Genomic DNA, 57,671 nt, shown 5'->3' with positions numbered 1-57,671 from the left:
GAAGCTGCTGGTGCTTCTGAGGCAGCTTCTGATGTTGCTGCTGGCTCTGCAACTGGCTGTTCTGCTGGTGCCTCTGAAGTTGCTGGTGCTTCTGAAGACGCTTCTGACGTTGCTGCTGGAGCTTCTTCTTTTACTTCAGGTTGTGCTGGTGTTTCAGCAGCTGGAGTAGTTTCTGCTGACGCAGTTACATGATCAATAGCATCAGCAACTGGTTGTTCAGTTTCTGCGTATGCTGGTGCTTCTGATACTGATGCGATAGCTTCTGTTACTTCTGAAACAGCTTGAGTTGATGCTTCTGTAGCAGGTACTTGAGTAGCTGTTGTGCTTACTGTTTCAACTGGAGCTGTCAAGTCCGCTACAACTACAGATTGACCATTTACAGTCACTTCGTTAGTTGTCAAATTAGCTTCTGCAACTACAGGTGTGGTTGATGTTTCTGAAGCTGGAGTTTCAACTTTAACAGAGACTGCTTGATTATCAGAATTGTAAGTTGCTGTCAAGACTGTTCCAGGGTAAATCAAATCAATGTTTGTAATTTGATTGATGTTAGCCAAAACATTCACATCGATTCCCATCGCTTCAGCAATACTACCTAAAGTATCACCATATTGAACAGTGTAAGTTTGTTGATTATCATTTACAGAGATATCTGCCTTGATTTGATCTACTGAACGTGCTGTCCAGTTAGAAGCTTCATCGGCATGTACGTGGCTAGCAGCAAAAAGTGAAAGTGCTGCAGTCGAGTAAAGAAGTGCCTTTGTAGTTTTAGATTTTGATAACATCTATAATTCATCCCTTTTTAACAATTTTAATATCTACAATAATACCACACTTTCCATCAAAAAAGTTGTGACTTACTGCTCTTTAAAGCAATTACTAACTAGTTGTAACAAGCCTAATTTATTGAAAAACATCTGAGATATTTGTAAAAACATGTAACAATTCATCCCAATTCAAATGCTAACCGCTTTATAAAAATTGTAAAAAACGATTACACCTATGGTAAAACCTTATCCCTATCAATGTGCTAGATAGTCTTCCCAAATCTGGTCAAACTGGCCTAGATTGAAAGAGAAACTAGCCTGATCTTCCAAGTAACGACTAACTTCTTCAAAATCATCGGTATGCTTAGGAAAGGTTGAATCTTCAAAAGCCAAATCGGCTAAGATTGCCACTGGTTCATTTGATTTTGGATTACGTTGAGTCATCAGCCAAGTATAAAAGGATTTTCTCATGCCTTCTCCTAACCGATTAATTCTGTTCCAAACTGATCTTGTTTGATTTTTTTTGCCTTCATCAGACCACCCAAAGCTTTTTTGAATTGTCCTTTAGAAATACCAAAGGTCGCCTTGATATCTGCTGGTGATGATTTATCATTAAGAGTCATAAAGCCACCATTGCTCTCTAAATAGGTCAAAATCATCTGAGCATCATTTTCGAGCATTTCAAAAGAACGTGGTTTAAGAGAAAGGTTAAGGGTGCGGTCAACTTCTCTGAAACCAATCACGCGCGCTTCAAGGACTTGACCCAAGCGCGGCTCAGCATAACGTTCTGATGGATGAATAAAGCCAAGCATGTTATTCTCTGGCAGATAGACAAAGGTTCCTGACAGTTTAAGACGGTAGGCAATGGCTGGCCATTTTTGGTTTTGCATATTATCGTAAGCAGGTCCAGCCATGCGTTGAAAGACCTCAGGTTCGGCAGGAAGTCCCCAAATACGGTCTTTTTTGTCAACATCGAGTTTGATGTAGAGTTTATCCCCCTTCTTAGGCCAAAGCTCTTTGAGTTCTGGCAAAACATCGAGAGAGACAACAATCTCCTTATCTGGAATTCCTACGTCTACAAAGACACCTAAATCTTTGCGGACTTCAGTGACCTCTCCCCAATCATAAGAATCGCGAGTTGCCTTGATTTCCTTTTGAGTCAGACGTGATTTTTGCTTACTATCTGTATAGGCGAAGCCTGTCACCATGTCACCAATGGCGTGTTCTCCCTCATCTTTAGACAAGGCAAAAGTCACACCGTCCTTTTGTACAAAGTAAAATTTATCATTTTCATCAGTTACTAGGGCAATAATGATCGTTCCAAGTAATGTATTCATCTTTTTTCCTCTAAAAAGAGAGTCGGACAAGGAAGCTAACATAGTCCATGCTCTTTTGCTTCTGTCCCACTCTCCTTATTTTTCTATTGATTAAACAGTAAGAAGTTCTTTTTCCTTTTCTGCTGTCATGCTGTCAATCTTCTTAACAGCGTCATCAGTTGCTTTTTGGATATCTTTTTCCAAAGCTTTCAATTGATCTTCTGTGATTTCTTTGTCTTTTTCTTGCTTTTTAGCTTCATCCATTGCATCACGACGGATGTTACGGATAGCGATTTTAGCATTTTCGCCGACTTTTTTCACTTCTTTGGCTAACTCTTTACGAGTTTCTTCTGTAAGTGCTGGGATAACCAAGCGGACTACAGAGCCATCGTTAGCTGGGTTGATGCCAAGGTCAGATTCATTAATGGCACGTTCGATATCAGCGATTGATCCTTTATCAAATGGTGAAATCAAAAGAACACGTGCTTCAGGAACAGTGATTGAAGCCAATTGGTTAAGTGGTGTTGGAGCACCATAGTATTCCACAGTGATGCGGTCAAGAAGTGATGCATTGGCACGACCTGCACGGATAGCTCCGAATTCACGGGCCAATGACTCGTGTGAGTGGGCAAAACGTTCTTTTGCTTTTTCAATAATTGCGTTTGTCATGAGTTCTCTCTTTCTTATTTATGTAATTCTGCTTTGTTAGATACGGTTGTCCCAATGTGTTCACCAAAAATAACACGTTTGATATTTCCTGGTTCGTTCATATTAAAGACAACAAGGTCAATGTCATTATCCATTGAAAGGGTAGAAGCTGTGGCATCCATAATTTTCAAACCACGTTTGATAACTTCTACGTGTGTCAATTCGTCAAATTTGACAGCATCAGCGTTTTTACGAGGGTCATCGTTGTAGACACCATCAACACCATTTTTAGCCATAAGGATAGCATCGGCTTCGATTTCAGCGGCACGAAGAGCTGCCGTTGTATCTGTTGAAAAGTATGGTGAACCAATACCAGCTGCAAAGATAACAATACGCCCTTTTTCAAGGTGACGAAGGGCACGGCCACGAATATAAGGCTCTGCCACAGATTTCATATCAATCGCTGTTTGAACACGTGTATCGACACCCAATTGTTTCAAACTGTCAGCCATAACAAGGGCATTCATAACTGTACCAAGCATTCCCGTATAGTCTGCTTGAACACGATCCATTCCTGCTTCAGCTGCAGGTTCGCCACGCCAAAGGTTACCACCACCGATAACCAAAGCAATTTGAACACCCGATTCTGCGACTTCAGCTATTTCTTTAGCCATTGTCTGTACGGTTGGAAGATCAATCCCAACACCACGCTCACCAGCCAAAGCTTCACCTGAAAGTTTAATGAGGACACGTTTGTATTTTGGTTCTACCATGATTTCTCCCTATTAACTATGTTGTTTTTCTGATTTTATTCTTGGCTCAGATTTATCATCCCTAATCCGTAAATGACCATCGTATTAAGAAGAGGATAAATCTCTTTCCAGATTGACAAATGGTCTCTTTATGACAAAGCGAACACTAAATCTTCATCCTTACTATTTTATCATAAATTAGGATTTTCACCTAGTCAAATATTTTAAAAAAATATGTTTACAAGATAACTGTAAAGGTGATGGTGTCATTTTTATAGGAGGTAAAGATTCGCCCTTTAAATAATTTAACCATGCTTTGCGCCATGGATAGACCTATGCCAAAACCACTGTGCTCTTTGTTATTGTGGGACTCATCAATACGATAAAAGCGCTCAAAAAACTTACTATAATCAACTTCCTTACCTTCTTTATAGGTGTTTGACACTTCTAAACGAGCCCTTTTACGCGTTCTTCCAATCTGACGAAGTCTTACAGTAACCGTCCCTTCCGGATCACAATACTTGTTCGCATTATCCACAAGGAGAGTTACAAGTTCAAAGAGAGACTTCTCCTCAGCCTTTACATGGATATCTGGGGCGATATCCATAACGAAGGATTTGCCATCTCGGACGACAGGTCCCTTAAAGTCCTCGGCTGCATCCTCTATAATATAGGAAAAATCCACATCTTGAAGAACCATGTCCGGCTGCTCTTCCAGACGAGATAGAGCCACAAGAGAATTGACTAGATTGGTCAAACGTGCCACCTGGTCATTAGTTGACTTAGTCCATTCATTCTCCCCTGTCATGAGTTCCTGTAACTCCGTATTAGCAGAAATAATAGCTAATGGGGTTTTCAATTCATGACCAGCATTAGTGATAAAACGCCGTTGCTTTTCATAGTTTCGAATGAAGGGGCGAATGACAATTCCTGACAAAGCACTGACAATGATTACAAAAAAGATAAAAGCAAACAGTGATAAAAGAATAGAAAGACTGAACAAGGCTTGGGAAGAATTGTAATAAGAAGACGTGTCCAAAAAAACTACAAGGATTTTATCTCTGCTGACTTTGCTAACCTGATAACTCAGATTGATATTTTTTTCTCTAATCGTTCCAAGATTATTGGTCAAGCGACTAACTGTCAGAGCATATCTAGCCGCTTCCTCGTCGTTTATTAGGGATGTATGGCTGGTATCCTGGCTAACAACCTTATCGTCAGACAAGGTCAAACTGAAAAAACGAAAGCTATCTGATGGAATCTCGCGCCCTTGATTAGTCTCAATTTTTTTGATTTTTCCGAAGCTTCCATTATTTTCTGTGAGTATGTTGAGGACCTTGCTAATTTCCTGCTCCGTCTGAAAGGACCTCACAGTGTTGATGATTCCCACCGTAAAGATCAAGATAAAGAGGATAGCCAAAGAAGTAATCATTATAAACTGAAGTCGTAAACGTCTAAACATGGCTACTCCTTTCTAATCTTGCAGAAGGCAGAAGTCGCCACCCTTTTCACCAAGAATACTAATATCCGCTTGAATGGCTTGCAATTTCTGGCGCAGGTAGGAAATATAGACCCAGACAATTGACTCGTCCACATCTTCCTCATCATCCCAGATAGTTTTAAAAAGGTGATCAGTGGTTAATTTCTTGGCAGGATTGAGCATGAAGTGGGCCATTAACTTGGTCTCTCTGCTTGAAAGTCGAATAGCGTTCCCAGCTACCAACTCTTGTTCCTCTTGGTCCAAGCGAACAGAACCAAGGGTCAAAATTTTGGAGGTAAAAGTTTCACTAACACGACGCTCTAGCGACCGTAGACGAGCCAAAAGTTCCTTTAGGGAAATCGGCTTGGTCAAGTAATCATCCGCCCCAGCATCAAGTCCTGTCACGCGATCATCAATTTCAGCCATAGCTGTCAACATAATGACATGCGTCCTGTCCCCAGAGGAGCGAATCTCTTTCAATGCCTCGATACCTGTTTTTATGGGCATCATAATATCCATAATTATTACTTGATAAGCATTCTGTGCAGCTAGGTCTACTGCCTCTTGCCCATTGAATGCTTGATCCACCTCATAACCTTGATGCTCTAGGGCTGCCTTGTAAACTCGGGAAAGAGCCTCTTCATCCTCAGCTAGTAAAATTTTCAAAGCCATTCTAGTCCCCTCCTTCTTGAATTAAGTTACGGATGGTCTGCATGGTCAAATCACATGAAGCTAATTCATCCGCACAGCGCTTAAGCTCACGGGTAATCATTTCTGGATTCTTGATGTCGTGCTTGTACTTCATCTGATGCTCCAAACTGGCCCAGGAATCCTGAGCAATGGTCCGAAGCTGAACCTCAACAAAATAGGTCCCTTTATCATTACCTAGAACATCTGGAAAATCCGTCTCCATTTGCAAAATGAGGTGGTAAGAGCGATAGCCATTTGGCTTGGCATTTAGAATATAATCTTTCTCGTTATAGATAGAAACGTCAGGGATAGCCTTGATGACATCAATAGTTTTGTAAATATCATCGACAAAGCCACAAACAATTCGAATCCCAATACTGTCACGAATTTCCTTGAGAGCAGACCGACTGGTCTCAGGCAAATTTTTCCTACGACACTTTTCACGCATAGAATCGCTTTCTTTAATTCGTGAAATGAAATGCTCATAGAGTTTAAAGCCTGTTTCTTTTTTGCTAGTAATATTAGCCGCAATAATTGGGTCTGTTATTTCTTGTAAAATCTTGGGGAGATACTGAGCATATTCCCCATAGATACTTGGAGTTGACATATAAACCTCCTCTAATAGCGTTTCCTAATTATAGCATAGTTAGGCTTAAAAATAAGGAATGAGCCAGACAAGAAGGACTCTAAAGCTAAGAAAAAAAATCCAGCCGAAGCCAGATTCATTTTGCTTATCTAAGTTAAATAGCACAAGGCTATTCATCAAGAGATTTGACAAAAGGCCAGTTGTCCAATTTGTGTTTCTCGTAAGCCAAGACCTTATAACCACATTGCTTGTAGTCATTCTTCCGGAGTCACTGTCAACATCATCAGGTACCAGTCGTACTCTGCAGAATCTTCCAGGTGTCTTTCAGACTCTTCAACGAAATTAAAATACTTGAACAACCTAGTAATGCTTATAAAACGGAAAAGCTTAGTCGCCCCATTCTGAAGGTTCTTAAGCATAGACTCCGTCTAATGCTGTAAAATAGCTACTGCAACAATGCGACCATCCTCTTCAGCCATCAAACAAGAGTCCATTTTTATAGCTAAACGGATCTTCTGCAAAGCTAAGACAAACTCATCATACTGTTTAGGATTCTTTAAATTACTAGCATTCATCAAAAGGCAGGGATAATCTTCAAAAGCATCTGCGCACACTTATGCCACTTTTTAAACTTCATCTTGTCTTGCTTTGCGATATTGCATCTTGGTCTCCTAATCTGTCTGTTTTTTCTCAGTATAACATAAAACGCATGAGTTACAGCCATACATTTTATGAAATTTTATTAAATCTTATATTTTTATAAGAATATCCTAGGCCACTTCTTCCGTAAACTGACTATTATAAAGATCAGCATAGAAACCTTCTGCTGCCATGAGCTCATCGTGATTTCCCTGTTCAATAATGTTACCATCTTTCATCACAAGGATAAGGTTGGCATTTCGAATGGTTGATAAGCGATGGGCAATGACAAAGGATGTACGACCCTCCATAAGCTTGTCCATAGCCTTCTGAATCAATTCTTCTGTTCGTGTGTCAACTGATGATGTTGCCTCGTCCAAGATAAGAAGAGGGGCCTCCTTAAGAAGGGCACGCGCAATGGTCAAAAGTTGTTTCTGACCAACTGATAAAGTAACAGAATCATCCAAATAAGTATCATACCCCTTTGGAAGTGTGGTGATGAAGTGGTGAACACCGACAGCCTTGGCTGCAGCAATAACTTGCTCATCAGAAATATTCTCTTGGTTGTAAATCAAATTATCACGAATAGTACCTTCAAAGAGCCAAGTGTCTTGAAGCACCATAGAGAATTGATCATGAACGGTTTCACGTTTCATGTCGTTCGTATTCACACCGTCAATGGTGATACGGCCTTGATCAATATTATAGAATTTCATGAGCAGGTTAACAATGGTTGTCTTACCAGCACCCGTTGGACCAACGATCGCAATCTTTTGACCTGGTTTAGCAAGAGCTGAAAAGTCATGAATAATAGTCTTTTCAGGAGTATAACCAAAGGAAACATGATCAAAGACTACTTGACCTTTAGTATCTGTCAACTCAGCTGCCTTAGCTGACTCGTCGTCCATATCTTTTTCTTCCAAAAATTCAAAGATACGACCAATGGCTGCAATGGATGATTGGAGTTGTGTAATTCCTTGTGCAATTTGAGAAAGAGGTTGTGAGAAGATACGAACATAGGTCATGAAGGCTACCACATCACCGATGGTCAGGCTTCCGTCGATTACCTTAACCGCACCTACCAAGCAGATCATGACGTAACCAAAGTTCCCGATGAAAATCATAAGTGGCATCATAATACCAGAGATAAACTGTGATTGCCACATAGATTTATAGAGCTTATCATTAAGCCCCTTGAAAGCTTGACTGCTTTCTTTAGATGCATTGTAGCTCGTTACAACTGCTTGACCTGTGTAGATTTCTTCAATGTACCCATTAATGTTAGCCAAATTTTCTTGTTGGCGTTTAAAAAGTGGTTGCGAGAAGCCCATGATAAAGGCTACTAGAACAAATCCAATCAAGACAGAACCAATCGCAGTGAAAGCCATAGTGACATTTGAGTAGAACATCATAATAATGGCTGCTACCAAGAGAATACTTGAAGTAATTAGAGTACCCAGACCTTGACTAAGCGATTGTCCCAAAAGGTCAACGTCATTAGTCACACGAGAGAGTGTGTCTCCTTGAGAATGACTGTCGAAATAATTAAGAGGGACACTGTTGATTTTCTTTTGGATAGCTGTACGGAAACGTTGTGAAAAGCGTTGTGTAACCGTCGCAACCGTAAAACTTTGTAAGTAACCAACAATGGCTGAAATAACATATAAAACAGCCAAGGTCATAGCAATACTTGCTACCTTGTCCAAATCAATGCCTGGAATCGTCCCCATTTTTGTAGGTGTGATACCTTCAGTAATAGTATTGGTAATTCCTTTAAGCTTATCTGGTCCAATAACTGTAATGACAGCTGAAATAATTGCTCCAAAAATCGCAAGGACAAACGGAATTTGGAAACCTTTAATATAGGGTTTTAAGCGTTTATAGGATGATGTTTTTGGCTTATTTTCCATTTTCTAACTCCTCCTTAGACAATTGTGAATAGGCAATTTCTTGGTAAACCTCATTGTTAGCCAAGAGTTCCTTGTGGGTTCCTTGACCAACGACCTTACCTTGATCAAGAACCAAGATTTGGTCAGCATCCATAATAGTAGAGATGCGTTGGGCAACAATCAACTTGGTCAAATCTTGTGTTTTTTCAGCCAGTTCTTGACGTAACTTACGATCGGTCTTATAGTCTAAGGCTGAGAAAGAATCATCGAAAATCAAGATTTCAGGCTTACGTGCCAAGGCACGCGCAATAGCCAAACGTTGTTTCTGTCCACCTGAGAAGTTAGACCCGGCTTGGGCAACCTCTGCTTTAAGTTGACCTTCTTTATTTTCAACAAAATCTTTTCCTTGAGCCAATTCGAGAGCTTCCCAAATCTTAGAATCATCAAGGGGACTGTTATTACTCGTTCCCATCGTCATATTTGACGTGATATCACCTGAGAAAAGCACAGCCTTCTGTGGAATATAACCGACTATATTGTGCAAAGTTTCATGGTCATAATGTCGCACATCTACACCGTCAACCTTGATAGTTCCTTGCGTGGCATCATAAAAACGTGGGATAAGGTTGACAAGTGTTGATTTACCAGAGCCAGTCGAACCAATAAAAGCAACCGTATCTCCTTTTTTAGCTTTGAAGCTAACATGCTCCAAAACAGGCTCTGAAGTTTCAGAATAACGGAAGGAAACATCATCAAATTCGACAATACCCACTTCTTTAGGCTTTTCAGAACTATGTTCAGGGTAAGAAACTGAAGATTGAGTATCTAAAACTTCATTGATACGTCCAGCTGCTACAACTGCTCGTGGAAGAAGGAAGAAGACAACAATCATCATCATGAATCCCATAACAACCTGCATGGCATAAGATGAGTAAACCACCATGTCTGAGAAGAGATGGACCTTGTTTTCCATGGCACCAGCAATCTTAGTTGGATCTGTTGGAATCTTAACATCTTCAATTAGATGCGCACCAATCCAATAAATAGCTAGCGTCAAACCACTAGATACAGCAGTCATCACCGGTGTCAGTAAGGCAAAAGAACGACCGATAAAGAGATTGTTTTGGGTCAAATCAGTATTGGCCTTTTCAAATTTATCCTCTTGATAACTTTCAGCGTTATAGGCACGCACCACACGAATCCCAGTAAGAGATTCACGCGTTACGCTATTAAGTTTATCTGTCAGAGTTTGAATCAAGCGTTGCTTAGGCATGACCATAATCAAGAGGAAGAGCATGAGAATGGCAATTACTGCCACAGCCACAAGCAAGGCAAGAAGCCAGTTCCCATTTTTATCAGCAATCTTTGTAATCGCCCAAATAGCCATGATAGGGCCCTGTGTAATGACCTGTAGGCCCATGGTCAGTACCATCTGTAATTGTGTAATATCGTTTGTCGTACGGGTCAAAAGACTAGGAATAGAGAATTTCTTAATCTCGGCATCCGAAAAATCTAGAACCTGATGAAAGATATCATCACGAAGACGAGTAGTAAAACTTGCTGCTGTTCTGGCAGCTAGAAAACCAACCACTACAGAGGCCATAAAGCCCGCTAAGGACATTAAAAGCATTCGCATCCCTGGGGCATCCGTATTCCAAGCAAAAATATCCGATGCCTTAGTTCCCTTAGTTGATAAGAGTGTCGTAATATCAGACATATAGTCTGGAATTTTCAAGTTTAGATAGACGTTCAAGCAAACAAAAATCACCGCTAAGACAATCATGATTAACTCTTTTGTCGTTAAACGTTTAAAGATTTTAAACATAAGTTACTCCTTATTTTTTTCTAAATTCATACGAATTTGGTGAAAGACTCGAAAAGCTGTTTCAGCATCTTCTTTCGAAATACCATCTAACAACTGTTCATGGATAGCCTCTCGGAAATATCCGACATCTTGGGCCTTCTTTTCACCCAAGTCTGTCAGACGAACATACTTGTAGCGTTTGTCCTTATCAGATGTCACCAATTCAACAAAACCATTTTTCTCCATACGTTTGACCAAATTACTAGCCACTGACTTGGAAATAGATAGTCTTTTCTCAATATCTTTGATAAATATTTCTTTATCTTGATTCTCAAACAAGTACCTGACGGCAAATCCTTGCGGGCCAGCTAAATGCTCAACACCATACGCTTTACCCAACTCTTGCACGCGAGATTCCATAGTATTGATGAATTCTCTGAATTCACTAAAAGGATCTTTCTCATGCATCGCAAGCTCCTCCTTGAATAATTCTCATGGAAACTATTTTAGTTCTTGTGAGAACTATTGTCAAGAAAAAAGTTCTTATGAGAACTAAAAAAAGAGCGAGAAAGAAAATTGCTTTCCACTCTCACTCCCGCAACTTTGATTTTTAAGGCTTTGAACTCAATAGCCTAGACCGCTTGGGCTAGGCTATCTAAATAATAATCCCCTCCAAATGATCCAATTCATGTTGAATAATTTGGGCTGGCATTCCAGAAAAATTTAACTGTTTAAGCATCCATTGTTCATCTAAATAAGCAACCTCAATCGACTCATAACGTCTAGTTGGACGACTTCCTTCTAAAGACAAGCAAGACTCCTCTGTTTGAAAAGGTGAGGACTTGCTGACTAAAACAGGATTAAACATGACTAGATTAACAAAACCGATATTGACGATAATAACACGCTTTTTAACTCCAATCATATTGGCAGCCATACCCACACAGGCATCCTTATGAAAATCCAGTGTATCACGTAAATCTTTAGCCAAATAGAGGTCTTCTTTAGTCGCTTCTGTCGATTTTTGTCCAAGGAAAAAGACATCCTTTACGATTGTTTTTATCATCTATTTACTCCCCTATTGTTTCTTATCTAAACTATGAAATCATATGCCCTTCCTTTATCAGCTTTATAACCAATGACATGAAAAAATAGCTACTCTATTTCTTATCTCTGATAAGACAGGATAACAATCAAATCTTGTTCAAGGATAATGTGCTAGCCTTCAAACCAATCAAATTTTTGTCAAAAGCACTAACCAAGATTTTTCTTTATAAAGCTTTTAACGGCTGCTAGCTCTTCTGAACTAAGAGCTTCCAATTGTATATATAATCACCTCAACTTATTATATCAAAAATAGCTGACCTCTAGGAAAACAGCTAAAAAAAGAAACCCGCAGGCTTCTTTTCTTATTTTATTGAGAGGCTATCGGTAATAGTCTATCAATTAAACGATACCTTGTGCTGACATAGCATCTGCAACTTTAAGGAATCCAGCAATGTTGGCACCTACAACAAGGTTACCTTCATGACCAAATTCTTTAGCAGCTGCTGCAGCATTTTCGTAGATACCTTTCATGATATCGTAGAGTTTAGCATCAACTTCTTCGAATGTCCATGATGTACGTCCACTATTTTGCGCCATTTCAAGAGCTGATACAGCAACACCACCAGCGTTAGCAGCTTTGGCAGGACCAAATGATACACCAGCTTTAAGGAAGACATCAATAGCTCCCAAAGTTGAAGGCATGTTAGCACCTTCTGAAACAGCCAATACACCATTTGCTACAAGTGTTTCTGCATCTGTTTCATCCAATTCATTTTGAGTTGCACATGGGAATGCCAAGTCAGCTTTAACTGACCAAACTGTCTTTTCACCACCAGCAGGTGTGAAGGTTGCATTTGGACGAGCTTCTGCATATTTAACGATACGTTCACGTTTAACTTCTTTGATTTCTTTCAATAAGTCAACGTCGATTCCATCTGGATCATAAACAAAACCAGATGAGTCAGAACATGTTACTGCTTTAGCACCAAGGCTTTGCAATTTTTCAATAGCGTAGATGGCAACGTTACCAGCACCTGAAACAACTGCTGTTTTACCGTTAAAGTTTTCACCACGTGCATTAAGCATTTGTTCTGCAAAGTAAACAGCACCGTAACCAGTTGCTTCTGTACGAGCAAGTGAACCACCCCAGTTCAAACCTTTACCAGTAAGGACACCTGTGTACTCGTTACGAAGGCGTTTGTATTGGCCGTAGAGGTAACCAATTTCACGTCCACCAACACCGATATCACCTGCAGGCACGTCTGTATCTGCACCAATGTGTTTGCTCAATTCAGTCATGAAGCTTTGGCAGAAACGCATGATTTCGTTATCTGATTTACCTTTAGGATCGAAGTTTGATCCACCTTTACCACCACCGATTGGTTGACCAGTCAATGAGTTTTTAAAGATTTGTTCGAAACCAAGGAATTTGATGATTGATTGGTTTACAGATGGGTGGAAACGAAGACCACCTTTGTAAGGACCAATAGCTGATGAGAATTGTACACGGAAACCACGGTTTACTTGTACTTGTCCTTTATCGTCAACCCATGGCACACGGAATGAAACGATACGTTCTGGTTCAACCAAACGTTCCAAAAGGTTTTCTTCAATATATTTAGGATATTTATCGAAGACAGGAACAAGTGAATCGAAAACTTCTTCAACTGCTTGAAGGAACTCAGCCTCATGGCCATTTTGAGCTTTCACTTTTTCAAAAACGCTAGCAACGTACTCTTTACCTGTTGTCATATCAATGTTTCCTTTCAAATAATTACCTTAGTAATTTAATTACATGAATAGTATAAATTTTCAGAATCTTCTTGTCAAGTATTTTTTGTCATTTTTTCGATTTGCATGTTATATTTTATTACATGGATAATTTTTCCTCTTTTGTAAAAACCTATCACGTCAGTAATGTAAGCGTATTACCTTTTTGGGGTGTTCTTTCAAAATTTTTCTCCTTATTTAAAGACTTGAAGCTGAATTTATTTGAAAAAACAATTTAGTTATTTTACTATTTCATCTATTTACATTACCTCGAAACTATGTTATCATTAATTTAGTAAATTTACTATATTAAAAAAGGATAAGCCTATGAAAAGAAAACATTTATCAGGAAAGAGTATTGGTATTGTTTTTGGAACCTTTGCACCAATGCATGTAGGACATGTCGACCTCATCACAAAGGCAAAACGCGCTAACGACAACGTCCTTGTCATCGTAAGTGGCAGCAACACACAAAAAGATCGTGGGACACGCACAGGCCTGTCGCTCAACCGACGCTTTCGTTATGTCCGTGAAGTTTTCTACGATGATGAACTAGTCGTTGTGGATAAACTGGACGAAGCTGATATGCCTCCCTATCCAGAAGGTTGGGTGCCATGGGTTAACCGTGTCAAAGAGCTTATCACTAAGAATACGGATGATCCTGAAAAGATTACCTTCTATGTTGGAGAGCCAGAGTACGTGTTCGAGCTCAATCGCTACTACCCTCAAGCTCAAGTAGAGCTCATCGAACGTTCTATTATCAATATCTCTGCTACTGAGATTCGCGATAATCCTATGGAAAATTGGCGGTTTATCACCAAACCTTTCCGTCGCCACTTTACTCGTAAGGTCCTAGTTGTCGGATCTGCCAGTGGAGGAAAAACAACCCTTGTTAAGGATTTGGCTCGCACTTACAACGCCCCTTGCTCACTTGAATATGCCAGAGAATATCAAGAAAAGTATAATGTCCGAGATGACGAGTTAGATACCAATGATTATATTCACCTCTTAACCGATCAATACGCCCAGACAGCTGAGATTATTGACAACGGGCAACACTCAGGGCTTATTTTTGCAGATACCAACTCAACGGTCACTAAGGTATATATCGACTACTATTTAAAGGAAAACATTTCACAAGAAGAGTTCGATATGTTAGATCGACTCTATCAGGTAACCCAAGCTCGTGAAAAGTGGGATTTGATTTTTGTGATACTGCCAAAATCAAACTATGTAGATGATGGTTTCCGTGACATGACTATGGCTGATAACCGAACACGGGATTGGTTTACCAAGCATCTCTTGGACCTACTATCACCATTCAAGGATAAAATCGTTATTTTAGGAGAAAACAGTGATAGTGACAGTTTTTTTGCTGACAACTACCATTACGCCAAGAAGGCAATTAAAGAACGTCTGCATATCGAAATCTAATGGATTGCTTCAGCAAAATCATTTTCACTCAAAATTAACAATATAGACTAGGAGGCTAAAAATATGTCTAAAACCTTCGAAAATTCTGGTAGCGAAAAAGACTTCCTGGAAATCTACAGTAGAGAAGAATTGGATAAGTATGCCAAACCCTCAGTAACTGTAGACTCGGTCATCTTCCGCTATTTTGAAGGAAGAGTCCAAACCTTGCTTATCAAACGAAAAAATCATCCCTACATGGGAAAATATGCTCTTAGTGGTGGCTTCGTTCAGGAGCAAGAAGACCTCAATACGGCTGTCTGTCGCGAAGTATGTGAGGAGACATCAGTTCAGCTGAACACTGATCACATCGAGCAACTCGTTACAGTAGGAACACCTTATCGAGATCCTCGTATGTGGACCATTACAATAGCGTACCTCTGTTTCATGACTTTTAATGATATTCAAATGGATAAGGCTGCCGATGATGCCGCATCTACGCATTGGTTAGATATCGCTATGGTCAATGGCAAGTTGCAGCTTACTGACGGTGACAAGACGCTGTCACATGATGACCTCGCCTTTGACCACTGGGAAATCCTTTTGATTGCTATGGAACGTATTAAGGGGAGACTTGAATACTACCCAACTATCCTCAACATTATGCCAGAGGAAAGTACCTTGACCACCTACCGTCAGCTGTTTGGGACCTTTAATGAAACATACCTTAAGATGGACTCCACAAATTTCTTACGCCGCTTTAAGCATCTTTTCCAAAAAACAGGACGCCAAGTAGCTACCAGAACTAAAAAGGCTGCTACCTACACTTATCAGATCCAACCAATCTAAAGTGGGTCTTTGTTTGACAATTTTTACCTTACATAGTAGTATTAAGAAAAATTAATAAGAGGTATCGTATGAAAAGTTTTACATTAATTAGTGGGATTCTCATTACTCTCTTGGGTGTCTTTTTCTTCGCTAATCCTACAAACCTTCTTGCCATTGTTGGTTGGCTTTTTGCTCTAGTGATGCTCATTTCTGGTGTTTCAAGTCTCATGGTTTATTTCAAACGTGATAACGAAAACCGCTCCTTCTTCCAACTGCTTCAGAGTATCATTTCCATTGTTTTTGGGATTATTTTGCTATCGACATCAGCATGGGTACTCTCAGGTGTAGCTGTAACCATTATCGCTTGGTGGCTTCTTGTCTCAGCCTTTACACAAGGTTTCCAAGCTTATCGCCAACGTCAATTCGGCTTCTCAGGACAACCTGCCCTATCAATCGCCTTGATTTGTCTGGTATTCGGTCTCCTACTTTTTAGTGCCCCGTTTTTCTCAGCCTTTCTTATTGGGCGCTTGGTAGCTTCCTTAATTATCTTTGCGGGTGTCTCAGTCCTCTCATTCTCATTCCGCTTGTGGTAGAACAAAGTTATCTCACTACGTAATAATATAAAAAAGCCTTGCATATGCAGGGCTTTTGTCATACTTTGATTACTAAAGAGCTTATCCTTCTAGCTCACTCAAATACTCATAACGTTCATACTTTTCAAGTAAAGTTTCGTTGGCAGACTCCAAATCACGTTGAAGGGTAGCTAACTGTCCATAATCGCTAGCATTTTCAAGCATGGCTGCTTCAATCTCTTCGATTTTAGCTTCAAGGTCGGCAATCTCATCCTCGATAGTCGCCCACTCTTGTTTTTCAAAGTAACTCATGCGTTTTTTGTCTTCTTTGACTTTCTCAACTTTAACGCTAGCTTGCTTTTTTTCCCTCTCGAGGAGGACTGATTGCTCTTGTAAGAAGGCTTTTTCATCAAGGTAGTCAGTGTAGTTACCAAAGAACTCTCGCACACCGCCATCTTCAAAGGCTAGAATCTTGTTAGCTACCTTGTCCAAAAAATAGCGGTCGTGACTTACGGTAACGACAGGGCCGCCAAAACCATTAAGGAAGTTTTCCAAAACCGTCAAAGTTGCAATGTCCAAATCATTTGTAGGCTCATCCAAGAGCAGAACGTTAGGCTTTTCAATCAGAATCTTAAGTAGATAGAGACGTTTCTTTTCCCCACCAGAGAGCTTGGCAATCTGTGTCCCATGAGTAGAACGAGGGAAAAGGAATTGCTCCAAGAGCTCTGTGATACTGGTTGTTCCAACCGTTGTCTTAACTTCATCTGCAACTTCTTGCAAGTAGTTAATGACACGCTTACTCTCATCCATGTCCTTAATTTGCTGTGAGAAATAACCAATACGTACCGTCTCACCAATATCTAGAATACCAGCTGAAGGCACAAGATCACCATTAATCAGATTGAGCAAGGTCGATTTCCCGACACCATTATCCCCAACAATACCGATACGATCGCGATTTTGCATGATAAGATTGAAATCACTGAGAATTTGCTTGCCATCTTCATAAGCAAAATCGACATGGCCGAAGTTAACCACCTTCTTACCAATACGGCTGGTCTCAAAGTTAATTTCAAGATCGTCATTATTGACCGTTTGGTGAACCTCACCTTTAAGATCCTTAAAGCGATTGATACGAGCTTGTTGTTTGGTTGCACGTGCCTGTGGTTGCGTTCGCATCCATGCTAACTCCTGCTTATAGAGTTGCTTTTTCTTGTGAAGAGCTGCTGCATCTCGTTCATCTTGTTCGGCCTTTAGACGCACATAGTCTTGATAATTCCCCTGGTATTCAATCAGATTAGCCTGGTCTAGCTCAAAGATACGTGTGGCTACATTGTCCAAGAAATAACGATCGTGGGTAATAAAGAGGACCGTTTTTTTAGAAGATTTGAGAAAATTCGTCAACCAAGCAATGGTATCAATATCCAAATGGTTGGTTGGTTCGTCCAAAAGTAAAAGATCAGCATCATTCAAGAGAACCTGAGCCAACTGCACACGGCGTCTGAGACCACCTGAGAGGTCCCCGACCTTTTGAGAGAGGTCTGACAAACCTAGCTTAGATAAAACTGTCTTAACCTCGCTCTCAATGGACCAAGCATCAAGACTATCCATCTCAGCCATAACCTTTTCTAAACGAGATTGATTATCCTCAGAATAATCCGCCATGAGGGTCTCGTATTCACGAATCAAAGTCATCTCACGAAGGTCTGATGACAAGACCATATCAAGCACTGTCTTGCTATCATCAAATTCAGGCTCCTGAGTCAAATAAGCAATCTTATAACCATTAGCCTTGGTAAAAGGTGACACGTCACCATCAAAACCAATACGCTCTGATACAACATCTAACAAAGTTGTCTTACCAGTCCCATTGACACCAATAATCCCGATACGATCCAGATCATGGATAATGAATGAAATCTCTTTAAAAACCGTCTTATCACCAACGGACTTGGTTAATTTTTCAACAATAAAATCTGACATCTTACTTCCTTTTTACAAATAACACCGCTACGGATTCTACGCATGCTCTGTAGCGGTGTGTCATTTTTATAACGTCTTTAGACTTATTTCATCGCTTGAACAAAGGCCATGATGGCTTCCTCGGCATTAGCTAGTTGACCATCAACGATGGCATTTTCGATAGCCTTAAGTGCACGACCAAGGTCCGGACCAGGTTTGAATCCTAGCTCCTTCATCAGTGTGCCACCATTCACAACGATTTCGTGCTTATCATGGATGAGCAACTGACCATCCAACTCGGCAATACGCTCATAATCGACGTCCAAGCCCTGAGCCCGTCTCAAGGTTTCAGCCTCCTCTAAGAGTTCCTTACCATACTGATAAACATCTTGCTTAGTCACAGCTCTCTCCAAACGGAAATTGAAAATGTCAACCAAGGACTGAACTGTCTTTTGGAAATTAACAGATGTCTTCCATTTTTTAAGAAAAGAGCGTGGATTATCGTGCTTGAGAGCCAGAAGAGTTGCCGCCCAGGCCTGCTCAGAACTTGTAAATCTAAAGCCCTCCACATAGTCTGCCACAAAATCCTGCCATTCTTCAGCAGTTTCTTGAAAATCTGGAAGGTACTGATAAGCCTTAGTTGCTAGAAGTGCCTTGATCCCTTTCTTCCAATGCGGTGCCAAAAGCAACTTATCGAACTCGATGAAACTTCGCTCAATCGAAATCTTTTCCAAAAGAGGAGCATGGCTGGCCATAGCCTGAAAAGTCTTCTCTTCGATATCAAAGTCTAAACTCGCTGTAAAACGTAGGCCCCGCATGATACGAAGAGCATCCTCGTTAAAGCGTTCCTCAGCCTTACCAACAGCCCTTAAGACACGGTTGTCCAAATCAGCAAGACCATTGAACTTATCAATAATCTCAGCATTTTCATTAAGAGCAAAAGCATTGACTGTAAAATCACGACGCTTGAGGTCTTCTTCCAATGAACGCACAAAGGACACGCTAGACGGACGACGGTAATCCACATAGACGTCCTCTGTTCGGAAGGTCGTCACCTCATACTCACCGCCATTTTCCAAGACCAAAACAGTCCCATGCTCAATACCGATATCCACCGTACGCTCGAAAATTTGCTTGGTCTCTTCAGGATACGAAGACGAAGCAATATCTACATCATGAATGGGACGGTTAAGAAGGGCATCTCGCACCGAACCACCAACAAAGTAAGCCTCAAAACCCGCAGCCTTAATCTTCTCTAATATTGGTAAAGCCCTCTGAAACTCAGAAGGCAAATAACTTAATTTCATAGTAAATGTTCCAAACCATAAACAAGCTGATCACGTTTAACCACTTCTTTAATACCGAGATTGACCCCGCTCATAAAAGAAATACGGTCATAAGAATCGTGACGCAAGGTCAATCCTTCTCCCTGGGCACCAAAGATAACCTCTTGGTGAGCCACAAGACCTGGCAAACGCACACTGTGAATACGGAAACCATCAAACTCAGCGCCACGTGCTCCAGCAAGTGTTTCCACCTCATCCTCAGCACCTTGACGTTTCGTTTCGCGAACCTCACGAATAAGTTCAGCTGTTTTCACTGCTGTACCTGATGGCGCATCTTTCTTTTTATCGTGGTGAAGCTCAATGATTTCAAGATCTGGGAAATATTTACTAGCTTCTGCCGCAAACTTCATAAGAAGGATAGCACCAATAGCAAAGTTAGGAGCAATCAATCCACCGATAGACCTGTCTTTAGAAAGGTCTGTCAATTCCTGAATTTGTGCTTCAGTAAAGCCTGTTGTTCCTACAACCGGTGCAAAGCCATTTTCCAAGGCAAAACGGGTATTTTCATAAGCAACAGCAGGCATGGTGAAATCTACCCAAACATCTGCATCAAAGCCAACCAAATCAGCTTTATCCGTGAAGACAGGAACACCATCCACTTCTTTTTCTGCCGCAAACGGGTCAAGCAAGGCAGCCAAGGTCAATTCATCATCTCCCTTAACCATTTCAACCGCAGTTGAACCCATTCTTCCTTTAAATCCGGCAACAATAACTTTAATAGACATATCATTTTTCCTCTCTATTGATCTTGCTCATAGGCAAGCCTGATTCCAGATGTATCGTACTTATTTGGTAAATTTAGGTGTTAGACCTAGCACCAGCGCTCCCTCGCCCAAGTGCGTCGCAATCACAGCACATAAGGATACCACCGATGAAACAGTAATCCCTTGAGCTTCCAGCTGACTTTTAAGAGCCTCAGCCTTTTCAGGAGCATTAGTATGAAGGATGCTAAGCTCCATTTCACGATTGTCTTCGGCTAGGGCAACCAAGCGTTTCACAGCTTTCTTCTCTGTACGTACCTTTTCAAAAACAACGATTTTGCCTTCAGCATTAAAATGTAAAATGGGTTTGATAGACAAAAGATTCCCCAAAATCGCTGAGCCATTCGACAAGCGACCACCCTTAACAAGGTGATTAAGATCATCCACAAGAATATAAGCCGTCGTGTTCTCTACTTGCTCCTCGAGCTTCTTCAAAATATTCTCGAATGACATCCCTTGCTCTGACCAATGCAAAACGTTTCTAACCATGGCACCCATAGGAGCTGCCGTGATTTTAGTATCAGGAAAAGCAACCTTCAACTTGGCATAATCTTCAATCAAAAACTGACTATTAGCCCAAAAACCAGAAATCCCCGAAGAAAGGAAAAGCCCAATGACATGGGTATACCCTTTCTCCCCCAACTCCATGAGAAAGTTATCCAAGTCGGCTAGATTGGGTTGTGACGTCTTGAGCAGTTCCTCAGAGTTTGCCATTTTTTCGTAAAACTGATTCACATCCAAGTTCTTTCCTTCAACAAAAGGCTGTTCCTCAATGATAACCGGAATATCTAAAATATAAACATCAGCATGTCCCTGAATTTCAGCAGGTAGATTAACCGATGAATCCGTAATAACTGCTAAAGACATCTTAGAACTCCAAGTTAATTCCTGGACGATCCAAGGCGATTTCAGTCACTTCATAAGTCAAACGCTGAAGTGTATCCAATAGCGGTGCTGCCAAAGACTCAGCTTCTTCTTGTGAGAAATCTTTTGGTTTATTGACGATACGGTTTTGAATATGGTTCATTTGAGAAACAATCCCTGAGATAACAAACTCATCACGAACAATCATAAATTGCAAAACAGCTACAACCGACGTATTGCTAGCTTCTTTATCTTTATTGTGCAACTGAAACGTTACTTCAACATTTGTTTTAGGAACACCATTCTCTTTTTCCCACTCATGGTTACGAACATCATAGTGGTAACGGTTAACAAATACTTTTTCGCGAATTAAATCCATTAGTCATTATTCTCCTTGATAAAATTACTCTTTATTATAGCATAAATATGCTTTATTATGGGAATATTATTGACAGAAAAATGAGCATTTAAACTGATTTTGACAGTGATAATAAGCATTAGCAAACTAAAAACTTGGACTTGACCTTCAGACTACTAAAACAGAGCTCCTTCACCAGAAAAGAGCCCTTATATTAATAGCTAGCAATCCCTCAGAGAACGTTTCTGTTGTCCCTGTTCATCAAAATTCTCAGGAGCTAACCAATTCTCAAATCGTTCTTTAAGTCTTGGCCACTCACTATCAATAATCGAGAACCAGTCCGTATCTCGACTACGTCCCTTATAAATAGCATGATTACGAAAACGCCCCTCATAGGTGAACCCTAAACGTATGGCAGCATTGGCAGAAGGACGGTTGAGACTATCACATTTCCACTCATAACGGCGATAGTTAAGATCTTCAAAGACATATTTCATAAGTAGGTATTGAGCTTCTGTAGCTGCTCGAGTCTTTTGTAAAGTAGGTGCCAAAATCACTCGCCCCATCTCAACACTGCGATTTTTCGGTGTAATAGCCATGAGTGAGAAGGTTCCTAGAACTTTACTTGAAGCCTTATCCCTGATGGCAAAGAAATAAGGATTTTGGGATTTCTCATAATCCTCCAAACACTGACGTACAGCTTCTTCAGATTCAAAAGGCTCCGCATACATATAGGTCCAATCAGAGAGAATCTGATTAGTAAAATAAAAGTCTAAAATATCCTTATAATGCTCTGCCACTGTCAAATGTTCAACGCTACAATAACGACCTTCTAATAGGGCAACATCTGGCATCTTACCTGGACTAGCATCCGCTAGACTTGGTCCCACTTCTTGTTGGTAGTGATTTAAAGGCATAGAATTCTCCTTTTTCATAAAGAAAAGCCTACACAAAAGTGCAGACTTTAGCTTAATTATTTAGCAACTGGGTATACAGATACTTGTTTTTTGTCGCGACCTTTACGTTCGAAACGTACAACACCTTCAACTTTAGCGAAGAGTGTATCGTCACCACCACGGCCTACGTTTACACCTGGGTAGATGTGTGTACCGCGTTGACGGTAAAGGATTGATCCACCTGATACAGTTTGTCCATCAGCTGCTTTAGCACCAAGACGTTTAGCTTGTGAATCACGACCATTGGAAGTAGAACCCCCACCTTTTTTGTGGGCGAAAAGTTGCAAGTTTTCAAGAGTTTTCAACATAAGATTGTGTCCTTTCTTAGTGATTAGTCGCTAACTTACGCGTTGATAGCGTTGATAACAACTTTTGTATAAGGTTGACGGTGACCTTGTTTACGGTGGCTACCTTTTTTAGGTTTATATTTGAAAGTGACAACTTTCTTTTGTTTACCTTGTTTTTCGATAGTTCCGACAACAGTAGCTCCCTCAACAACTGGAGTACCTACTACAGTTTTATCACCACCGACAAGAACAACTTCGTTAAAAGTTACTTCTGATCCAGCTTCAGCGTTGATTTTTTCAACGTAGATCGCTTGACCTACTTCAACTTTAACTTGTTTTCCACCAGTTTTGATGATTGCGTATGTGCTCATGATGCACCTCCTATTAAAATTTTTAATGTGTCTGAGGTTCCCCTCTGTGAAGACTCGCCTAGTACTGCGGGGACGAACCCACTTGCAAACAGTAGTCGTGCGGTTGCACAGGACGTGCATTTAGTCAACGTTACAATTCTATCATTTTTTCCCTCTAATGACAAGAGAAAAAGTTACTTTGATTATTCTTATTCTGCTCATTGAAGTTTAGCCAAGTAAGGATTAGCCTACTCAACTCTTATAGCATATTTTCCTAAAAAGGTCTTAGCTAGTTCCCGCTCCAAAGCATCTAAGGAGAGACTCCTATCCGTTGTCAAAATTTGATAACGTTCAGTCCCTTCAAAATAGAAGTGATTCAATAACTGATAGCCATTTCGTTCATAAAATGCTAAACGTTTTAAACGTTGCCCCCGATTAGAGACTTGCTCCTCATCCATAGGTTCAATCGTAAGCACACACGGTCGTTCTCCTGCTTCTTCCCTAACTTGTGCCAAAATTTGACTGCCGTATCCCTGAGACTGTTTACTTTCCTCAACCGCGAGAAAGAGTAGGTAAACCAAGTTGTCAGTATAAATGATATAGGTCAGACCAATGAAAACTTTCCCATCAAAATATGCCAAGAAAGATTGTCCTCTTTTCAAGCTGTTCCAAGACAATTGCCAAAGTGGTAATCTCTCCTCCACAGGAAAAGCCGCTTCATAAAGCGAAGCGACCTTCTTAAATGTTGCTGTCAGAGGATAAATGTTACGAACCTCTAATGTCATTTTCCTAACCAATAACCTTCTTATAATCTTCTGGTGTTGCTACATGAGCGTGCTCACGTTGGCGATCAAGCAAGTGACTAAGGAAGTCACGGTTGCCCAAGGCTTCTTTAAGGGTTTGCTTAAATTGCCCGGCATTCATTGGTGAGAAGATATTGCTTGGTGCAGTATAATCTGGACCATGGCTTGTGTTCGTGAAAGCCAGGATAAGCAGGTTATTTTCAAAGGCAGCACGTGTCGCTGACAAGATTTCATTTTGGTGGTTAATATCCAAATAGAAATCAGCCTCCTGATAGAGACGCTTAACCTGCTCCGTTGTAATATTCGGATAAAGGCTAACATTACTATATTTAGCTAAATCCATCAAGCGACTTGACATTTCAGTGATTGCCCCAACATGATAATGCATGGTAGGCACTTCACTGACAATGCTTTCCAAATGTTCAATCTGATCTGAGTTAGTCAAGATAAGCGCTTGATTTTGGAAGTTGTTCTGGCGGGCAAATGGATACATGAATCCAAGGAAGGCCACGCGAGAAGCCTGCTCTGGACTAATCAGTCTTAGAAGATTTGTGTAGGCTGCGTATTCTTGCACGACAATCTTAGTTTGACGGTGATTGCTATCAAGAAGGAGACGCATATTCCCAGGAACGGAATCAGTAATCGGTTCTTGCCAGAAGAGGACATCTTGACCAGAATTCGGAAGATTCATAGTTGTCAAGAAAGGTGTCGCCAATGAGTTGTATAGAATACGACTCAAATCATAACCGGCTTCTTTAAGATAGAAGACTACAAATTCAGATTTGTTTTTGAAAATGTAGACCTTGTCTTTCCAATTCAAGATAACGTCTTTAGTCAAATGGTTGATGACGATAACTTCCTTGTTGTCAGGAGTGAAATAGCTCGTAATGGTCGCTTCTTGCTTAACATTATAGGTCGTTTGTGAGAAACGGTAACCCTTGTTATTGTAGCGATCAGTCACGCGCAAGCGACCTGACTCATCATACCAATCCACAGCTTTAACTAGACGTTGGTGAGCAGGATGCGCATAATGAATATGACCACGTTTCTTATCAAAACGGAAGATTTCCGCGTTACTATTCGTTCCTATAATTTCCCAGTAATCAGGCACGGGTACCTGATTAAAGTAAAGTGCAGAACCCTGAACCTTATCAAAACCTGTGAAATAAAGGTAAGGTGAAGTCACATCACTAGGTAAAAAGCCATCATCTGAAAGACAAACTGTTGTATTCACATAGCCAGCGACAATGAGCGAGTAATGGAGATCCCAACTACCTTGACTATAGTTTTCAAATAAATTAATCATGATTAGTTATCTCCCTTACTAAGTTAAGCCACTTCTGCTCGATTTCCTCTGTCAAAAAGCCTTTGGCAATGTCATAAGAAACTTGATGAACATGATCCAAATCTGAGCGATTGAAGAAGGCTACAATTTTCTCTGCCAAGGCAGCTACGATAGCAGGTTCATCATCTTTTTCAAAACGAGGAATGAGGTACCCATTCTCATTGTCCTTGATAAAGGTTTGGTTCCCATAACGAACATCAAAACCAATCATACCTAGACCAGATCCCACGGCTTCTAGAAGTGTCAAACCAAATCCTTCACTCTTAGAACCTGATAGGTAAAGTTCGTAGTCCTTGTAGACTTCTGTTAAGTCTTGGTGACCTTTAAGGTGGATATAATCCTGAGCTTGATTTTCCTCGATAATGGCCTTAAGTTTGGCTTCTTCAGCACCTGTTCCATAGATATCAAAGTTTACTTGTGGCAGACTTTCTTTAGCCTTAACAACAGCCTTGGCCAACCAGTCCACGTGTTTTTCATTGGCCAAACGTGAAGCTGTGATGATTGAGAATGGTTTACGCTCTCCTTCAAGCTCTCTCAGTTTATCCACACTTCCCACAGGGATGGTTACGATATGAGGTGTAAATGGTGTGTATTTATTGAACTGATCTAGCATAATGCTACGTTGACGTTCTGTCGCTGTGATGAAGAAATCAACCTTATCTGCATTGCTGAATTGGTACTCGTAGAAGTTATTCCATAAAATAGTCTTGTCTGTCACAGCATTTTCACTAAAGTGCTCTGCATGGACCACAACCCCAAGCTTAGCAGGTTTGGTGTTACGGAAAACAGCCTGTCCCGTACCAGTTGCACGGTCCAAGATGACGATATCCTGGTCAGTTAGGCCAAGTCGAGACATGAAGTAGGCGATAAATTCATGCTTAGATGACAAAATCTTATCTGGAAAATGGAAGACACTGTCCTTACCATCAACAATTTCATCATAAGCAATAGTCCCATCTTCATTGAAGAAACGCCGTTGATAAAGGTGAGCCTTATTATCTACCGGTGTGTAGTACTCCGTGAACATCTTAGTGTAAGAGTAAAAGTCTTTACGGATTAAGCAGCCACGCGATACTTTTTCCACACGATGAACGATATCTTCACCCTCTTTACGCAAGTAGGCTGCATAGAAGATATCTTCCTTGGCACAAAAAAGCTTAACCACTTTGCCATTAATCTCGCGACGCGTGATGTCATAAGGAATTTCCTTTTCCAAATCCTTGACAGTATAGGTCGTTGGGGCAATCTTAAGGTCTGTAAAATAGCTGTAAAGCCAGATGATATCTTCATCTAAAAATCCCATGTTACGGGTCAAATCAGAAAGATTGTCCTGCAAGAACATATCCATAAAGACAAACTTAGCCTTAATACCTGTATTTTTGAAAATTCTAGAACGATAGGACTGAGCATACTCAACACCACTTGATGCCCAACCGATTCCTAAATTGATGTTATAAACAGTCATGCAGTTTCCTTTCTAGGTAAAAGTTTAACATCGACATTTCTTTTTCGATATAGCTAACTCTAATGATACCTGAGCAATACCAAACTGTCACTATATCCTCCTAGACTAAAGTAAGTCTTCAATAAGTGTATCCACTTCGTCTTGCGCTTCTTCAATAGGCGTGATTTCAGTCACCATGATTCCTGCAACCGCACGTTCAACTAAGCTTTCAACATCCATACGACCTTCATATTGTTCAACGTTCTTGATTTTTGGATTAGTTTTCGGACGGTCAGGTGCAAAAATGGTACAGCAATCCTCAAAAGGTTGGATGGAGATATCAAAGGTATCGATTTTTTGTGCCAAATCAATGATTTCCAACTTATCCATAGTGACAACTGGGCGAATCACGGGCGTACAGGTTACAGCATTGATAGCCTGCATAGACTCCATCGTCTGACTGGCAACCTGTCCAAGACTCTCACCATTGATGATCACGAGACCACGGCGTTCTTCACGAATTCGGTCTGTAATACGCATCATGAAGCGACGTGTCAAGGTCATCAAATAAGCCTCTGGTGCTTTTTCTTTGATTTCCTCTTGAATCTCAGTAAATGGTACTTCTATGAACTGAATATTACCACCAAACTTGGTCAACTTACGGGTCAAATCTTGAGCCTTTTTAAGTGCACCAGGACTTGTATAAGGTGGGCTTGCAAAGTGGACAGCCTCGATATCCACACCACGTTTAAGGGCTAAATAACCTGCAACAGGCGAATCAATCCCACCTGAAAGCATGAGCATTCCTTTACCAGCAGTCCCTACAGGTAATCCACCTGCTCCCTTAATTTCCTCATGAGAAATATAAGCTGCCTCAGCACGAATTTCTACCTTCAGATTAATATCTGGCCCCTTCATCTGTGCCTTAATGTCAGGCAATACATCAAATACAGCATTTCCTAAAGTAAGGTTGAGCTCGCGACTATCTAAAACAAAGTCGTGATCACTACGTTTAGCAGTCACCTTAAAGGTAAGTCCGTCACGATAGAGGCCAGTCATAATGTCTTGAACAGCTTTTTTCAATACTTCGACATCTTTTTCAAATTTGTAAACAGGGCTAAAGGCCTGAATCCCGAAAATCTGCTTCAAAGACTCTGCTACTGGCTCGTAGTCTGTACCATTGAGGTAGATGTGTCCACGGTCTCGATCAAAAGTCACTTTAACTTCTGGATAGATAGATAACACATCTTTGATGTTATTTCTGAGTTTATTGATAAAACGCATACGGTTTTTGCCCTTAGTTGACAATTCACCGTAGCGAACCATAATTTCTGAATACGTTAATGTCATTCCTTTTCCCTTTAAACTTGAATTTAGTTTTATTTTTTAATCGATTAATCTTGCTATCTTACTTTTTGCGTCTTAGCATAGACCTGCTTGAAAATCGTGAGAAACTGTTCTACTTGTCCCATATCATTATCATCATCAAGACTGATACGAACAGCCGTTTGGGCTAACTTTGTTGGAACGCCCATAGAAATGAGGGTCCCCGCTGGTTTCCCCGCCTTAGATGAACATGCTGAGGTCGTTGAAATATAGATTTGATGCTCTTCAAAAGCATGGACAACCACTTCACCACGAACTCCCTTAACTCCAAAGGTCAAAATATTGGGAGCAAAGTCTTCACCCTCGCCTGAGAAAATAGTAATATCCTCGTACTTAGCCAATTCGTCAAAGATAATCTTTTTCATCTTAGCAATTTTAGAAAGAGAAAATCCCTCTTTGTCAGTTACCAAGCGCAAAGCCTTAGCCATACTCGCAATCCCAGCAACATTTTCAGTTGTTGAACGAAAATCTTTTTCTTGCCCACCACCGGTTAAGAGTGGCGTAATCTTTTTCCCTGCCTTCTTGTAGACAAAACCGACACCTCGAACGGCATGGAACTTATGACCAGAAAAAGTTGCAAAATCTACACGGTCTGTTAAATAAGCTGATACAGGAATCTTCCCAATAGCCTGAACAGCATCCACATGGAAAGATATGGTCGGCTCATTAGCTAGAAGATCTGAAATTTCTTGGATAGGTTGGATTGAACCGATTTCGTTATTAACAGCCATAACCGAAACCAAAATCGTATCAGGCCGTAATAATCCAGCAAGAGCTTCAACATCCACAAATCCTTGCTCATTAACGGGTGCATAGGACACTTCAAAACCATGCTCTGAAATCCATTTAGCAGACTCTTTTACCGCAGGATGTTCAATATCAGAAACAATAATGTGTTTGCCATAAGGTTCTTTTTCAAAAGCCACTCCTTTAATGACCCAGTTGTCGCCTTCGGTTCCACCAGACGTAAAGAAAATCTCATCGGCTGATTTTCCAATGAGGTCCGCAACTTGCTTACGAGAAGCCTCCAAAATACGTGTCGCAGATGTTCCTAATTGGTGTAGGCTGGATGGGTTCCCAAAAATTTTAGTAGCCACTTCTTGATAGGTTCTAAGTGCCTCTGGATAAGGCATCGTCGTGGCTGAATTATCAAAATAAATCATGATTTTTCCTCGATTTTTATTTACTATTTATTATAGCATAATTTTTTTAGCAATTTTTGCGAGAAAATCATATAATAGAGAGTACGAAATATTTTTAAGGAGAGCATCATGTCTGAAAATTACTCACGCCGTAACCATTCATCAAAAGAAGAAAAAAAATCTGCACCAATGGTGACCGAACACGTTACAAAAGGCTTCACTGCCTTCCAAAAAGTACTTACTGCTGTCGGGACAATCTTGTCAATCATTGTCGCTTCCATCACTATCATGAATTTCACATCATCTAAGAATAAGGACACTTCTGATTCATCATCCAATCAGTCAACTGTAGTCATTAAAGAAGGCAACAATAAGACCCAAGAATCAAGTGTCGCCTCATCTAGCTATGGTAATGCAACTGACTCAGAAACAGAGACAAGCAGCCAAGCTGGTAATAATACCTATTCTTCATCAGCAGATACAACAACTGGTGGAAATACAACTACTTCTTCATCCGCAGCCACTGCAGACACAACAACTGGCAATACGACAACTGGAGACGCCACAACTAGTGGCGCTGTCTCCAACTAAAACAAAGAAAAGGTTAGGAAACCCCTGCCTTTTTTATATAATCCTATGAACTATACAAAAACTCTAAATTTCATCCACTCCTTCAAAGGCAATGGACGTCGCCCTCAACTCGGACGTATGCGTTGGCTCTTGAAGCAGGCAGGAAATCCTCAATCTCACTATCCAACGGTGCATATCGTCGGTACCAACGGTAAGGGATCAACGACTAGCTACCTACAAAATATCCTAACAAAATCAGGCTATCAGGTCGGGACCTTTACCTCCCCTTATATTACTCGCTTTAACGAACGCATTAGTATCAACGGCACAGAGATTCCAGACAAGGATCTGATTAACATTGTTGCGAAAGCTCAGGTTCTTCTCGATGATTTAGAAGAGCACACTGCTTTTGAGCGACCAACAGAATTTGAATTGGTCACCTTACTCATGTTCCTCTACTTTGACCTTAAACAGGTTGATATTGCTATCATTGAAGCCGGAATTGGTGGACGACTTGATTCGACCAATGTCCTTTCTCCAGAGCTTGTCATCTGTACTTCAATCGGCTTTGATCACACTGAAACTTTGGGCAATAGCCTTTTGGACATTGCCAATCATAAGGCAGGCGTCATGCGAGAAAATACACCTATCTTACTTGGTCGTGTCTCTACAGAAGTTGAACATTTCTTCAACAAAAAATCACATGACCTACAAGCTCCTTTAGCCGTCATTGATAGGGAAATTCAGCTGCTTCCAAGGGACAATCAAACGATCCAAGTTTCTTATGACCATTGGGAAAGTCCAAAGCTTAAACTTCCAATGTTAGGACAGCATCAAGAAAACAATGCTGGGCTAGCTGTCACTGCTGCCCATCTCCTAGCTCAAACATTTTCTAAGATTACCGATAAGAGCATCCAAGAGGGAATCGTAGAGACGCATTGGCCTGGTCGTAGTGAGTGGATAGGAGATAACATTTATCTAGATGGTGCTCATAACCCTCAAGGAATTGCCAGCTTAAAACAGGTACTAAAAGATAACTTCGCTAATCGTAGGATACATATCCTCTTTGCAGGACTTAGACGAAAGCCATTGGCAGACTTACTAGAGGAATTGAAAGATTATGATATAACGGTAACCAGCTTTGACTTTTTTGAGGCACTGCCTTTGAATGAATATCCCCAACACTTCAAACGTGTAGCCGACTATAGAGACTGGCTAGCACAAGCTGAATCAGCAAATTCTGACGATCTATTTGTCGTCACTGGATCTCTTTACTTTATTTCAGAATTAAGAAACTACTTAATTAACGAATGAAAGGCCTGAAGGCCTTTTTTATTTAGACAGTCTACAGTTTTACACAGAGTGTAGGCTGCTATTTAAACACAAAGAAAAGCCTGAAACTCTCAGTTAACAGACTTCACTTTTCTATCTCATCGTTACAAATTCCTCTGAGCCTGTTGGATGAATGGCAACCGTATTATCAAAATCAGCCTTAGTTGCTCCCATCTTAATAGCCACAGAGAATCCTTGAATCATCTCATCGACACCATACCCAATACCGTGAAGACCGATGATTTTTTCATCCTCACCTAGCGTTACTAATTTCATGGTTGACGGCTGACGATTATCTCCAAGAGCCGTATACATTGGAGTGAAACTAGATTTATAGACCTTGATATTTTCCGAACCATATTTGGCAATTGCCTTTTCCTCAGTCAACCCAATAGCACCAATGACCGGATGACTAAAGACCACAGTAGCTACATCTGTATAATCAAGTTTAGCATCAACTTTATTATTGAAAAGTCGCTCTGACAATTGGCGACCAGCCTTCACTGCAACTGGAGTCAAATCAAGTTTACCAGTCACATCTCCAAGAGCATAGATACCAGGAACAGATGTATTTTCAAACTCGTCTGAATAAATGTTACCTCGTTCAGTCAACTCAACGCCTGTCTTTTCAAGACCAAAGCCAGAAGTATTCGCTGCACGTCCGACAGCCCAGATAAGGCAATCAACTGTAATAGTTTCTTCATTGTCAAAGCTAATAGTCAGAGAATCGTCTGCATTTTTTACTACCTCTGTTGCATTAGCATGCATGTGAAGTGTAGGGCCAGACTTAGCCATCTCATCAACTAAAACATCGATAATGTCTTTGTCAAAGGTACGCAATGGGCGATCCTTACGAATAAAGAGATGAGTATCACTTCCAAGAGCATTGAGAACACCGGCAACTTCAACTCCAATATAGCCACCACCAATAACAGCTGTACGTTTTGGCACCTCATCTAACTCAAAGAAACCATCTGAGGTAATTCCATATTCACTGCCTGGAATATTTGGATAAAGAGAATGACCGCCTGTTGCAATTAGGATATGTGGTGCTGTATAAAGTTCACCCGCTACTTCAACCGTATGAGGGTCAACAAATCTTGCATACTTGTAAACACGTTCAACACCATTGCTATCAAAACCGCGCTCATAAGAACCATGGATACGATCGATATAAGCCTGACGATTGGCCTTAAGCGTCGCAAAATCAAATTTATTAAGCGTCACATCAAAACCATACTCTCCTGCGTAACGGTGAAGGGTCTCAGCAACCTGAGCACCATACCACATGACCTTTTTAGGTACACAACCCACATTAACACAGGTACCACCGACCTCTTTTCCTTCAAAGAGAATAACCTTAGCACCATACATAGCGGCACGATTAGCACTAGCAACACCACCAGAACCCCCACCGATGACAATATAATCGTATTCTTTTACCATAATTCACCTCTTATGTTTCTTTATACAGAGCATTAGCTACTAGATAAACCATTTCTGCCTATACTGTATCATAAAATAGGTACCCTGACAAAAATCTGCTACGACACCAAAAAACAATCCCGTCACAACGAGATTGTTTGATCATATCTTATTTATCAAGTGGTTTACGAAGGAATCCAAAGAGGATACCTGATACCACAGCACCAATCAAGATGAAGAGAAGGTAAAGAAGAGCATTTGAAGTGAGGGCAATAACGAAGATACCTCCGTGTGGTGCCATCAATTTGATTCCAGCCATACCTACAAGAGCACCTGTAAGAGCTGAACCAACGATAAAGCTTGGGATAGCGCGTGCTGGGTCAGCTGCACCAAATGGAATTGCACCTTCAGTGATGAATGAGAGTCCCATAACAATGTTTGTCAAACCAGAGTTGCGTTCTTCTTCGGTGAATTTATCTTTAAATAAGAGTGTCGCTACAAAGACTGCCAATGGAGGAACCATACCGGCTGCCATAACTGCTGCCATAACAACTGAACCACCTGAAGTTACTGTTGCTGCGAGAGTACCTGTACCAAAGACATAAGCAGCTTTGTTAACTGGTCCACCCATGTCCACTGCCATCATACCACCGACAAGGAGACCAAGGAGCACTGCTGAGCTCCCTGACAAGCTTGACAAGAAGTTATTAAGACCAGTATTGATTGCTGCCATTGGGATATTCACTGCCAACATCAAGAAACCTGTAGCAAATACACCAAGAAGTGGCAAGAGCAAGATAGAACGGATTCCTTCAAGGGCACGTGGAATACCTGCCAAGAGTTTACGAAGAACTAGGATAACACCACCTGCAAGGAAACCACCAACAAGAGCTCCAAGGAAACCTGAAGATACGCCAACAAGGGCAAGGGTTGCTTTACCGCCTGAAGCAAATGGAACACCACCAAAGGCTGCACCACTTGAAGCAATAGCACCAGCTACGAAACCTGATACCAAACCTGGTTTCTCAGCGATAGAGTAAGCAATGTAACCTGCAAGTACTGGAAGCATGAAACCAAAGGCCGCACCACCAATTGCTTTGAATTGAGCAGCAATTTCATGGTAAGAACCAAGTTGTGACAATTGATCTTTAGGAACACCCATAATTTGGTCAAGCAAGAAGGCAAGCGCAATCATGATACCACCACCGATAACGAATGGGAGCATTTGTGATACCCCACTCATCAAGTGTTTATAGAAGGCACCACCGAGGCTCAATTTCTCACTTGATTCTTGAGCAGATCCAGCATTTTCGGCATGGAAGACTTCAGCCTTACCATCCAAGATATTTTGGATTAATTCTTGAGGTTGACGAATACCTGCAGCGACTGGTTTAGAAAGCAATTTTTTACCATCAAAACGTGCTGTTTCAACTGCCTTGTCTGCCGCTACGATAACACCTACAGCCTTACTGATTTCTTCAGCAGTCAATGGTGTTCCGACACCTGAAGCACCGTTAGTTTCAACACGAACATTGACACCCATTTCTTCACCTGTTTTAATTAGTGATTCTTCAGCCATGTAAGTGTGAGCAATACCGGTTGTACAAGCTGTTACGGCTACGATAAGTGGTTTATCGCTTGAAGCTGCTTCTTTAACAGCTTGTGCTTTCTTAGCTTCCTCAGCCTGTGCTTCTTCTTCACCCGTATCAAAAGCAGCAATCACTTCATCTGGAGAAGTTACCTTACGCAAACGATCTGCAAAACCATCTTGCATAAGGTATTTTGACAACTCAGCTAGGGCTGCCAAGTGAGTGTCATTTGCTCCCTCTGGAGCAGCAATCATAAAGAAGAGGTCTGTAGGTTGACCATCAAGTGATTCGTAATCTACACCTTTATTAGATTTAGCAAAAAGTACAGTTGCTTCTTTTACTGCAGCATTTTTACTGTGCGGCATAGCAATTCCATCACCCAAACCAGTTGATGTTTGTGCTTCACGAGCCATAATGCCTGCTTTGAAAACATCAAAGTCAGCCACGACACCATTATCAACCAAGCTGTTAATCATTTCATCGATAGCAGCTTCCTTTGTAGTTGCTTGAAGGTCAAGCAACATGACTTTTTTGTTCAGTAAATCCTGAATTTTCATAGTTTTTCTACCTCAACTTTATTGTATGTTTCTTCAATAAATTCAATTGTTGCCAAGTCATCTGAGAAAGCTGTAGATGTTCCGCAGGCTACTCCCCACTTGAGAGCCTCAATCGGATCACCTGATTTAACAAACTCACCAGTGAAACCAGCAACCATCGAGTCACCCGCACCAACAGAGTTTTTAACTGTTCCCTTGATTGGTTTAGCAAAGTAAGCAGCCTCTGGTGTGACCAGCAGAGCTCCATCACCCGCCATTGAGATGATAACGTTCTGTGCACCCTTAGCAAGGAGTTCACGCGCATATTTTTCAACATCAGCCAAACCATTAAGTTTGACATTGAAAATAGCTTCTAACTCATGGTTATTTGGCTTAACCAAGAGTGGTTGGTAAGCCAAGGAATCAAGCAAGGTTTGACCTTCAAAGTCACAGACAACCTGTGCACCCGTTTCACGCACTAGTGGAATCAATTTGTTATAGACCTTGTTTCCAAGATTGCTTGGTGCTGATCCAGCAAAAACAACCACATCATCGGCACTTACACTTGAAAGGATAGCTTCAAGCTCAGCCAACTGATAATCATTGATGACAGGCCCAGTACCGTTAATTTCAGTTTCTTGGTCAGCCTTGATTTTAACATTGATACGTGTATCTTGATCCACAGCTACAAACTTAGTTTTAATGCCTTCTGCATCCAAACCATCTGTCACAAAACGTCCTGTAAAACCACCGATGAAGCCCGTAGCAGTATTGTCAATTCCTAAACGTTGTAAAATACGACTGACATTAATCCCCTTACCGCCAGCGAACTTATCATCACTCTCCATACGGTTAACTTCACCAATCTCTACTTTATCGATACGAACAATGAAGTCGATTGATGGATTTAGCGTTACAGTATAAATCATACTTCAATAACCCTCGTTTTCTCTTTTAATTCTTTTAGGAGCTCTTCTTCCGAAGCATTTGTAATTATGGTTACTTTCTCAACCTCGGCTACCTTAGCATAGGTAATCTGACCAAGTTTAGAGGTATCAGCTAGAACATAGGCTTTTTGCGCATTGGCTATAACCGTCCGTTTGATAACTGCCTCTTCCATGTCTGGTGTGGTGAAATAATTAGCATCAACGCCATTAGCACCAATGAAAGCACAATCAAAATTCAGTTGTCTGATTTGCTCTTGAGCAGTACTTCCAATAGACGCATCCGTTGAATGTTTAACCTTTCCTCCAACAATCCTAGTGCTAACACCAAGATCTACCAGCTTAACCGCATGATGGATAGAATTAGTCACAACCGTTACCTGACGATTAGACAAATGTGGAATCAAAAGTTCATTTGTTGTACTAGCCTCAAGAAAGACGACATCACCTTCCTTAATTAAATCGGCAGCATAACCAGCTAACTGAGCCTTTTCTTTAACGTTTCTAATAGCTTTTTGACTATTGGCAATTTCTTCCTTTAGACCATGAATGCTTTCAGCACCACCATGAACACGTTTAAGTTGGCCATCTGCCGCTAACTCGTCTAAGTCGCGACGAATCGTCGACTCGGAAGTATCACTTAACAAAACAGTTAGGTTTTCCAAAGTGACAAAACCATCTTGTTTCAACTGAGACAAGATAATCTGCTTACGTTCAGACTTTATCATAATCTCTCCTTTTGTAATCGTTTACAATGTCTATTATACTAAATTTTTAATAACTGTCAACTAAAAACAGTCAAAAAAAATCAAAATATTTCATTATAAAACGCAAACCTATCAAAATGAAGCAAGCTGATAAGAAAGTTAATACATTTTTAACACGGTAATCTTTTCAGTTTTACTGCAAAATAAAAAAGCCTTTCGGCTCTCTTATCTTATTTGGCATAATCAACCGCACGGAATTCACGAATGACTGTAACCTTAATATTTCCTGGGTAATCCAAGTTTTTCTCAATTTGTTCACGTACCTTGTGAGACAAGATTGTAACTTCATCATCTGAGATTTTATTTGGATGAACCATAATACGAATTTCACGACCAGCCTGAAGGGCAAAGCTTGTTTGAACACCGTCAAAGCTTGATGCAATCTCTTCCAGATCACGAAGACGTTTGACATAATTCTCAACGGATTCATTACGAGCTCCTGGGCGAGCCGAACTCAAAGCATCTGCTGCAGCTACAATAACTGCAATCACACTCTCAGGTTCCACATCTCCATGGTGGCTGGCAATGGCATTAACCACGACTGGGTGCTCTTTATACTTACGTGCAAACTCAGTACCAATCTCAACGTGACTACCTTCGACCTCTTTGTCAATAGCTTTCCCCATATCATGAAGGAAACCAGCACGACGAGCAAGAGCCACATTTTCACCCAATTCACCAGCCATGATACCTGCTAGTTTACCAACTTCAACTGAATGACGAAGTACGTTTTGACCATATGACGTACGGAACTGCAATCGTCCCATAATCTTGATTAGGTCAGGGTGGAGATTCATAGCCCCAATTTCGTAAGCTGCCTCTTCACCATATTCGCGGATACGGTTATCCATTTCCTGACGACTCTTCTCAACCAACTCCTCAATCCGAGCTGGGTGGATACGTCCATCTTTAATCAAGGCCTCGAGAGTCATACGTGCAATTTCACGACGAACTGGATCAAAACCAGAAAGGACAACCACTTCTGGAGTGTCGTCAATAATAACATCGATACCTGTTAAGCTTTCAAGCGTACGGATGTTACGCCCCTCACGTCCAATGATACGACCTTTCATATTGTCATCTGGAAGGTGAACAGTGGTTACTGTTTGTTCAGTAACATAATCTCCAGCCAAGCGTTGCATAGCTTGCGCCAACAAGTTTTTGGCCTTCTTATCAACAGTATCTTTAACCTGTGCTTCTGCATCTTTGATACGTGTTGCAATCTCATGAGTCAGATTATTCTCAGTCTCCGTTAAGATTACCTCACGCGCCTCTGCAATGGTCATCTGACCAACACGTTCAAGTTCAGCTTGCTTCTCAGCCTCCAACTGAGTCACATTCTCTTCACGCTCATTAAGATGTTTAGATTTGTCAGCAAGACTCTGCTCTTTTTTCTCAAGGGCGAGTTCTTTACTTGATAGATTTTCATCCTTACGATCAAGGCTGGTTGCACGTTCTGTTAAACGATTCTCCATTTGTTTAAGCTCTTGACGTTCAGATTTGAATTCTTTTTCAATATCTTCTCGATATTTTCTAGCTTCCTCTTTTGCCTCTAACAAGAACTCTTTACGTTGAGCCTTACTTTCGCGTTCAGCAGTTACACGCAGGTGGTCTGCATCATGTTCTGCCTGACTACGAAGGTTCACAGCGTCTTGTTCTGCCTTTAGCAAGGTAGTTTCTGCTTGTTCCTTAGCTTTGCTAAGTTTAATAGAAATTGCTAAATATCCAACGACTAAACCAATGAGTGCAAAGACAACTAAAATTATCATGTTTATCATGTCTTTACCTCAACTTTTCTAAGGTTTTCTTAAAGAAAACCACCTTCTAGTGTATCATATTTGCATCTATTACTCAAATAAATACTAGAACTTTAAGTTGATTTTATGGTATGATAACTTTATTAGAATAGGGAGGTATTATCATGCCAAAGGACGTTACTGTTGAAAGTTTTGAACTTGATCACACTATTGTTAAAGCACCTTATGTCCGTCTTATTTCAGAGGAAGTTGGACCTAAAGGAGATATCATTACAAACTTCGATATCCGTTTGATCCAACCTAACGAAAATAGTATCGATACAGGTGGTCTTCATACTATCGAACACCTGCTCGCTAAACTAATTCGTCAACGTATCGATGGACTTATTGATTGCTCACCATTTGGTTGCCGTACAGGTTTCCATATGATTATGTGGGGTAAACAAGATCCTACAGAAATTGCCAAAGTTATCAAATCTAGTCTTGAAGCTATTGCAAACGAAATTACTTGGGAAGATGTTCCAGGAACCACCATTGAATCTTGTGGTAACTATAAGGATCACAGCCTTCATTCAGCTAAGGAATGGGCTAAACTTATCCTTGAACAAGGCATCTCAGACCAAGCCTTCGAACGTCATACCGTCTAAAAAAACATTGGGAGTAATAACCCAATGTTTTTTAATATTTTCTAAAACGTTGATAACGCGCGTCAAGCAAGTCTTCTGTTGATAATTGGCTTAATTCTGCCAATTCATCTATGATAGCTGTCTTAATCGCTTCAATAATTTCACTAGTAAAGTAACCACGTTCTGGGATCACCTTATCAACGATTCCCATGTTAAGCAGCTCGCCTGATGTAATCTTCATCAACTCTGCTGCCTCTTCTGAACGCGAACCATCTTTCCAGAGAATGGTTGCAAACCCTTCAGGACTCAAGATAGAATAGACGGTATTTTCAAGCATCCAAACCTTATCAGCTACTGCCAAAGCAAGAGCACCGCCAGAACCACCTTCACCAATGATAATGGCAATAATTGGCACCTTAAGGTCACTCATTTCCATAAGGTTACGAGCAATAGCCTCACCCTGTCCACGTTCCTCTGCTCCGACACCAGGATAAGCACCTGCAGTATTGATAAAGGTAACAACTGGACGACCAAACTTTTCAGCCTGTTTCATGAGGCGAAGAGCCTTACGGTAGCCCTCTGGATGAGGTTGACCAAAGTTTCGATTGAGATTATCTTGGAGGTTTTTACCTTTTTGGATACCCACTACTGTAACGGCTTGGCCATTTAAGCGACCAATACCACCGATAACGGCACCATCATCACGGAAATTACGGTCACCATGAAGTTCGATGAAATCATCAAAGATTCCGTGGGCAAAGTCCAAAGCCGTTAAACGGCCTTGGTCACGCGCTTCTTTTAAAATACGTGCTACGTCGCTCATTGAACACCTCCATGGAATGATAAGAGTGTGGCAATAGTATCAGCCAACTCTGTACGTTTGACAATGGCATCAACAAAACCATGTTCCTGAAGGAACTCGGCCTTTTGAAAATCATCTGGCAAAGTTTCTCGAACTGTATTTTCAATGACACGACGACCTGCAAAGCCAATCAAAGTTTGTGGCTCAGCCAAGATGATATCGCCTTCCATGGCAAAACTTGCTGTAACCCCACCAGTGGTTGGATCTGTCAAGACAGTCAAGTACAACAAGCCAGCGTTCGAATGACGTTTTACTGCTGCTGATACCTTAGCCATTTGCATCAAACTCATGATTCCCTCTTGCATACGGGCACCACCAGAAGCTGTAAAAATAACAACTGGAAGTTTTTCAGAAATCGCATACTCAAAGAGTTTTGTGATTTTTTCACCAACAACAGTTCCCATTGAAGCCATGATAAAGTTAGAATCCATAATGGCCAAGGCTGTTTTTTGCCCCTTGATAGTTGCAACACCAGTCACAACAGCTTCATCAAGACCAGTTTTTTCCTTGGTAGCTGCTAGCTTCTCCATATAACCTGGGAAATTTAATGGGTTTTCAGTTTTAATACCTGTAAACAGTTCTTGGAAAGTTCCCTCATCAACCGTTAAATCAAGACGTTCTTTTGCTGAAATACGAAAGGTATAAGAACAGTTTGGACAGATTTTAGCTTGTCCCAAGTCCTTTTGATAAATAGCTTGCTTACAGCCAGGACATTTGGCAAAAAGCTCATCTGGTACTTCTGGCACCTGCTGATCAACCCCATTACGTACAGAACGGTTAGGATTGATACGGATATACTTTTCTTTTCGATCAAATAATCCCATAAACTTTATTCCTCACGATTCTGATATTCTGGTAGGAAAGTTTCCATCAAGAATGATGTGTCATAATCTCCAGCGATAACGCTACGATCTGAAATCAAATCCAACTGGAAGTCAGCATTTGTCACAACTCCATCGATTTCAAGTTCGTAAAGAGCACGTTGCATCTTCATGAGTGCCTCAAATCGATTTTCTCCATGAACAATGATTTTTGCAATCATTGAATCATAGTAAGGTGGAATGGTATAGCCTGGATAGACAGCACTGTCCACACGAAGGCCAACACCACCACTAGGCAGGTAGAGATTGCTAATTTTCCCTGGGCTAGGAGCAAAGTTGAACTTAGGATTTTCCGCATTGATACGACACTCAATGGCATGTCCCTTAATTTCAATGTCGTCTTGAGTCACAGATAATTTTTCACCTGCAGCAATACGGATTTGTTCTTTAACAATATCCACACCACTTACAAATTCAGTAACTGGGTGCTCAACTTGAACACGGGTATTCATTTCCATAAAGTAAAACTGACCTGATTTTTCATCAAGAAGAAACTCGATAGTACCCGCATTTTCATAATTAACAGCCTTAGCGGCACGGACAGCCGCTGAACCAATTTCGTGACGAAGTGTCTTACCAATAGCAACTGAAGGTGATTCTTCCAAAACCTTTTGGTTATTACGTTGAAGAGAGCAATCACGTTCACCTAGGTGAACAATGTTACCATAGCTATCTCCCAAAATTTGAACCTCAATATGACGAGCTGGGTAAATAACTTTCTCGATATACATTGCCCCATTACCAAAGGCTGCTTTAGCTTCCTGTGACGCAGATTCGAAGGCCGGAGCCAATTCTTCTTCAGTGTTGACCTTACGAATTCCTTTACCGCCACCACCTGCAGAAGCCTTAAGCATCACTGGGTAACCAAGGCGTTTGGCAACTTCTAAAGCCTCTTCAGCCGTAAAGACTTCACCATCTGAACCAGGGATTACAGGGACATTGGCCCTAATCATTTCAGCACGAGCATTGATTTTGTCACCCATCTTGTCCATGACTTTGCCTGAGGGACCAATAAACTTGATGTTCATTTCTTCACAGAGAGTGGAAAATTTAGAGTTTTCACTCAAGAAACCAAACCCTGGGTGAATAGCTTGAGCCTCAGTCACAATAGCAGCTGATAGGACACGATTCATATTCAAATAAGAATCAGTTGATCTTGCTGGACCAATACAGATAGCTTCATCAGCAAGCATAGTATGGAGAGAATCCCTATCCGCTTCAGAATAGATAGCAACTGTTTGGATTCCCAATTCACGCGCTGCACGGATAATACGAACTGCAATTTCACCACGATTGGCAATCAATAATTTTTTAAACATAAAACAAGATAACATCAGACATCTTTATAAGAGTCTGTGTTGATTTCCTTTCTATGTGATAGACCAATGTCTAAAGAAAAATCCTTTCCGACTGTCGCCAGAAGGATTTTCACAAAACATCAGCTTCCAATAGCAAAAGTCAAAGTACCTGATGCAGCAAGTTTACCATCGACTTCCGCTTTCGCTTCAACAACAGCAATTGTTCCACGACGTTTTACAAACTTAGCTGTCATAACAAGTTGGTCCCCTGGGACAACCTGTTTTTTAAATTTAACCTTATCCATACCTGCGTAAAAGACTAACTTACCTTTATTTTCAGGTTTTGACAATTCAAGAACACCAGCAGTTTGCGCAAGTGCTTCCATGATGAGAACACCTGGCATAACTGGGTATTGAGGAAAATGTCCATTGAAGAAAGGTTCATTGATAGTTACATTTTTAATAGCTGTGATTTCATCTTCTGAAACTTCTAAAACACGGTCAACCAAAAGCATTGGGTAACGGTGTGGCAAAGCCTCACGAATAGCATTAATATCAATTGTCATTTGATGCGTACCAATCCCTTTCCGTAGTCAACAACTTCTTCGTTTGTTACCAAGATTTCAGTGATAACACCATCTTTAGGTGCTGGCACTTCATTCATGACCTTCATAGCTTCAACAATAAGAAGCGTTTGACCTTTCTTAACAGTATCACCAACAGAAACAAAGGCTGGTTTTTCAGGTGATGGAGACAAGTAAGCCACACCAACAAGTGGACTTTCAACCACTTCACCTTCAGCAGCTTGAGCAGGAGCAGAAGCTTCTTCAACTGGTGTTGCTGGAGTTTCAACAGCGGCAGGTGCTGCTACTGGAGCAACTGGAGCTTGAGGAGCTGGCGCAACTACTTCAACTGTAGGAGCTACTGGAGCAGCTGTTACTGAACTTGTTTGATTTTTGCTCAAGTTCAATTCTTCACCGTTATTTTTGTATGAAAATTCACGTAAAGTTGATGCATCAAATTGAGCCAACAAATCTTTAATTTCAGAAATATTCATAGATTAGTCCTCCCAACGTTTGAAGGCAAGAACAGCATTGTGTCCACCGAAACCAAAAGTATTTGAGATGGCATACTTGATATCAGCTTCTTGACCTTGACCGTAGACAACATTCGCTTCGATGTAGTCAGACAATTCTTTGGTACCAGCAGTTTTCGGTACATAGCTATGACGAATAGCTTCGATTGTTGCAATCGCTTCAACGGCACCAGCAGCACCAAGCAAGTGTCCTGTAAATGATTTAGTAGATGAAACTGGAACATCTTTACCAAGTACAGACACAATAGCACCACTTTCTCCTTTTTCGTTGGCAGGTGTTGAAGTACCGTGAGCATTGACATAGTCAACATCTTCAGGTTTGATACCAGCTTCATTGATAGCCAATTTAATTGCTTTAGCAGCTCCTGAACCGTCTGGAGTTGGCGTTGTCATATGGTAGGCATCACAGTTTGATCCGTAACCAACAATCTCAACCAAGATGTTGGCACCACGTTTTTGCGCATGTTCCAAGCTTTCAATAACAAGAACCCCAGCACCTTCACCCATAACAAAACCATTACGGTCTTTATCAAATGGAATTGAAGAACGTTCTGGATCTTCTGTTGTTGAAAGGGCTGTAAGGGCATTGAAACCACCGATACCAATCTTAGTGATTGAAGCTTCAGCACCACCAGCCAAGACAACATCGTGCAAACCGAATTTAATTTCACGGAAGGCTTCACCGATAGCATCATTGGCAGAGGCACAGGCAGTTGTCACTGATTTACATACCCCTTGAGCACCAATCTTAAGAGCAATGTTCCCTGCACCCATGTTTGAGAGAGCTTTAGGAATAAACATTGGCTTGATACGTCTCATACCACGTTCATGCATGCGGATAATTTGATCTTCAAGTTCTTGCAAACCACCGATACCAGATGACACGATAACACCAACGCGATCACGATTTACTTCTTCCATGTTAAGTCCTGAATTTTCAAGAGCTTCCATAGCAGCATAAATCGCATAAAGTGAATAAGTGTCCATACGGTTAGTATCTTTTTTCACAAAATACTTGTCGAATGGGAAGTCTTGGATTTCACCAGCGTTAAAGACCGGGATTTCAGAAGCATCAAACTTAGTGATTGGCTTAATACCAATCTTACCGTCATGAAGACTGTTCCAAAATTCTTCTGGTGTATTACCGATTGGCGAGGTTACACCGTAACCTGTAACAACAACACGATTTGTAGACATATATATTCTCCTTTTGTCGGATGGATATTCTAGTAAATGATTTTTTGATATTGAAAATCAATTATTGCATGGTCATACCACCATCAATAGCGATTGTTTGACCTGTGAGATATTCTTGACTAGCCAAGAATGCTGCAACTTCAGCTACTTCTTCTGCTTGACCAATACGTTTCATTGGTACTTGAGCAATCATAGCATCTTTCATTTTCTCTGGAATAGCGTCAGTCATATCTGATTCAATGAAACCAGGAGCGATAGCATTGACACGGACACCACGGGCCGCAACTTCACGAGCTACTGATTTAGTGAAACCAATCAAACCAGCTTTTGAAGCTGCATAGTTAGCTTGACCAATATTCCCCATGATACCTACAACAGATGACATATTGATGATGGCACCTTGACGAGCCTTAGACATTGGTTTTAAGACAGCCTGTGTCATATTGAAAGCACCAGTCAAGTTGATTTTCAAGACACGTTCAAAATCTTCTTCACTCATCTTCAACATCAACTTATCGTTAGTGATACCAGCATTATTAACTAGCACATCAACACTACCAAGATTTTCAATAGCTTCAGCTACCATACGTTTAGCATCTTCACCGTTAGAAATATCACCTGAGATACCTACAACAGTTACACCATAATCTGCAAACTGTGCAAGCAAGTCCTCAGAGATTTCAGAACGTCCATTTAGAACAACATTGGCACCAAGACTAGCAAATTTGTGTGCCACAGCTAATCCAATTCCACGTGTTGAACCTGTTACAAAAACATTTTTATTCTTAAGTTCCATGTTTACCTCGTTTTAAGCATTAAGAAGGGCATCAAGACTAGCTTGATCTTCAACATTATGAGTTGGTAGGGTTTTATCAATTTTCTTCAAGAAACCTGACAAAACTTTTCCTGGACCAATCTCAATTACTTCATCTACACCAAATTCTTGGATAGTGGCAATCGAATCATAAAAACGTACAGGTTCCATCACCTGACGAGCCAAAAGAGCTTTGATGTCTTCTGACTTCATAATTTGAGCCTCAGTATTACCTACCAAAGGGAGAGCAAAGTCATTAAATGACACTTTCTCCAGTTCTTCTGCCAATTTTTGACTAGCTGATTCAAGTAAAGCTGTATGGAATGGACCTGATACATTAAGAGGAATCAAGCGTTTTGCACCAGCTTCTTTAAGCAATTCCACAGCATAATCAACAGCCTCAACTTCACCACCAATAACAATTTGTGCTGGAGTATTATAGTTAGCAGGCGTTACTACACCCTTTTCAGATGCTTTCTGACAAATCTCTTCAATCAGACTTTGATCTGTATTCATGACAGCAACCATTTCCCCACTTCCAGCAGGAGCCGCTGTTTCCATGAATTCTCCACGTTTAGCAACCAAAGCTACTGCATCCTCAAATGAGAGTGCTCCAGCCGCAACTAGGGCAGAATATTCACCCAAAGACAGGCCAGCAACAATATCAGGAGTGATTCCATTTTCTTCCAAGAGACGATAAATGGCTACTGACGTTGTCAAAATAGCTGGTTGAGTATAGCGTGTCTGATTAAGTTTTTCTTCGTTAGAATCAATCAATTCACGCAAATCATAACCTAGAATACGACTAGCCGTATCAAATGTCTCTTTGACAACGGGATAAGTCGCATACAAATCGCTCGCCATGCCCAATTTCTGAGCCCCTTGACCAGCAAATAAGAACGCACGTTTTGTCACTATCCTAATCCTTTCGACGTTTTTAGACGTTTACATCTGCCCAACGAGCAGCCTCTTCTTTAATTACCTTTGCAGCACCTGTGTACAAATCTTCCAAGATTTCTGCACACGTTTCTTCTTTACGAACAAGACCTGCAATTTGTCCAGCCATAACTGAACCATATTCCACATCTCCATCAACAACGGCATTACGAAGTGCACCTGCACCAAGCTCTTCAATTTCCTCTTGAGTTTTCTTGCCAGCTAAGAAATCTTTTTCAGCCTGATTGTACTCTGTAGCCAACTTATTCTTAATGGCACGAACAGGGTGTCCTACAACAGAAGCAGAAATCACAGTATCGATATCTTTAGCCTTCAAAATCTTATCCTTGAAGTTTTGGTGAGCGTTAGATTCCTTGGCAACAGCGAAACGCGTACCAACCTGCACAGCTTCTGCTCCAAGCATGAGAACAGCAGCCATACCACGTCCATCAGCAACACCACCAGCCCCAACAACCGGGATAGATACCGCATCTGCAACTTGTCGAACAAGAGCCATAGTTGTCAATTTACCGATATGGCCACCAGCTTCCATACCTTCTGCGACAACAGCATCCGCTCCCAATTTTTCCATACGTTTAGCGAGTGCAACCGATGGAACAACTGGGATTACTGTAATTCCAGCTTCGTGAAAACGTTCCATATATTTACCTGGGTTTCCTGCACCAGTTGTAACAACTTTTACACCTTCTTCAATAACAAGGTCAACAATATCGTCAACAAATGGCGACAAAAGCATAATATTAACACCGAATGGCTTGTCAGTGATTTGTTTTACTCTGTCAATATTAGCTTTTACCACTTCTTTAGGGGCATTACCGCCACCAATAATTCCGAGTCCACCAGCATTTGAAACGGCTCCAGCCAAGTCACCATCAGCAACCCAGGCCATACCACCTTGGAAGATTGGATATTTAATTCCTAACAGTTCTGTAATACGAGATTTCATTTTTCACCTTTTTTCGATTTTCTAATCAAATAAATAGTTTAATAATCAAAGTAATTGTATAAACAAAGGAGAATATCCCTAATAAGAATATTCTCTATGACCTGCTTATTTAGTTTTCTCTTCTACGTAAGCAACAAGGTCACCAACAGTGTTAAGACCTTCTTCAGTTTCGATTTGAATATCGAATTCATCTTCGATTTCTGAAATAACTTGGAATACATCAAGTGAATCAGCATCAAGTTCGTCAAAAGTAGTTTCTACTTTTACTTCTTCTGCATCTTTCCCAAGTTCTTCAACAATGATTTCTTGTACTTTTTCAAATACTGCCATTTTATTTTCTCCTTTAAGATAAATATATTTCTTATAATCTATGCTGGTGCATAATTTATATAACTAGATTTTAACAATTAGACTGCCCCATGTCAAACCCCCGCCAAAACCTGAGAGAAGAATTGTTTGATCACTGCCTAATTGAAGAGTCCCATTCGACACATTTTCAGAAAGCAAGATTGGAATACTTGCCGCACTGGTATTACCATAAGACATCATGTTAGCCAGAAATTTATCACGACTGACATCAATTTTCTTAGCCATAATATCCAAAATACGAATATTGGCTTGATGAAGAAGGAAGTAATCAGGATCACCTTTTTCTTCAACCAATGCTTTAATACTCTTCGAAACAGTCTTCACAGCAAAATCAAAAATTGCTTTACCATCCATTTGCATATAGGGATTAGGTTGCTCAGTACCATCAGAATAAGGCGAAATAACTGCAGAGGCTCCTGACTCAAGACCGCCCTTGCTACCGTCGGTATTTAAAGATTCACCAAAAAAATGTTCTTCTTCAGATTCTTCTAATAAAACACCGCCAGCACCATCTCCAAAAAGAACTGCTGTTGTACGATCAGACCAGTCTAAAGTTTTTGAAAGAACTTCAGCACCAATGACTAAACCTTTTTTGTAAGCACCTGACTTTATCAATTTTTCTGCGGTTGCTAAAGCAAAGACAAAACCACTACATGCCGCAGTAATATCAAAGGCAAAGGCATTGACTGCTCCAATTATTCCTTGAACACGTGCTGCCACTGACGGCATTGAGTTATCAGGAGAAATCGTTGCAACTAAAACAAAGTCTAGCTCTTCGGGAGATAATCCCGACTTTTCCAACAGCTGATAAGCAACATTGGTAGCTAAATCACTGGTATTCTCATTTAATGAAATGCGACGTTCTTGAATCCCTGTACGTGAGCGAATCCACTCATCACTGGTATCCATGATTTTAGATAGGTCATCATTGGTCACGACCTGAGCAGGTGCATAATGGGCAACCTGACTAATTTTTGCAAATGCCATTATTTTAACTCCTCAAGAAAGGCATGGAGATTTTCCAAGCCCTTGCTCATAACCTTTAATTCCTCGTCGTTAAAGCCTTCTGTAATCCGCATCACCATTGATTTATGGAAACCACGGTGAAGACGATATACCAGACGACCTTTTTTAGAAAGTGATAGATGGACCACACGACGATCAACAGATGATCGCGTACGAATAATATATCCTTTCTTTTCAAGTTTATTGAGAGAAGTTGTTACAGTACCAAGAGTTAACATAAGCTCTCTAGCAACTGCACTTGGGGTCGTATCTGAGTGTGTACCAATCACATCAATGGTATGCATTTCCTTGAGGGAAACATCATTAAACTTTGAATTTTTCAAACTTGCTTCTTCGATAATAACGACGTTATTAAAAATATCAACAAGATAGCCATTAATTTTATCGTAATTCACACCAGACTCCTTTCAATAAGATTTGATTTTCAAATTATATCAGACTCAAACTAATTTAGCAAGTCCAATTTGAAAGCTTTAGTTTTAATTTCTGAAAACAAGTTTATTTCCCTTGGAATTTAGGACGGCGACGCTCACTATAAGCACGTACACCTTCTTTAAAGTCCTCTGTAAATGCAAGAGATTTCTGCAAATCAAGCTCCAGCTTAGCATAATTTTCCCAACCTGCAAATTCAGATTCCCAAACCATTTCTTTAATTGCTTTGAATGAATTAACTGAAGAACGATTTAATTTCTTAATTAACTGACTCACTGTTTTCTCAAGCTTTTCTGAATCGACTACCTTGTAAGCAATTCCCCAATCTAAAGCTTTCTCAGCTGACACAGGCTCTCCTGTCATGGTAATTTGAGTAGCACGATTAATACCAATTGAACGAGTCAAAAGGTAAAGACCACCAGCATCAGGGGCCAAACCAACACCTACGAAAGCTTGAATAAATTTAGCTTTTTCAGATGCAATTGTAAAATCTGCTGCAACTGCTAAGTTAGCAGCAGCACCTGCACAGGGGCCATCAACAACCATGATGACTGGCTTAGGCAATTTTTTAAGAGCAAAAGAAATTTCATTCACTTGCTCAGCAATACGAACCAAAGATTGTACATCATCTACAGCAACAGCTTTTTTCATTTGATCAAGGTCTCCACCGACAGAAAAGACTTTCCCATTAGCATTGATAACCAAGAACTTCACAGATGCATCTTGCCCTGCTTCCTCGATTGCAGCCATAATCTCATCACAAACTGGAATGTTAAATCCATTTTGCACTTCAGGGCGATTGAGAGTTAATGTTGCCACTCCCTCCTCAACACTATAAAGAATCGTTTCGTAAGCCATTTTAGCACTCCTTCCGACAACTAGTTACTATATCAAAACCGCATCTTATTTGATTTCTTATCATAATTTCATTTGACTAATAGATAATTTGATAATCAAATTATCTATTAGTTATTTCCTAGTATACCATAGTCCACCTAAAGGTCAACATAAACTTAGATTTTTTTAATTTCACACATCAAAACACCGAGAAGAAAAGCTCGGTGTTGTTTTCTAATTTATTAAGTCTAAAACATCTGTAAGACTATCCAATAAACCTTTTGCAGCACTTTGATCCATACCAAACCGATTATCTTTAATCGCCCAGACCTCTACACCTGCAGCTACTCCAGCAGCAATTCCTTTTTCACTATCTTCAATGATAAGAGCACGATTTGCTTGCACGTTTAATTGCTTTAACGCTGTCAAATAAATCTCTGGATTGGGTTTACTATCTTTGAATTCCTCTCCTGAGAGAACAACATCAAAGAAACCTTGCAAACGATTTTCCTCCAAAGCTCTAAAGATATCTGCTTTCACTGAGCTAGAGGCTAAGCCTATTTTCAACCCTTGAGATTTCACTTCATTTAAAACCTTTAAAACATCAGGAAAAATTAATTCTTTATAGGGTAAGGGATTATTTTGTTTATAAGTATTGTACTCTTCTTGTAAAGTTGACACATCCCACTTATCATAATCATCTCTGAGAATATTTTCCCAAACCTGCTTAGTATTTCCACCTATAAAGAAAGACGGGGGTAAATGATCTATTGAAATACCTTTTTGGCCTAAAAAACTTGCCCGTCGATCATAATAATATTTTTCAGTGTCAAAAAGGACACCATCCATATCAAAAATAATTGCCTCTACCACGGGATATCCTCCTTTTCTTCCTTTATTGTATCATAATCAGACTAAATCTTAGTCGTTTTTAAAAACAATGTGACAAATTGTCAGAATTTTGCTATAATTGTAGAGTAATTTATAATTTTTTGGAGTAACTATGAAAGTCATCAAATTTGGCGGAAGCTCACTCGCTTCAGCAACACAATTAGAAAAAGTCTTAAACATTGTAAAATCTGACCCTGAACGCCGCTTTGTCGTTGTCTCTGCCCCTGGTAAACGTAACGATGAGGATACCAAAGTTACAGACGCCCTAATTAAATACTACAAACACTATATAAAGGGTGCTGATGTTAAAGCTGACCAAGAATGGATTATTAACCGCTACCAAGCTATGGTTGATGAACTAGGTTTCAAATCAAAAGAGATAGTAAACATTTCTAAAGCTATTACTGACCTCGCTACGCTTCCTATCGAAGATAACAATTTCCTCTATGATACCTTCCTAGCTGCTGGAGAGGACAATAATGCAAAATTAATTGCTGAATATTTCCGCAACAACGATATTGAAGCACGCTACGTTCATCCTCGCGAAGCTGGTATCTTGGTCTCAAGTGAGCCAGGCAACGCCCGTATTCTTCCAGGTTCATATGATAAGTTAGAAGAACTTCGTGAATCAGATGAGGTTCTGATTATTCCTGGATTCTTTGGGGTCACCTCTGATAATCAAATTTGTACATTCTCACGAGGAGGCTCTGATATCACAGGCTCTATCGTAGCTGCAGGTGTTAAAGCCGACCTATATGAAAACTTTACAGATGTAGATGGTATTTTCGCAGCCCACCCAGGTGTAGTACATGAACCGCACTCTATTCCAGAGTTGACTTACAAAGAAATGCGTGAGTTGGCATATGCTGGATTCTCGGTTCTTCATGATGAAGCTCTCCTCCCAGCATATCGTGGTAAGATTCCATTAGTTATCAAGAACACCAATAATCCGGACCACCCAGGCACACGTATTATTCTTGAACACCAGGGAGCAACCGTTCCAGTTGTTGGTATTGCTAGCGATGACAAGTTTGTCAGCATCAATATGAGTAAATACCTCATGAACCGCGAGGTAGGTTTCGGACGTAAGGTGCTACAAATCTTGGAAGATTTAAACATCCGTTGGGAACACATGCCTTCTGGAATTGATGACCTTTCAATCATCATTCGAGAACGTGAACTTACCCCAATCAAAGAACAAGAAATTCTCTCTTACTTGACGCGTGAACTTGGTGTTGATGAAGTTGAAATTGAACATGGCCTTTCTATCCTCGTGATTGTTGGTGAAAATATGAGAGACCACATCGGTGTTACAGCGACAGCGGCCAAAGCACTCTCTGAAAAACACATTAACCTTGAAATGATTTCTCAGGGATCAAGTGAAGTTTCTGTCATGTTTGTAATTGAAACTGAACAAGAGAAAGAGGCCGTTAGAGCGCTCTATGACGCATTTTTCCGTAGCAACAACTAATTTTATAACCTATCTCCTACAAGGGATAGGTTTTTCTTTATAATGAAAATATATTCAACTCTCACGATACCTAGTCCAATAACACATTTTCTAATCAATAATGCACAATTTATTCCAAATTAAAAAGCACTAACTTTCGTTAGTACTCTTTTTACAAGATATTTTCGTAAGTTTCACGAACGGCATCTGGCCAAACTGAAGTTTGAACCTCACCGATATGTTTCTTACGTAGCAAGAACATAGCCATGCGTGATTGACCAATACCACCACCAATTGTTAGTGGGAATAAGCCATGTAACAAGGCTTGGTGCCAATCCAATTTCAAACGATCTTGGTCGCCAGTAATTTCAACCTGACGTTTAAGTGCATCTTCATCAACACGAATCCCCATTGATGATAACTCAAAAGCATGTCCTAATTGCTCATTCCAAACCAAAATATCTCCATTCAAACCATGATAACCGTTCTCAGACTCAGTTGTCCAGTCATCATAGTCAGGTGCACGACCATCATGCGGTTTCCCGTCAGGAAGTACACCACCAATACCAATCAAGAATACAGCACCATATTCTTTAGTAATAGCATCTTCACGCTCTTTTGGTGTCAAATCAGGGTACTTCTCAACAAGCTCTTCTGAATGGATGAAGGTAATTTTCTTAGGTAAGATGGCTTCAATATCGTAACGTGCCTCAACAGCAAGCTCAGTCAAACGAATGACTTTGTAGATTGTCTCGACGGTTTCCTTCAAATACGCAATATTACGATGTCCATCAGGAATAACCTTTTCCCAATCCCATTGGTCAACATAAACAGAGTGCGTTGCATCCAATGAGTCTTCATCTGGACGAAGAGCCTTCATATTAACCACAAGCCCTTCACCTTCATTAAAACCAAAACGAGCCAAAGTGTGGCGTTTCCATTTTGCTAATGAGTGAACAACTTCGTATGTCGCGTCAGGAATCTGAAGTACATTAACAGTTACAGGATTTTCAATACCACTTAAATTATCCTGCATACCATCCCCGACCTTACTCAAAATAGGCCCTTGCACTTCAACGACGTCAAGTTTATCAATTAAATACCGTGTGAAAGTATTTTTAACAAAAGAAATTTCCTTTTGTTGATGAATGAAGCTCTTCTTCATACGCTCCTCCTTAAAAAAATCGATAAGCCTATTATACTCCTATTTTTTAGAAAAATAAAGAAATTTTCCAACAATTTTGAAAATTTCTTGTTTTTTATGTTAGGTTTTGTCACATTTTCTTAGTTAGCTTCACAACTGCTTCTGTCCGAGCAGTATGAGGAAACATATCTACCGACTGAATATAGTTCACATCATAAACCTTAGCTAAAGAAACCAGATCTCTAGCTAAAGTAGACACATTACATGAAACATATACCATTTTTTTAGGAGTATATTCCAGTATAGTTTTGAGTAACTTATCATCCAAACCCGTTCTCGGTGGATCCACAATAAGAGCATCTGCTCGATAACCTTCCTTGTACCAACGTGGAATGATATCTTCTGCTTTCCCCACCTCATAGTGAGTATTTCCCAGGCCAAGTGATTTGGCATTCTTCCTAGCATCCTCAATAGCCTCAGGAATGATATCCATACCGCGAATACTCTTTACCTTATTTACAAAAGCAAGTCCAATAGTACCAACCCCACAATAAGCATCAATAAGGTGTTCATCCTTATCCACTTCCAAAGCTTCAACGGCCTGACTATAGAGCACTTCAGTTTGCTTAGGGTTCAACTGGTAAAAGGCACGAGGAGAAAGTGCGAAGTTATAGTCCAGCACCTCTTCTTGGATTGTATCTTGACCCCAGATAATTTCCGTCTCTTGGCCATAAATCTCACTGGATTTCGAATAGTTATAATTGATAGCAACTGTTACAATTTCAGGATAACGTAAAGTTAACTCCTTCACCAACTTAGTCAAAGAAACAGACTTAGATGTTACAAAAATTAGCTGGACCTGATTAGACCCTAAAGCACGTCGTATCATAACTGTGCGAATCCCAGAAATTTTGCGCTCATTATAAATCGGTAACTTGTATTTATCTAGCAAACTTGTAACCTTATTCATCATCGCTTGCGTTAACTCATCTTGAACCAGGCAATCATCAATATTGATTAGTCGATGACTTCCTTCCGCAAATAAGCCTGCTTTAACTGAGCCACCAAAAGAACGTGTTTGAAATTGTAGTTTAGCACGATAATGTTGTGGTTGCTCCATCCCAATTGTTGGACGAATCTCATAAGACTCAAAATTAGCCGGTTTGAACTTTTTCAAGGCTTGTCCTAACAGATCCGTTTTAAACTCTAATTGTTTATCATAACGAAGATGCATCAACTGGCAACCACCACACTCTTCATAGACACCACATTCAGGTTCAACACGAAACTTGGAAGCTTTATTAATCTTTAATAGTTTTGCCAGAACAAAGTTTCTCTTAACCGAAACAATCTGACAAAATACCTCTTCCCCCTTCAAAGCTCCAGGAACAAAAACCAGTGTTTTTTTATAAAAACCAATGCCCTCACCATTGATCCCCATGCGTTTAATCTTAAGAGGGATACGTTGTTTCACTTGTAAATTCATACTACCATTCTAACATTTTGATATAATAATAACTATGAAAATCACAAAAATCGAAAAGAAAAAAAAACTCTATCTCGTCGAGATAGACCAAAAAGAGAGTCTCTATGTTACAGAAGACACCGTCGTCAAGTACATGTTAACAAAAGAAAAGACACTAAGTAAAAATCAGCTAGAAGATATTAAAAACTTTGCGCAGTTCTCACATGGTAAAAATCTGGCCCTCTATTTTATTTCCTTTAAACAACGTACGGAAAAAGAAGTAAGAGATTATCTTTTTAAGCATGAAATAAATCCACATATAATTCCCCAAATCATTGATAATCTAAAGAAAGACCATTGGATTGATGATTATAAACTTCTAGAAAGCCTAGCTCAACAGAATTTAAATTCCGGAGATAAAGGTGCCTATGTCTTGAAGCAAAAATGGCTACAAAAAGGCTGTGAGAAACAAGTCATTGACGAGGTATTAACCCAGTTTGATTTCTCGGAAGTAGCAATTAAAGTAGCTTCAAAATTATTAAGAAAATATCAAGGAAAATTACCAACCAAATCTCTAAAGGATAAATTGACTCAGAACCTCATTAATAAAGGCTTTGCATTCCAAGAAAGTAAGCAAGCTATTGACCAACTAGAACTAGAAGCCGATGAAGAAAATGAACAAACTCTCCTTTATAAAGAAATAGAAAAACAATATCAAAAATTTAGTAAAAAATACGACGGTTATGAACTTAAGCAGCGCTTGACACAATCTTTAGCCAGAAAAGGTTATGACTTTGATGCCATAGCATCCGCTCTAAGAGAATATTTATAGGAATTTCCCCTCTTTTCACAAAATTATGATACAATAGTGGGGATAACCCTTATTGTAGAAAGAGAACGCCATGAAATTACCAAAAGAAGGCGACTTTATCACAATTCAAAGTTATAAGCATGATGGTAGTTTGCACCGTACTTGGCGCGATACTATGGTACTAAAGACAACTGAGAATGCTGTTATTGGCGTTAACGACCACACCCTCGTTACTGAAGCAGACGGAAGACGATGGGTAACACGTGAACCTGCTATTGTTTATTTCCACAAAAAATACTGGTTTAATATTATAGCCATGATTAGGGATAACGGCATTTCCTACTACTGCAATTTAGCCAGTCCCTATGTTTTGGACCAAGAAGCGCTAAAATATATTGACTATGACCTAGATGTCAAAGTCTTCGCTGATGGTGAAAAAAAATTGCTAGATGTAGATGAGTATGAAACACATAAAAAAGAAATGCATTACTCTCCTGATATTGACTATATCTTAAAGGAACATGTTAAAATCTTAGTAGATTGGATTAACAATGGTAAAGGGCCATTTTCACAATCTTATGTTAACATCTGGTACAAACGTTATCTTGAACTAAAGAATCGTTAAAGTTGTCATAAAAAAGACTAGTAATAAAACTAGTCTTTTTTTGCACAAAATACTAATGCTTCTGAGTCTAAATCCATATTTAGAATATAACTCCCATCTTCTACTTGAACAAGATATCCTAATAATTCTAAAGCATCAACAAAAATATTCCTCCTTTTTTGAAGTGCATATTCCTTCCTAACGTATTTTAAAAGAAAAGTCGTAACATTTTTTAAAAAATATTCAGGATTAACATCCCCTAATATATCATATAATCTATTCTGCTCTTCCGATAATGGTAGATTTTCTCTTAATTTATAGAAATAGTTTGAAATTGTAAGATCATCTCTCGTGATACTCGTTTGTTCAATAATGACAACTTCATTAGTAGAATTACTTATCTCAGTAACAAATCTACGATTTAATAGTTCTAAATAACAAGTAGAATCATCATTAATAAAAAAATGCTGATCTAAATCAATTTTAGAAGAATCTGACACAAGACTAATTAATAAACGATAACGTTTCTCGAAACGTTCAATATAGCCTGCTTTTACAAACTCCTCAATTAATTTATCGATATTCTTTTGAAAAGGAAACTGCCTTTTTATTGCTCTCAGCGTCACAGGCTGATTAAGATATAGATAATTCACTATTTCCATAAAAAGAGTTTGCTTACATAGTTTGTTTGGGTTAAATTGTATTATCATAAGAAGTATTATACCATTATTCAGACCACTAAAAAAAGGCCTGACGGCCTAATTTTATGCATTAAAGCTTTCAGTCAACTGTGGTACTACTTGTTTCTTACGAGAAACGGCACCTTCAAGGAAAGCATGATTATTTTCCAAAACAAAATCAAAAGCATTTTCAACTTTATCAGTATTTGAACCAAGTGTAAGAATTTCTGAATTTGAATTAAGAATATCAGTAATCATTAACACAAAGTCAGAGTATCCATTGCTTTTAATTGAGTCAGTAATAGCTTCTTCGATTTCCTCTTGACGAGAAAGAACATCGGCAATATCAACTGTATTAACCTGTGCAACACGAACTTGATTACCATTCAATTCAAAAGTTTTTGCATCAATATCAATAAGTTCTTCAGCAGATTTAGAAGAAAGATTAGTACCAGCTTTAAGCATAGCAAGTCCATATTCTTCCAAATTAACACCAGCAATTTCTGCAAGTTCAGCTGCTACTCCAGGGTCTGAAGCATGGGTAGTTGGAGATTTAAGAAGAAGAGTATCAGAAATCAAACCTGACAAGAGCAAACCAGCGACATCTTTAGGAACTTCAACATTATTTTCTTTAAACATGCGATAAACAATCGAAGAAGCTGAACCTACAGGTTCTAAACGCATCATTAATGGATTAGCTGTCTCAAAGTTAGCCACACGGTGGTGATCCACTACTTCAATAACTTCTACTTCCTTAATATCTGAAATAGATTGTTGAAACTCATTATGGTCAGTAAGAATAACTTGATTTACACCCTCTGACTGTGCTGACTCAACAACACGAGGAGCATCTACAGAAAAATAGTCAAGTACAAAAGCAGTCTCTTCATTTGGAGTACCCAAAGCAACAGCCTCAGCATCAACACCAAGTTGGCGTTTCAAATAAGCGTAACCATAAGAAGAACCAATAGCATCAGAATCAGGATTTTGGTGACCAAACACAAAAACTTTAGACATATATTCACCTCAAAAATAATATTATACTATATTATAACATATAAGAAAAAGAAACAAAATAAAAAGAGTAACCTAAGTTACTCAAGTATAGTCCGTACGGGATTCGAACCCGTGTTACCGCCGTGAAAAGGCGGTGTCTTAACCCCTTG

At 40.1% G+C, this 57,671-nt stretch carries 59 protein-coding genes and 1 other annotated feature (1 of these 60 running past the window's edge); of the genes, 9 read left to right on the top strand and 50 right to left on the bottom strand.

The window, feature by feature from the left end:
- From ADF62_RS06655 to gdhA, 14 genes are all read right to left on the bottom strand, one after another.
- Positions 1–782, bottom strand: partial view of a LysM peptidoglycan-binding domain-containing protein gene (locus ADF62_RS06655; protein WP_003095370.1) — the 5' portion only. 466 nt of this gene lie to the left of the window's left edge; 782 of the gene's 1,248 nt are visible here — the first part of the coding sequence; the start codon lies at positions 780–782; its stop codon lies off the left edge, out of view.
- A gap of 237 nt (positions 783–1,019) precedes the next feature.
- On the bottom strand, positions 1,020–1,235 hold the full coding sequence (locus ADF62_RS06650; protein ID WP_003095562.1) for a YozE family protein: 216 nt from the start codon (positions 1,233–1,235) through the stop codon (positions 1,020–1,022).
- An 8-nt stretch (positions 1,236–1,243) separates the two neighbouring features.
- The gene (gene cvfB, locus ADF62_RS06645; RefSeq protein WP_048788407.1) at positions 1,244–2,101 is read right to left on the bottom strand and encodes an RNA-binding virulence regulatory protein CvfB; all 858 of its coding nucleotides are present in this window, start codon (positions 2,099–2,101) and stop codon (positions 1,244–1,246) included.
- A gap of 90 nt (positions 2,102–2,191) precedes the next feature.
- The gene (gene frr, locus ADF62_RS06640) at positions 2,192–2,749 is read right to left on the bottom strand and encodes a ribosome recycling factor (RefSeq protein ID WP_003095421.1); all 558 of its coding nucleotides are present in this window, start codon (positions 2,747–2,749) and stop codon (positions 2,192–2,194) included.
- Between the two features lie 14 nt (positions 2,750–2,763).
- Positions 2,764–3,501, bottom strand: a complete 738-nt coding sequence (gene pyrH / locus ADF62_RS06635) for a UMP kinase (protein WP_003095632.1) — start codon at positions 3,499–3,501, stop codon at positions 2,764–2,766.
- A 217-nt stretch (positions 3,502–3,718) separates the two neighbouring features.
- On the bottom strand, positions 3,719–4,942 hold the full coding sequence (locus ADF62_RS06630) for a sensor histidine kinase (protein WP_048788406.1): 1,224 nt from the start codon (positions 4,940–4,942) through the stop codon (positions 3,719–3,721).
- Between the two features lie 12 nt (positions 4,943–4,954).
- A complete protein-coding gene (locus ADF62_RS06625) occupies positions 4,955–5,632 on the bottom strand; it encodes a response regulator transcription factor (protein WP_003097797.1) in 678 nt (225 codons plus the stop codon).
- Position 5,633: 1 nt separating this feature from the next.
- The gene (locus ADF62_RS06620) at positions 5,634–6,257 is read right to left on the bottom strand and encodes a GTP pyrophosphokinase (RefSeq protein ID WP_003095383.1); all 624 of its coding nucleotides are present in this window, start codon (positions 6,255–6,257) and stop codon (positions 5,634–5,636) included.
- A 407-nt stretch (positions 6,258–6,664) separates the two neighbouring features.
- Positions 6,665–6,850: a hypothetical protein gene (locus ADF62_RS06615; protein ID WP_048788405.1), complete on the bottom strand. Its 186-nt coding sequence runs from the start codon at positions 6,848–6,850 to the stop codon at positions 6,665–6,667.
- Positions 6,851–7,006: 156 nt separating this feature from the next.
- Positions 7,007–8,785, bottom strand: coding sequence for an ABC transporter ATP-binding protein (locus tag ADF62_RS06610; protein WP_048788404.1), 1,779 nt, complete (start codon positions 8,783–8,785; stop codon positions 7,007–7,009).
- Positions 8,775–10,589 carry an ABC transporter ATP-binding protein gene (locus tag ADF62_RS06605; protein WP_048788403.1) on the bottom strand — a complete coding sequence of 605 codons (1,815 nt, stop codon included), beginning with the start codon at positions 10,587–10,589 and terminating at the stop codon, positions 8,775–8,777. Before ADF62_RS06605 ends, ADF62_RS06610 begins: the two co-directional genes overlap by 11 nt.
- Positions 10,590–10,592: 3 nt before the next feature.
- Positions 10,593–11,036: a MarR family winged helix-turn-helix transcriptional regulator gene (locus ADF62_RS06600; protein ID WP_048788402.1), complete on the bottom strand. Its 444-nt coding sequence runs from the start codon at positions 11,034–11,036 to the stop codon at positions 10,593–10,595.
- Positions 11,037–11,223: 187 nt separating this feature from the next.
- Positions 11,224–11,634, bottom strand: a complete 411-nt coding sequence (locus ADF62_RS06595) for a peptide deformylase (protein ID WP_048788401.1) — start codon at positions 11,632–11,634, stop codon at positions 11,224–11,226.
- Between the two features lie 380 nt (positions 11,635–12,014).
- Positions 12,015–13,367, bottom strand: coding sequence for an NADP-specific glutamate dehydrogenase (gene gdhA / locus ADF62_RS06590; protein ID WP_003095495.1), 1,353 nt, complete (start codon positions 13,365–13,367; stop codon positions 12,015–12,017).
- A 345-nt stretch (positions 13,368–13,712) separates the two neighbouring features.
- Between gdhA and ADF62_RS06585 the strand changes: the two genes are divergently transcribed.
- The 3 genes from ADF62_RS06585 to ADF62_RS06575 all read left to right on the top strand — a co-directional run bounded on the left by ADF62_RS06585 (position 13,713) and on the right by ADF62_RS06575 (position 16,216).
- Positions 13,713–14,819 carry an AAA family ATPase gene (locus ADF62_RS06585; RefSeq protein ID WP_048788400.1) on the top strand — a complete coding sequence of 369 codons (1,107 nt, stop codon included), beginning with the start codon at positions 13,713–13,715 and terminating at the stop codon, positions 14,817–14,819.
- A 63-nt stretch (positions 14,820–14,882) separates the two neighbouring features.
- Complete coding sequence (locus ADF62_RS06580) at positions 14,883–15,644, top strand: NUDIX domain-containing protein (RefSeq protein ID WP_048788399.1); 762 nt, start codon at positions 14,883–14,885, stop codon at positions 15,642–15,644.
- 68 nt (positions 15,645–15,712) lie between these two features.
- Positions 15,713–16,216: an HdeD family acid-resistance protein gene (locus ADF62_RS06575; protein WP_003095580.1), complete on the top strand. Its 504-nt coding sequence runs from the start codon at positions 15,713–15,715 to the stop codon at positions 16,214–16,216.
- 81 nt (positions 16,217–16,297) lie between these two features.
- Here the strand turns inward: ADF62_RS06575 and ADF62_RS06570 are convergent, their stop codons facing one another.
- From ADF62_RS06570 to ADF62_RS06510, 13 genes are all read right to left on the bottom strand, one after another.
- A complete protein-coding gene (locus ADF62_RS06570) occupies positions 16,298–18,178 on the bottom strand; it encodes an ABC-F family ATP-binding cassette domain-containing protein (RefSeq protein ID WP_048788398.1) in 1,881 nt (626 codons plus the stop codon).
- 83 nt (positions 18,179–18,261) lie between these two features.
- Positions 18,262–19,464: a CCA tRNA nucleotidyltransferase gene (locus ADF62_RS06565; RefSeq protein ID WP_003097824.1), complete on the bottom strand. Its 1,203-nt coding sequence runs from the start codon at positions 19,462–19,464 to the stop codon at positions 18,262–18,264.
- Positions 19,461–20,228: a 4-hydroxy-tetrahydrodipicolinate reductase gene (dapB, locus tag ADF62_RS06560; RefSeq protein ID WP_048788397.1), complete on the bottom strand. Its 768-nt coding sequence runs from the start codon at positions 20,226–20,228 to the stop codon at positions 19,461–19,463. The genes ADF62_RS06565 and dapB overlap by 4 nt, the downstream gene beginning before the upstream one ends.
- A gap of 60 nt (positions 20,229–20,288) precedes the next feature.
- On the bottom strand, positions 20,289–21,131 hold the full coding sequence (locus tag ADF62_RS06555; protein ID WP_003097827.1) for a DegV family protein: 843 nt from the start codon (positions 21,129–21,131) through the stop codon (positions 20,289–20,291).
- Between the two features lies 1 nt (position 21,132).
- Entirely contained in the window at positions 21,133–21,507 is a 375-nt protein-coding gene (locus ADF62_RS06550) for a DUF1149 family protein (protein ID WP_003095516.1), read from the bottom strand.
- Positions 21,508–21,707: 200 nt separating this feature from the next.
- The gene (locus ADF62_RS06545) at positions 21,708–22,403 is read right to left on the bottom strand and encodes a GNAT family N-acetyltransferase (protein WP_003095639.1); all 696 of its coding nucleotides are present in this window, start codon (positions 22,401–22,403) and stop codon (positions 21,708–21,710) included.
- 56 nt (positions 22,404–22,459) lie between these two features.
- Positions 22,460–22,750, bottom strand: coding sequence for a 50S ribosomal protein L27 (gene rpmA, locus ADF62_RS06540; protein ID WP_002885483.1), 291 nt, complete (start codon positions 22,748–22,750; stop codon positions 22,460–22,462).
- Between the two features lie 35 nt (positions 22,751–22,785).
- Complete coding sequence (rplU, locus tag ADF62_RS06535; protein WP_002885597.1) at positions 22,786–23,100, bottom strand: 50S ribosomal protein L21; 315 nt, start codon at positions 23,098–23,100, stop codon at positions 22,786–22,788.
- 40 nt (positions 23,101–23,140) lie between these two features.
- Positions 23,141–23,215 (bottom strand) — a sequence feature (ribosomal protein L21 leader region).
- A gap of 112 nt (positions 23,216–23,327) precedes the next feature.
- Positions 23,328–23,864, bottom strand: a complete 537-nt coding sequence (locus tag ADF62_RS06530; RefSeq protein ID WP_048788396.1) for a GNAT family N-acetyltransferase — start codon at positions 23,862–23,864, stop codon at positions 23,328–23,330.
- Positions 23,865–23,868: 4 nt separating this feature from the next.
- Positions 23,869–25,188: an accessory Sec system glycosylation chaperone GtfB gene (gtfB, locus tag ADF62_RS06525; RefSeq protein ID WP_048788395.1), complete on the bottom strand. Its 1,320-nt coding sequence runs from the start codon at positions 25,186–25,188 to the stop codon at positions 23,869–23,871.
- Positions 25,181–26,692 (bottom strand): accessory Sec system glycosyltransferase GtfA, encoded by a 1,512-nt coding sequence (gtfA, locus tag ADF62_RS06520; RefSeq protein WP_048788394.1) that lies wholly within the window; start codon positions 26,690–26,692, stop codon positions 25,181–25,183. The genes gtfB and gtfA overlap by 8 nt, the downstream gene beginning before the upstream one ends.
- A gap of 105 nt (positions 26,693–26,797) precedes the next feature.
- The gene (gene thiI, locus ADF62_RS06515; protein WP_048788393.1) at positions 26,798–28,021 is read right to left on the bottom strand and encodes a tRNA uracil 4-sulfurtransferase ThiI; all 1,224 of its coding nucleotides are present in this window, start codon (positions 28,019–28,021) and stop codon (positions 26,798–26,800) included.
- Between the two features lie 53 nt (positions 28,022–28,074).
- Positions 28,075–29,220 (bottom strand): cysteine desulfurase family protein, encoded by a 1,146-nt coding sequence (locus tag ADF62_RS06510; protein ID WP_048788392.1) that lies wholly within the window; start codon positions 29,218–29,220, stop codon positions 28,075–28,077.
- Positions 29,221–29,328: 108 nt separating this feature from the next.
- On the opposite strand from ADF62_RS06510, the gene ADF62_RS06505 reads away from it, so the two are divergent.
- Positions 29,329–29,790 (top strand): DUF6556 family protein, encoded by a 462-nt coding sequence (locus ADF62_RS06505; protein ID WP_003097842.1) that lies wholly within the window; start codon positions 29,329–29,331, stop codon positions 29,788–29,790.
- Between the two features lie 45 nt (positions 29,791–29,835).
- Positions 29,836–31,083: a bifunctional folylpolyglutamate synthase/dihydrofolate synthase gene (locus tag ADF62_RS06500; RefSeq protein WP_048788391.1), complete on the top strand. Its 1,248-nt coding sequence runs from the start codon at positions 29,836–29,838 to the stop codon at positions 31,081–31,083.
- A gap of 111 nt (positions 31,084–31,194) precedes the next feature.
- On the opposite strand, the gene gorA is transcribed toward ADF62_RS06500, so the two are convergent.
- From gorA to ADF62_RS06475, 5 genes are all read right to left on the bottom strand, one after another.
- On the bottom strand, positions 31,195–32,547 hold the full coding sequence (gene gorA / locus ADF62_RS06495) for a glutathione-disulfide reductase (protein ID WP_003097845.1): 1,353 nt from the start codon (positions 32,545–32,547) through the stop codon (positions 31,195–31,197).
- A gap of 148 nt (positions 32,548–32,695) precedes the next feature.
- Positions 32,696–34,672: a PTS fructose transporter subunit IIABC gene (locus ADF62_RS06490; RefSeq protein WP_003097847.1), complete on the bottom strand. Its 1,977-nt coding sequence runs from the start codon at positions 34,670–34,672 to the stop codon at positions 32,696–32,698.
- Positions 34,669–35,580 carry a 1-phosphofructokinase gene (gene pfkB, locus ADF62_RS06485; RefSeq protein WP_003097849.1) on the bottom strand — a complete coding sequence of 304 codons (912 nt, stop codon included), beginning with the start codon at positions 35,578–35,580 and terminating at the stop codon, positions 34,669–34,671. The genes ADF62_RS06490 and pfkB overlap by 4 nt, the downstream gene beginning before the upstream one ends.
- Positions 35,577–36,323: a DeoR/GlpR family DNA-binding transcription regulator gene (locus tag ADF62_RS06480; protein WP_048788390.1), complete on the bottom strand. Its 747-nt coding sequence runs from the start codon at positions 36,321–36,323 to the stop codon at positions 35,577–35,579. Before ADF62_RS06480 ends, pfkB begins: the two co-directional genes overlap by 4 nt.
- A 209-nt stretch (positions 36,324–36,532) precedes the next feature.
- Positions 36,533–38,140 carry a ribonuclease Y gene (locus tag ADF62_RS06475; RefSeq protein WP_003095429.1) on the bottom strand — a complete coding sequence of 536 codons (1,608 nt, stop codon included), beginning with the start codon at positions 38,138–38,140 and terminating at the stop codon, positions 36,533–36,535.
- Positions 38,141–38,283: 143 nt separating this feature from the next.
- Between ADF62_RS06475 and ADF62_RS06470 the strand changes: the two genes are divergently transcribed.
- Positions 38,284–38,766 (top strand): S-ribosylhomocysteine lyase, encoded by a 483-nt coding sequence (locus ADF62_RS06470; protein ID WP_002885585.1) that lies wholly within the window; start codon positions 38,284–38,286, stop codon positions 38,764–38,766.
- A gap of 31 nt (positions 38,767–38,797) precedes the next feature.
- Here the strand turns inward: ADF62_RS06470 and ADF62_RS06465 are convergent, their stop codons facing one another.
- From ADF62_RS06465 to ADF62_RS06400, 14 genes are all read right to left on the bottom strand, one after another.
- Positions 38,798–39,568 (bottom strand): acetyl-CoA carboxylase carboxyl transferase subunit alpha, encoded by a 771-nt coding sequence (locus ADF62_RS06465; RefSeq protein WP_003097852.1) that lies wholly within the window; start codon positions 39,566–39,568, stop codon positions 38,798–38,800.
- Positions 39,565–40,431: an acetyl-CoA carboxylase, carboxyltransferase subunit beta gene (gene accD / locus ADF62_RS06460; protein WP_003097855.1), complete on the bottom strand. Its 867-nt coding sequence runs from the start codon at positions 40,429–40,431 to the stop codon at positions 39,565–39,567. The genes ADF62_RS06465 and accD overlap by 4 nt, the downstream gene beginning before the upstream one ends.
- A gap of 5 nt (positions 40,432–40,436) precedes the next feature.
- Positions 40,437–41,807 (bottom strand): acetyl-CoA carboxylase biotin carboxylase subunit, encoded by a 1,371-nt coding sequence (locus tag ADF62_RS06455; RefSeq protein WP_003095475.1) that lies wholly within the window; start codon positions 41,805–41,807, stop codon positions 40,437–40,439.
- Between the two features lie 119 nt (positions 41,808–41,926).
- Positions 41,927–42,352, bottom strand: coding sequence for a 3-hydroxyacyl-ACP dehydratase FabZ (gene fabZ / locus ADF62_RS06450; protein WP_002885470.1), 426 nt, complete (start codon positions 42,350–42,352; stop codon positions 41,927–41,929).
- Positions 42,349–42,843, bottom strand: a complete 495-nt coding sequence (gene accB, locus ADF62_RS06445) for an acetyl-CoA carboxylase biotin carboxyl carrier protein (RefSeq protein ID WP_003097857.1) — start codon at positions 42,841–42,843, stop codon at positions 42,349–42,351. The genes fabZ and accB overlap by 4 nt, the downstream gene beginning before the upstream one ends.
- Positions 42,844–42,846: 3 nt before the next feature.
- Entirely contained in the window at positions 42,847–44,079 is a 1,233-nt protein-coding gene (fabF, locus tag ADF62_RS06440; protein ID WP_003097858.1) for a beta-ketoacyl-ACP synthase II, read from the bottom strand.
- 61 nt (positions 44,080–44,140) lie between these two features.
- A complete protein-coding gene (gene fabG, locus ADF62_RS06435; protein WP_003097860.1) occupies positions 44,141–44,875 on the bottom strand; it encodes a 3-oxoacyl-[acyl-carrier-protein] reductase in 735 nt (244 codons plus the stop codon).
- A gap of 12 nt (positions 44,876–44,887) precedes the next feature.
- A complete protein-coding gene (gene fabD / locus ADF62_RS06430; RefSeq protein WP_048788389.1) occupies positions 44,888–45,808 on the bottom strand; it encodes an ACP S-malonyltransferase in 921 nt (306 codons plus the stop codon).
- Between the two features lie 22 nt (positions 45,809–45,830).
- Positions 45,831–46,796: an enoyl-[acyl-carrier-protein] reductase FabK gene (gene fabK, locus ADF62_RS06425; RefSeq protein WP_048788388.1), complete on the bottom strand. Its 966-nt coding sequence runs from the start codon at positions 46,794–46,796 to the stop codon at positions 45,831–45,833.
- Between the two features lie 105 nt (positions 46,797–46,901).
- Positions 46,902–47,126 (bottom strand): acyl carrier protein, encoded by a 225-nt coding sequence (locus tag ADF62_RS06420; protein WP_002885495.1) that lies wholly within the window; start codon positions 47,124–47,126, stop codon positions 46,902–46,904.
- 63 nt (positions 47,127–47,189) lie between these two features.
- The gene (locus tag ADF62_RS06415; protein ID WP_048788387.1) at positions 47,190–48,152 is read right to left on the bottom strand and encodes a beta-ketoacyl-ACP synthase III; all 963 of its coding nucleotides are present in this window, start codon (positions 48,150–48,152) and stop codon (positions 47,190–47,192) included.
- Positions 48,152–48,586 carry a MarR family winged helix-turn-helix transcriptional regulator gene (locus tag ADF62_RS06410; protein WP_003097868.1) on the bottom strand — a complete coding sequence of 145 codons (435 nt, stop codon included), beginning with the start codon at positions 48,584–48,586 and terminating at the stop codon, positions 48,152–48,154. The genes ADF62_RS06415 and ADF62_RS06410 overlap by 1 nt, the downstream gene beginning before the upstream one ends.
- 103 nt (positions 48,587–48,689) lie before the next feature.
- The gene (locus tag ADF62_RS06405) at positions 48,690–49,481 is read right to left on the bottom strand and encodes an enoyl-CoA hydratase (RefSeq protein ID WP_003097871.1); all 792 of its coding nucleotides are present in this window, start codon (positions 49,479–49,481) and stop codon (positions 48,690–48,692) included.
- Positions 49,482–49,694: 213 nt separating this feature from the next.
- Positions 49,695–50,333 carry an HAD family hydrolase gene (locus tag ADF62_RS06400; RefSeq protein WP_003097873.1) on the bottom strand — a complete coding sequence of 213 codons (639 nt, stop codon included), beginning with the start codon at positions 50,331–50,333 and terminating at the stop codon, positions 49,695–49,697.
- Between the two features lie 130 nt (positions 50,334–50,463).
- On the opposite strand from ADF62_RS06400, the gene ADF62_RS06395 reads away from it, so the two are divergent.
- Positions 50,464–51,822: an aspartate kinase gene (locus ADF62_RS06395; RefSeq protein ID WP_003097874.1), complete on the top strand. Its 1,359-nt coding sequence runs from the start codon at positions 50,464–50,466 to the stop codon at positions 51,820–51,822.
- Between the two features lie 151 nt (positions 51,823–51,973).
- Here the strand turns inward: ADF62_RS06395 and asnA are convergent, their stop codons facing one another.
- Positions 51,974–52,966 carry an aspartate--ammonia ligase gene (gene asnA, locus ADF62_RS06390; RefSeq protein WP_048788386.1) on the bottom strand — a complete coding sequence of 331 codons (993 nt, stop codon included), beginning with the start codon at positions 52,964–52,966 and terminating at the stop codon, positions 51,974–51,976.
- Positions 52,967–53,075: 109 nt separating this feature from the next.
- The gene (rlmD, locus tag ADF62_RS06385; protein ID WP_003095334.1) at positions 53,076–54,431 is read right to left on the bottom strand and encodes a 23S rRNA (uracil(1939)-C(5))-methyltransferase RlmD; all 1,356 of its coding nucleotides are present in this window, start codon (positions 54,429–54,431) and stop codon (positions 53,076–53,078) included.
- A gap of 34 nt (positions 54,432–54,465) precedes the next feature.
- Here rlmD and recX point away from each other — a divergent pair, with 34 nt between their 5' ends.
- Both recX and ADF62_RS06375 read left to right on the top strand, forming a co-directional pair.
- The gene (recX, locus tag ADF62_RS06380) at positions 54,466–55,242 is read left to right on the top strand and encodes a recombination regulator RecX (RefSeq protein ID WP_048788385.1); all 777 of its coding nucleotides are present in this window, start codon (positions 54,466–54,468) and stop codon (positions 55,240–55,242) included.
- A 70-nt stretch (positions 55,243–55,312) separates the two neighbouring features.
- Complete coding sequence (locus ADF62_RS06375; RefSeq protein ID WP_003095447.1) at positions 55,313–55,846, top strand: nucleoside tri-diphosphate phosphatase; 534 nt, start codon at positions 55,313–55,315, stop codon at positions 55,844–55,846.
- Between the two features lie 29 nt (positions 55,847–55,875).
- Here the strand turns inward: ADF62_RS06375 and ADF62_RS06370 are convergent, their stop codons facing one another.
- Both ADF62_RS06370 and ADF62_RS06365 read right to left on the bottom strand, forming a co-directional pair.
- Positions 55,876–56,535, bottom strand: coding sequence for a DUF1803 domain-containing protein (locus tag ADF62_RS06370; protein ID WP_048788384.1), 660 nt, complete (start codon positions 56,533–56,535; stop codon positions 55,876–55,878).
- Between the two features lie 54 nt (positions 56,536–56,589).
- Positions 56,590–57,522, bottom strand: a complete 933-nt coding sequence (locus tag ADF62_RS06365; protein ID WP_003097884.1) for a manganese-dependent inorganic pyrophosphatase — start codon at positions 57,520–57,522, stop codon at positions 56,590–56,592.
- Positions 57,523–57,671 lie beyond the last annotated feature (149 nt).

This window comes from Streptococcus sp. 1004_SSPC, assembly GCF_001069025.1.
Classification (GTDB): Bacteria; Bacillota; Bacilli; order Lactobacillales; family Streptococcaceae; genus Streptococcus; species Streptococcus vestibularis.
The sequence above is the reverse complement of the archived record's forward strand: the minus strand, read 5'-3'. Positions and strand labels throughout refer to the sequence as shown.

Coding starts and splice junctions, on each gene's coding strand:
- ADF62_RS06650 (WP_003095562.1), bottom strand. CDS start 1,235: ATGAGAAAATCCTTTTATACTTGGCTGATGACTCAACGTAATCCAAAA.
- cvfB (WP_048788407.1), bottom strand. CDS start 2,101: ATGAATACATTACTTGGAACGATCATTATTGCCCTAGTAACTGATGAA.
- frr (WP_003095421.1), bottom strand. CDS start 2,749: ATGACAAACGCAATTATTGAAAAAGCAAAAGAACGTTTTGCCCACTCA.
- pyrH (WP_003095632.1), bottom strand. CDS start 3,501: ATGGTAGAACCAAAATACAAACGTGTCCTCATTAAACTTTCAGGTGAA.
- ADF62_RS06630 (WP_048788406.1), bottom strand. CDS start 4,942: ATGTTTAGACGTTTACGACTTCAGTTTATAATGATTACTTCTTTGGCT.
- ADF62_RS06625 (WP_003097797.1), bottom strand. CDS start 5,632: ATGGCTTTGAAAATTTTACTAGCTGAGGATGAAGAGGCTCTTTCCCGA.
- ADF62_RS06620 (WP_003095383.1), bottom strand. CDS start 6,257: ATGTCAACTCCAAGTATCTATGGGGAATATGCTCAGTATCTCCCCAAG.
- ADF62_RS06610 (WP_048788404.1), bottom strand. CDS start 8,785: ATGGAAAATAAGCCAAAAACATCATCCTATAAACGCTTAAAACCCTAT.
- ADF62_RS06605 (WP_048788403.1), bottom strand. CDS start 10,589: ATGTTTAAAATCTTTAAACGTTTAACGACAAAAGAGTTAATCATGATT.
- ADF62_RS06600 (WP_048788402.1), bottom strand. CDS start 11,036: ATGCATGAGAAAGATCCTTTTAGTGAATTCAGAGAATTCATCAATACT.
- ADF62_RS06595 (WP_048788401.1), bottom strand. CDS start 11,634: ATGATAAAAACAATCGTAAAGGATGTCTTTTTCCTTGGACAAAAATCG.
- gdhA (WP_003095495.1), bottom strand. CDS start 13,367: ATGACAACAGGTAAAGAGTACGTTGCTAGCGTTTTTGAAAAAGTGAAA.
- ADF62_RS06585 (WP_048788400.1), top strand. CDS start 13,713: ATGAAAAGAAAACATTTATCAGGAAAGAGTATTGGTATTGTTTTTGGA.
- ADF62_RS06580 (WP_048788399.1), top strand. CDS start 14,883: ATGTCTAAAACCTTCGAAAATTCTGGTAGCGAAAAAGACTTCCTGGAA.
- ADF62_RS06575 (WP_003095580.1), top strand. CDS start 15,713: ATGAAAAGTTTTACATTAATTAGTGGGATTCTCATTACTCTCTTGGGT.
- ADF62_RS06570 (WP_048788398.1), bottom strand. CDS start 18,178: ATGTCAGATTTTATTGTTGAAAAATTAACCAAGTCCGTTGGTGATAAG.
- ADF62_RS06565 (WP_003097824.1), bottom strand. CDS start 19,464: ATGAAATTAAGTTATTTGCCTTCTGAGTTTCAGAGGGCTTTACCAATA.
- dapB (WP_048788397.1), bottom strand. CDS start 20,228: ATGTCTATTAAAGTTATTGTTGCCGGATTTAAAGGAAGAATGGGTTCA.
- ADF62_RS06555 (WP_003097827.1), bottom strand. CDS start 21,131: ATGTCTTTAGCAGTTATTACGGATTCATCGGTTAATCTACCTGCTGAA.
- ADF62_RS06550 (WP_003095516.1), bottom strand. CDS start 21,507: ATGGATTTAATTCGCGAAAAAGTATTTGTTAACCGTTACCACTATGAT.
- ADF62_RS06545 (WP_003095639.1), bottom strand. CDS start 22,403: ATGCCTTTAAATCACTACCAACAAGAAGTGGGACCAAGTCTAGCGGAT.
- rpmA (WP_002885483.1), bottom strand. CDS start 22,750: ATGTTGAAAACTCTTGAAAACTTGCAACTTTTCGCCCACAAAAAAGGT.
- rplU (WP_002885597.1), bottom strand. CDS start 23,100: ATGAGCACATACGCAATCATCAAAACTGGTGGAAAACAAGTTAAAGTT.
- ADF62_RS06530 (WP_048788396.1), bottom strand. CDS start 23,864: ATGACATTAGAGGTTCGTAACATTTATCCTCTGACAGCAACATTTAAG.
- gtfB (WP_048788395.1), bottom strand. CDS start 25,188: ATGATTAATTTATTTGAAAACTATAGTCAAGGTAGTTGGGATCTCCAT.
- gtfA (WP_048788394.1), bottom strand. CDS start 26,692: ATGACTGTTTATAACATCAATTTAGGAATCGGTTGGGCATCAAGTGGT.
- thiI (WP_048788393.1), bottom strand. CDS start 28,021: ATGACATTAACGTATTCAGAAATTATGGTTCGCTACGGTGAATTGTCA.
- ADF62_RS06510 (WP_048788392.1), bottom strand. CDS start 29,220: ATGATTTATTTTGATAATTCAGCCACGACGATGCCTTATCCAGAGGCA.
- ADF62_RS06505 (WP_003097842.1), top strand. CDS start 29,329: ATGTCTGAAAATTACTCACGCCGTAACCATTCATCAAAAGAAGAAAAA.
- ADF62_RS06500 (WP_048788391.1), top strand. CDS start 29,836: ATGAACTATACAAAAACTCTAAATTTCATCCACTCCTTCAAAGGCAAT.
- gorA (WP_003097845.1), bottom strand. CDS start 32,547: ATGGTAAAAGAATACGATTATATTGTCATCGGTGGGGGTTCTGGTGGT.
- ADF62_RS06490 (WP_003097847.1), bottom strand. CDS start 34,672: ATGAAAATTCAGGATTTACTGAACAAAAAAGTCATGTTGCTTGACCTT.
- pfkB (WP_003097849.1), bottom strand. CDS start 35,580: ATGATTTATACTGTAACGCTAAATCCATCAATCGACTTCATTGTTCGT.
- ADF62_RS06480 (WP_048788390.1), bottom strand. CDS start 36,323: ATGATAAAGTCTGAACGTAAGCAGATTATCTTGTCTCAGTTGAAACAA.
- ADF62_RS06475 (WP_003095429.1), bottom strand. CDS start 38,140: ATGATAAACATGATAATTTTAGTTGTCTTTGCACTCATTGGTTTAGTC.
- ADF62_RS06470 (WP_002885585.1), top strand. CDS start 38,284: ATGCCAAAGGACGTTACTGTTGAAAGTTTTGAACTTGATCACACTATT.
- ADF62_RS06465 (WP_003097852.1), bottom strand. CDS start 39,568: ATGAGCGACGTAGCACGTATTTTAAAAGAAGCGCGTGACCAAGGCCGT.
- accD (WP_003097855.1), bottom strand. CDS start 40,431: ATGGGATTATTTGATCGAAAAGAAAAGTATATCCGTATCAATCCTAAC.
- ADF62_RS06455 (WP_003095475.1), bottom strand. CDS start 41,807: ATGTTTAAAAAATTATTGATTGCCAATCGTGGTGAAATTGCAGTTCGT.
- fabZ (WP_002885470.1), bottom strand. CDS start 42,352: ATGACAATTGATATTAATGCTATTCGTGAGGCTTTGCCACACCGTTAC.
- accB (WP_003097857.1), bottom strand. CDS start 42,843: ATGAATATTTCTGAAATTAAAGATTTGTTGGCTCAATTTGATGCATCA.
- fabF (WP_003097858.1), bottom strand. CDS start 44,079: ATGTCTACAAATCGTGTTGTTGTTACAGGTTACGGTGTAACCTCGCCA.
- fabG (WP_003097860.1), bottom strand. CDS start 44,875: ATGGAACTTAAGAATAAAAATGTTTTTGTAACAGGTTCAACACGTGGA.
- fabK (WP_048788388.1), bottom strand. CDS start 46,796: ATGAAATCTCGTATTACAGAACTGTTAGGAATTAAATATCCAATCTTC.
- ADF62_RS06420 (WP_002885495.1), bottom strand. CDS start 47,126: ATGGCAGTATTTGAAAAAGTACAAGAAATCATTGTTGAAGAACTTGGG.
- ADF62_RS06415 (WP_048788387.1), bottom strand. CDS start 48,152: ATGGCATTTGCAAAAATTAGTCAGGTTGCCCATTATGCACCTGCTCAG.
- ADF62_RS06405 (WP_003097871.1), bottom strand. CDS start 49,481: ATGGCTTACGAAACGATTCTTTATAGTGTTGAGGAGGGAGTGGCAACA.
- ADF62_RS06395 (WP_003097874.1), top strand. CDS start 50,464: ATGAAAGTCATCAAATTTGGCGGAAGCTCACTCGCTTCAGCAACACAA.
- asnA (WP_048788386.1), bottom strand. CDS start 52,966: ATGAAGAAGAGCTTCATTCATCAACAAAAGGAAATTTCTTTTGTTAAA.
- rlmD (WP_003095334.1), bottom strand. CDS start 54,431: ATGAATTTACAAGTGAAACAACGTATCCCTCTTAAGATTAAACGCATG.
- recX (WP_048788385.1), top strand. CDS start 54,466: ATGAAAATCACAAAAATCGAAAAGAAAAAAAAACTCTATCTCGTCGAG.
- ADF62_RS06375 (WP_003095447.1), top strand. CDS start 55,313: ATGAAATTACCAAAAGAAGGCGACTTTATCACAATTCAAAGTTATAAG.
- ADF62_RS06370 (WP_048788384.1), bottom strand. CDS start 56,535: ATGATAATACAATTTAACCCAAACAAACTATGTAAGCAAACTCTTTTT.
- ADF62_RS06365 (WP_003097884.1), bottom strand. CDS start 57,522: ATGTCTAAAGTTTTTGTGTTTGGTCACCAAAATCCTGATTCTGATGCT.